This is a genomic window from Citrobacter sp. Cpo126, assembly GCF_030332445.1.
Lineage (GTDB): Bacteria > Pseudomonadota > Gammaproteobacteria > Enterobacterales > Enterobacteriaceae > Citrobacter > Citrobacter portucalensis.
The window spans coordinates 1-57671 of the sequence record NZ_JAOWHT010000036.1 but is presented as its reverse complement, the minus strand read 5'-3'; the positions used below and the strand labels follow the sequence as shown (position 1 = coordinate 57671).

The window sequence follows — 57671 nt, the reverse complement described above, 5'->3', positions numbered from 1 at the left end:
CTTGCCGTTGGGCTGCATCTGAATGCAGCGAACTTTAAATCGCAGCTGATGAGCGCCTACGGCAGCGCTGAGAGTCAGTCACGCCAGTTTAACCGCAATGCCCGGGCTGATGCGAAAAAGACGGAGGATGCCTATAAGCGTGTTTCTGCTTCGGTATCAGGGCTGGCTGGCAGGCTTGCAGGTTTTGCCGGGGCGGGGTTATCGCTGGGCACCATTATCAGCACCACGCGGCAGTACAGCCAGTCGTTGTCGGATTTGCAGGCTATCACCGGTGCCACCAGTGCGCAGATGAAACTGTACGATCAGGCGGCGCAGGAAATGGGCCGCTCAACGGAATACAGCGCATCACAGGCCGCCGAGGCCATTAAACTGATGGCTTCGTCAAAGCCTGAACTGCTGAGTACCTCTGCGGGGCTGACAGCGGCGACCAAAAGCGCGTTAACGCTGGCCCAGGCGGCAGGGACGACGCTTCCGGATGCCACCCGAACGCTGGCCCTGTCATTAAACCAGTTTGGGGCGGGAGCCAGTGAAGCGGACCGGTATATCAACGTGCTGGCTGCTGGCGCGAAATTTGGCTCATCGGAGATAGCCGATACTGCTGCCGCGATTAAAAATGGCGGGGTGGCAGCGGCACAGGCTGGCGTGGGTTTTGAAACCCTCAATGCCGCCATACAGGTACTGGCAGAGCGCGAAGTGAAAGGTGGCGAAGCCGGGACCGCGCTGCGTAACGTGATCCTGAATCTGGAGAAGGGCACCGATAAGACCCTGAAGCCTTCTGTTGTCGGGCTGAGCCAGGCGCTGGAGAACCTGGCGGGAAAAAACCTGTCAACCAGGCAGGCCGTGAAGCTGTTCGGGGTGGAAAACCTCAGCGCGGCATCTATCCTGGTTCAGAACCGCGAGAAGGTGGAGTCGCTGACTGCCGCCCTGACCGGTACGCAGACCGCGCATGAGCAGGCCGAAATCAGGGTAAATAACCTGAACGGCGATCTTCTCAGCCTGACTTCTGCTTTTGAAGGTCTGATTATTAAGGTAGGACAGAGCGGAAACGGCCCGCTGCGCAGTGGTGTTCAGACCGTTACCGATGCCATTAATGGCCTGACGGATAATTTTAATACGGTCGCCAACGTTGCGCTGTATACACTGATTCCTGTTCTGGCGACAAAACTGACGGCAGGTATCAGGGGGAACATCGGTGCCTGGGTTGAGCAGCAGCAGGCAGTCAGGGCCAGCGCGATGGCGCAGGCCGATATGGCGCGAAAAACGCTGGAAAGTACCGCCGCTACGCTGGCACAGAATAACGCAGAATTCGGGCGTTATCGGGAAATGGAGAAAAGCGCCAGACAATTTGGCCTTAACGTGAGTTACCAGAGCGAGTTTAACCGCTTAATCCGCCAGGAAACCGAGCAGACACTGCTTTCCACCCAGGCAAAGAGCCAGCTGAATGCTGCCAATAAACAGCTTTCAGTTTCAGCCCGCGCGGCCTCTGCAGCAGTAGGTATGGCCAGAGGGGCGCTGGCACTGGTGGGCGGTCCAGTGGGCGCAGCGATGCTGGCCGGTTCGGCGTTGCTCTATTTCCATAATCAGGCGAAAAATGCCCGTCAGTCAGCGATTGACCTGAAAAATGCTGTTGTTGAAACGAATGAAGAGCTAAAAAAACTGTCGCTTAACCAGCTCAACGTGAAGCAGTTGGACATTGATGAACAGTTTGAGAATCAGGTTATTCAGCGAAATAAACTGATTAAAGAAATTCAGGATGCGGAAAGCCGTATTGATGGATTGAGTGGCTTCGATCCGTTCGGACAACTAAAAGGCGTACAGAACGATAAAACCCGCTACAAAGGGGATCTGGATGCCGTTGAGCAGGGGTTAAAACTCCTCAAAGAACGGCAAAAAATTGTCAAAGAGGCCATAGAACAAGCTAAATCAGGGAAAACCGATCCCACACCGAAGCCGGATAAACCAGGGAATGAAACAGGGAGTGATAAACCTGATACCCCCTGGACCGGGGAAGGCGGGGATACTGGTAAGGGGCAAAAGTCGAAGGTTAACCAGTATGAGCAACTGCGGCGTGAAATCGAAGCGGCGCATGCCTCCAGTCTCGGACGTATCAACCTGCAGGAGCAAGAAAGCGCCAGAAAACTTCTTGAAGCCGCCCGCGCTGACGGAGCCAGCGAGGCTGATATTCAGATGACTTTGCTGCTGAATGCTGAAAACTATCAGAAACAGCGCCTCGAACTGGCAGAACAGTATGCGCCAGCCAGAGCAACTCTTACGAAAGAGCGTGAAACGAGCCAGGAGCTGAAGTCGCTCCTGAATGCCCGTATTCTGGATGAAAAGGAATACCAGACGGCCAGAATTACGCTGGCACAAAGTACGGCCCGCGAACTGTTACAGGCACAGGCAGCTGCAATGTCTGCCCCTCTGATTGATATCGCCGGGACGGTTGATCCGCTGGCAGAACTGCGCAATCAACTGGCCGAGCGTCAGTCACTGCTGCAGGCGTTTTACCAGAATGATGCGATCAACAAAGAGCAGTACGAACTGTTGAAGCAAAAGGCGGATAAAGATTCCGCTGATGCGCAGTACCAGACGGCGGTGGAGCTTTATAAGTCGCAGGGAAACCTGAGCAGCCTCGCCATTGGCCTGATGGAAACCACCCAGGAGCGAACCTCCAACATGCTGACCGGCATGCTGAATGGTACACAGACACTCCGGGACGGGATGATTGGGTTATTTTCCTCCCTGACACAGTCGGTGATTAAAAACCTTGTCGATATGGCAGCGCAGGCGCTGATTACCAACACCATCCTGAAATCCATCATGGGTATCGGCGGCAGTCTTTTTGGCGGTGCAGCTACCGCGAGTACCGGCACGGCCATCAGCAGTTTTGGCAGCAGTTTTAGCTTTAATGCGAAAGGCGGTGTTTATGACTCACCTTCATTAAGTGCCTACAGCAACGGCATCTATGACAGCCCGACCCTGTTTGCTTTTGCAAAGGGGGCAGGCGTGTTTGGTGAAGCTGGTCCGGAAGCCATTATGCCTCTGGCGAAAACGACTGACGGTACGCTGGGTGTCAGGGCGCTGGGTGACCCGGGTTCCTCTGGTGGTGGTATGAATGGGGGGATTACTTATTCACCTGTGTATCACATTGCCATTCAGAATGACGGGCAAAACGGGGAGATAGGGCCGCAGGCATCGCAGATGCTGGTCAAAATGATCGATACGCGCGTCATGAGCATCCTGAGAACTCAGGGCCGCGATGGCGGCATGCTGGCGGGAGGATAAGTGAAAACCTTTCATTGGGCACCCAGGGAGGGGATGCAGTCTTCTGTTTCCCCTTCGGTGACAACCATTAAATTTGGGGATGGCTATGAGCAACGTCGCCCGACCGGACTCAACCATCAGTTAATTAACTTCCAGCCTGTTTTCCGTATAACTTCGGACAACTCCCGCACCGCACTTGAAGCGTTTCTGGCCGAGCACGGAGGATATAAAGCCTTTCTGTGGCGACCGCCAAAATACAACCGCACGATTAAAGTTGTCTGCCGGGAGTGGTCTGTTACGGACAACGTCACGTATTCCGATTTCAGCTGTAAATTTGAGCAGGTCATTGCTTAAGGATCCTTATGCAGGATATTCCTCAGAACACCCTCAACGAAACCACGAAAACCGAACAGTCGGCCCGCATTGATTTGTGGGAAATCGACCTGACGGCCTTTGGTGGCCAGCGTTACTATTTTTCAAATGAAGCGAACGAGAAAGGCGAGCCGGTCACCTGGCAGGGCCGGAAGTATGACGTTTACCCGATACAGGGAGCCGGGTTCGACCTGGTCGGAAAAGGAACATCCGCCCGCCCGACGCTGGCGGTGTCGAACCTGTTTGGCATGGTTACGGGACTTGCGGCAGATATGCAGAGCCTCGTCGGGGCCACGGTGGTAAGGCATGTTGTGTACGCCCGTTTTCTCGATGCGGTGAACTTTACAGGCGGCAACCCGGAGGCCGATCCGGAACAGGAAGTGGTCAGCCGCTGGGTGATTGAACAATTGTCAGAGCTGAAAGCCACCACGGCGACCTTTGTGCTGGCCACGCCGACCGAAACGGACGGCAGCGTGTTTCCGGCACGGATCATGCTGGCTGATGTCTGCAACTGGACCTACCGTTCGCAGGAGTGTGGGTATGCCGGGCCGCCTGTGGCGGATGAATTTGACAAGCCCACGGCAGACTCGGCAAAAGATGCCTGCAGTAAATGCCGTACCGGCTGCGAGCTGCGTGATAACCTGCCTCGCATCGGCTGCTTCCTCTCGATTAACCGTCTTTCCTGATGGATACACCCATGAACAAAACTATCCTGGCGCATGCCGCTGCGTGTGCGCCGGCTGAATCGTGCGGCTATGTGGTGAAGACGCCTGCCGGGGAGCGGTATTTTCCCTGCCAGAATCTTTCCGCTGAACCGACAATGTATTTTCGTATGGATCCGGCAGATTACCTTCAGGCACAGGCGGTAGGTGATGTGGTGGCCCTGGTCCACAGCCATCCCGATGGCCTGCCGTTTCTCAGCGATGTTGATCGCCGCCTGCAGGTGCAAAGTGGCCTGCCGTGGTGGCTGGTCTGCGATGACCGGATATACAAATTTCGCTGCGTGCCGTTCCTCACAGGGCGGGCTTTTGAGCATAGCGTGGCTGACTGTTACACCCTGTTCCGTGATGCGTACCATCTGGCGGGGATTGAGATGCCGGATTTTGCGCGGAGGGAGGACTGGTGGAAGCAGGGGGATAATCTGTATCTGGATAATCTGGAGGCGACAGGCTTTTACCGTGTGAATGCCGCAGAGGCACAGCCCGGAGACATTCTGATTTGTTGTTTTGGTTCATCGATTGCCAACCATGCCGCGATTTACTGCGGCGATGGCGAGCTGCTGCACCATATTCCTGATCAGCTCAGTAAACGCGAGAGGTATTCTGAAAAATGGCAACGCCGCACACACTCGATATGGCGACACCGGGCATGGCACGAGTCTGCCTTCACGGGGATTTACAACGATTTGGCCGCCGCTTCAGCCTCAGTATAAAAACGGGGGCCGAGGCTATTTACGCGCTGGCCATGCAGGCTCCGGGGTTCCGGCAGAAAATGAATGATGGCTGGTATCAGATACGCATCGCCGGTCAGGATGTGAATGAAACCAGCCTGTCAGCCCGTCTGCACGAGCCGCTACCGGACGGGGCCATTATCCATATTGTCCCACGCATGGCTGGGGCGAAACCCGGTGGTCTGTTCCAGGTGGTGCTGGGAGCAGTGGCAATAGCCGCGTCCTTTTTTACAGCAGGGGCTTCACTGGCAGCCTGGGGAGCAGCGTTATCTGCCGGTGCTATTTCAGCATCTTCAGTCCTGTTTTCTATGGGGGCTGCCATGATGCTGGGTGGTGTGGCGCAGATGTTGACGCCGCAGGCAAAAATCCCCTCGTCCAGGCAGACCGATAACGGTAAACAGAACACCTATTTTTCGTCGCTGGACAACATGGTGGCGCAGGGTAATGCCCTGCCGGTGTTATACGGTGAAATGCTGGTCGGCTCCCGCACGATCTCCCAGGAAATCAGCACACGGGATGAAGGTGGCGGGGGGCAGGTGGTGATTATCGGTCGCTGACTTACTGCAGCATATTTGTATTTACATAGAACCGCCTCCGGGCGGTTCTGTCGTTTCAGAGGGAACAGATTATGGGTAAGGGTGGTGGCAGCAGTAAAACGCCGCATGAGGCTCCTGACGACCTGAAATCCAGCCAGATGCTGACCGTTGTTGATGCCATCTGCGAGGGGCCGATAGAAGGCCCGGTGGACGGGCTGAAGAGTGTCAGAATTAACAAAACGCCGGTCCTCGACAGCGACGGTAACGCGATGGTTCACGGTGTCACCGTGGTTTACCGCGTGGGGGAGGATGAGCAGACCGCGATGGAGGGGTTCGAAGACTCCGGCGCGGAAACCCTGCTGGGTGTGGAGGTGAAGAAGTCAGAGCCGGTAACCCGCACGATTACCACTAAAACGCTGGACCGTCTGCGCTTTACCTTTGGAGTGCAGTCGCTGGTCAGTACCAGTACCAAAGGCGACCGCAACCCGACCAGCGTACAGATGCTGATCCAGTTTCGCCGGGATGGCCAGTGGCAGGTGGAGCGGGATATCACCATTACGGGGAAAACGACTACGCAGTTTCTGGCATCCGTGGTGATTGATGATTTACCGCCCCGACCGTTTGAAGTCCGCATGCTGCGCCTCACTGATGACAGCACGACAGACCTGCTGCAGAACAAATCGGTGTGGTCGGGCTATACCGAAATCATCGATGTGAAACAACGTTACCCGAATACCGCTGTTATTGGCGTAAAAGTGGACGCGGAGCAGTTTGGCAGCCAGCAGGTCACGCGAAACTATCTCCTGCGCGGGCGTATTGTGACGGTGCCGTCAAATTACGATCCGTTAAAACGGACGTATACGGGACTCTGGGACGGGACGTTTAAACCTGCTTGGACAGATAATCCGGCCTGGTGTGTGCTGGATATGCTGACTCACCCGCGCTATGGCATGGGAAGCCGCATTGGTGTTGCTGATGTGGACAAGTGGGCGCTGTATGCCATTGCACAGTACTGCGATCAGCCTGTTCCTGACGGTTTTGGCGGGACAGAGCCGCGTATCACCTGCAATGCGTATCTGACGGAGCAGCGTAAAGCGTGGGACGTGCTGGGGGACTTTTGTTCCCTGATGCGCGGTATGCCGGTCTGGAACGGCAGCACTCTGACGTTTGTGCAGGACCGGCCCGCCGATAAAGTCTGGACCTATACGCAGAGTAATGTAGTGATGCCCGCTGACGGTGCGCCGTTCATCTACAGCTTCAGCGCACTGAAAGAGCGCCATAATGCCGCCGAGGTCCGTTACACCGACCCGAATAACGGCTGGGAAACGTCCACCGAGCTGGTGGAAAACGATGCTGCTATCCGGCGCTACGGTCGCAACGTTCTGAAGATGGATGCATTCGCCTGTACCAGCCGTGGGCAGGCGCACCGCGCCGGACTGTGGGCCATCACCACCGAATTACTGGAAACGCAGACGGTGGATTTTTCCGTAGGGGCTGAGGGGCTGCGACATGTTCCCGGCGATATCATTGAGATCTGCGACAGTGATTATGCTGGCGTGACCGTGGGCGGACGCATTCTGTCGGTCGACAGCCTGACGCGAACGCTCACGCTGGACCGTGAGGTGGAGATACCGGCAGGCGGCAATGTTGTGCTGAGCCTGGTGGGCAGTAATGGCCAGCCTGTTACCGTCGCGGTCACCGCGCATCCCGCCCCGGATCGCGTGGCCGTCAGCCAGTTACCCGATGGCGTGACGGCGTACAGTGTGTGGGGGCTGAAACTGCCGGACCTGCGCCAGCGGCTGTTTCGCTGTGTGGCCATACGGGAAAACGATGACGGCACGTATGCCATTACTGCCGTACAGCATGTTCCGGAGAAAGAGAGCATCGTGGACAACGGGGCGACGTTTGATCCGTTGCCGGACACCAGTATCACGAATATGCCGCCTGCCGTGCAGCACCTGACCACAGAGATTCTGGCGGAGGATGGGCAGTATCAGGCGCGGGCGCGATGGGATACCCCGCGTGTGGTTAAGGGGGTTAACTTTTCCCTGCGCCTGACGGTGAAAGCGGAAGATAACAGCGACCGGCTGGCCAGCAGCCTGACCCTGACCGAAACGGAGCATACTTTCCGTAACCTGACGCCGGGACGTTACACCCTGACGGTGCGGGCGGTGAATACCCAGGGACAGCAGGGTGAGCCTGCCAGCACTGATTTCAGCATCGCCGCGCCCGCAGTACCTTCTTATGTTGAGCTGACTCCCGGCTATTTCCAGATAACTGCCACCCCGCGCCAGGCGGTATATGACCCCACGGCGCAGTATGAATTCTGGTTTACAGATATGCAGATTGCCGATATCCGCCAGGTGGAAACCGATGCGCGTTATCTCGGCACTGCGCTGTACTGGATTGCGGCCAGCAGCAGTATCAAACCCGGTAAGGATTATTACTTCTATATTCGGGCCGTGAACCAGGTCGGGAAATCGGCGTTCGTGGAGGCTAAAGGGCAGGCCAGCAACGATGCGGCGGGTTACCTGGATTTCTTCAAAGGGAAAATCACCGAAAGCCACCTGGGTAAAGAGCTGCTGGAGAAGGTGGAGCTGACGGAAGACAACGCCAGCCGGCTGGATCAGTTTTCGGAAGAGTGGCAGGACGCGAACGGCAAATGGAATGCCATGTGGGGTGTGAAGATAGATCAGACCAAAGACGGGAAGCACTATGTTGCTGGTCTGGGCCTGAGCATGGAGGACACGGAAGAAGGGAAGGTAAGCCAGTTCCTGGTGGCAGCAAACCGTATCGCGTTTATCGACCCGGCAAACGGTAATGAGACCCCGATGTTTGTGGCTCAGGGTAACCAGATATTTATGAACGAAGTATTCCTCAAATATCTGACGGCCCCGAGCATCACCAGCGGCGGGAACCCGCCGACATTTATGCTGACGCCTGATGGCAGGCTGACCGCTCGTAATGCGGATATCAGCGGTAATATCAGCGCGAATTCCGGCACCCTTAATAATGTGACGATAGCGGAAAACTGCACCATAAACGGGACGCTGCGGGCAGAGAATATTGTCGGCGATATTGTTAAAGCTGTGGGGCGGGCTTTCCCCGGAAGTGCTAATCACCCGAATGGAACCCTCACGGTTCAGATACAGGATGATCAGCGTTTCGACAGGCAAATAATCATTCCGTCCATCACCTTTGCAGGAAGAAAAGGAAAATCAGAGACAAGCAACGAGATATGGACAGACTGTGGGCTTGTAGTGAAGCACAACGGCAGAGAGATATATAACGCAACCCCGGAGATATCAGCGAGATCATTCAGCACAGTCCTTGATATGCCAGCCGGAGGTGGAAATGTGACCCTGAGCTTTACGGTGTCATCTATTGACGGTGGTGGTGGCGCCGGGGCTTCTATCAGCAGCCTGCTGGTTATCGTGGTGAAGAAGAACAGCAATGGTATCAGCATTCGCTGATGCCTGAATCCCAAAACGAGCGCTCATTCGGGCGCTTTTTTATTGCTGAAAACAAGAGGTAATGACATATGTCAGTACAAATTTCTGGCGTATTAAAAGACGGGGCAGGAAAACCAGTACAGGACTGCACTATTCAACTGATCGCTAAGAAAACCAGCCCGACCGTTGTTGTGGAGTTGATTTCATCCACTGTGACAGACGCTAACGGCCACTACAGCATTGAGGCTGAGCCGGGTTATTACAGTGTGTCATTGTTGCGGGAAGGTTTTCCTCCCTCAGTGGCCGGTGATATTTACGTGGCCCCGACCGTTGCCCCGGATACCCTGAATGCGTTTCTCGATGCGCCGAAGGATGCGGACCTACGTCCGGAGGTGATGAAACGCTTTGAGGAAATGGTACACCGCGTTGTGGATTTGAGCGGTGCAACAGAGAAGGATCGGGAACGCGCCGAACAGGCCGCACAGTCAGCAGCGCAGAGCAATGATGCGGCAGCATTGTCTGCAACGGCTGTGGCGGAGTCACAGCGCCTGGCGGCGCTCTCTGCCGATGCTGCTGATGTGTCTGCCCTATCTGCCACAGATTCTGCCCGGCAGACAGCACAGGACGTTCTGGCCAGCGGTGCAGATGCGGACAGTGCGGCAACGTCTGCACAGACAGCGACGGAACAGGCCGGAGTGGCAAAAACTGCCGCTGATACGGCACAGAAAGCGCAGCAGGCGGCAGGTGCTTCAGCACAGTCTGCAGCTGGAGGTGCCGAAAGTGCCGCCTCGTCAGCACAAACAGCGGGTGAGCATGCCGGTAATGCAGCCTTATCTGAAAATGCCGCGCGTGAAAGCGCCATCAGGGCCACGCAGGCGGCAGAACAGGGGGATCACAGCGCGGCAGCTGCGGCCCTGAGTGAGCAGCATGCCAGAGAGTCCAGCGACAAGGCCGCTAAATCAGAAGCTGAAGCAGCAACCAGTGCAGAAGCGGCATCAGCAAGTGAAGCATCAGCCCTGCAGGCAGCCGAAACGGCTGAGAACCAGAAAGATGCAGCCACTGAGAGCGCCACCCGCGCAGAACAGGCCAGAGATGAGGCCCTGACGCTGCGCGATGAAGCTCAGGAAAATGCCCTGAATGCCCGGAACAGCGCACAGGCTGCTGCTGCCAGTGAGAAAGAAAGTGGACAGGCAAGGGATGAAGCACAGCTTCTTGCTGAACAGGCCAGAAGTGCAGCCTCAAAAGCCGCCGCTGATACCATTAAAGAGATACAGGAAAGTGAAGACCTCAGTGGTCCGCCAGGTCCGCAGGGGCCAGCAGGTGCGAAAGGCGAAAAGGGTGACAAGGGAGACACCGGGTTAACGGGGGCAACAGGACCAATTGGCCCTGCGGGTCCGCAGGGACCGGCAGGAGCAAAAGGTGAAAAGGGGGACAAGGGAGACACCGGGTTAACGGGGGCAACAGGACCAATTGGCCCTGCGGGTCCGCAGGGACCGGCAGGAGCAAAAGGCGAAAAGGGTGACAAGGGAGACACCGGGTTAACGGGGGCAACAGGACCAATTGGCCCTGCGGGTCCGCAGGGACCGGCAGGAGCAAAAGGTGAAAAGGGGGACAAGGGAGACACCGGGTTAACGGGGGCAACAGGACCAACTGGCCCTGTAGGTCCGCAGGGACCAGCAGGTGCACCAGCTGGTGCTCTTCATGCTGTAGGTACGTTTGCGCTGGCATTTATGGAACCATCCAGAAATCCTTTGAATCCCGGTGTAAGTTTTGCAGGGAGTGGCTTACGGGTGTGTGGAATTCTAGCTAACAGCAATCGTGAAGCATCATTTTGTATCTGGGGTCCTAACCAAGCATACACTTTGCCGGGTACATGGCGTTCGTGTGGGACTATAAGCACTTCATCGAATGGTATATCTGGGTATAATTTTCAATATTATGCCGGTCTTTTTCAGCGAATTTCATAGCAGGAGATTGTATGAATATTGAGGACATTCAGGCTCCTGAGTGGGCGAATAAAGAACATACAGCAATTAACTGCAGGGTTAAATTTGCAGAGTTTGATGAGTTTCTGCCGTTCACTGCATGTCAGAATGATTTTGAGGAGCATGGACTCCGTATCTACAGCGAGCTTGAATCAGGAAAGTATGGACCTGTAGCCCCTTTTATTGTGACTGACAAGATGGTGGAGGATTTACGAAATCAGAAACTGACTGAAATCAGCAACTGGCGGGACGTTCAGGAAAACGCCAATATTATTTTTGAACTGGGCAATCGCCGGTGGGATGGAGGCAAAGCGTCGCAGGCGCGTCTTGCGCCCGTGGTTATGGCTGGCAGTGCAGGACAGTTACCGGAGGGATTCTTCTGGACGGATGCAGATAACCACGATGTTCCGGTGAATTTTGCGTTCCTGCAACAGCTTGAGGCGGCGATGATGCAGGCAATGGTGATACACGGTTTCAGAATTCACGAACGGCAGAGGCAGATGAAATCGGAGGTAGCGTTACTTACAGATGTTAATGCCATTGCTGAATATCCAGTTGGCTAGCGTGATAGGAAGTAATGTGCTGGTTCACCTTTCTAAACGTCTAAATGCCTGTAACAGCTAACATCTCACTTACGCTCGGGGTACTTGCTCCGTTTATGCTGATAAAGCAACTCATCGGCTTTCAGCATCGCCACTTCCAATGTGTCTCCTGGCAGCAGTTGATATGCCCCCCAGGAAAATGCCACCAGTTTATCCGGGTCAATCGCTAGTAATTGTTCCTGCGCCCGAGTAATAACATCATGGAATTTATTCAGAGAATAATCGATAAGAACAAGGAAGAACTCATCGCCCCCAAGCCGGATACCGTAGTCACTTTTACGAATGGCATTTCCCAGCGCCATCCCCAACATCTGTATCACTTTATCGCCCATATGGTGACCGAGAGAGTCATTTATTCTTTTGAGTCCATCACTGTCAATTGCGATGACCGTGACGAGGATACCTCTGTCAACGAGTGAGCGGATTTTATGTTTCAGCTCCGGTGTAATAACTTTTCTGTTATACAGTCCGGTCATCGCGTCCGTCACGTTATCCCTAGAAAGCAAAGTTTGTCTGATTAATTGTTTATGGGCATATCGGCATAATCCCCAGGTTCCGAGAAGATAAAGCACTAACAGCCATAAATTCGCAACAATAACGTAGATAGCATCTAGTTTCACATGCAGGGTGTAATACTGGGTAAGCGAGTCTTCATAACTGATCAAAGCATAAGATTTGATATATGGTTTATGGAAAATAATATGGCTTCCGGTTTCATTATCGGTGACATACAAAGAAAGGAATTGCCATAACAACGGACGATCGACTGTATTAAACGAAACCACCAGATCGTCAATGTTGATGTCTGTAATCATAATGCCTTTTACTTTATCACCCAGATATACCGGGGTAAGCATGCTGATAATATTATTGCGGGTATAGCCATCCTGATAAATATGAGACAGCGTAGTTTCTCCCTTTAGAAGATCTTTCAGGGCATTGTCATCAATCGAAATCGTGTGTGTGCTACGAGCGATATTGATGTTGCCATTATTACCCACGAGCCAGTTACTGAAGGTATAGTTGCGAGTATTAACTGGCTGATTAATATAAATATAGTTATGGACAAGATCTACATAGTATCTGATGTTCCTGAACATATAACCGGTATAATTTGAAAAGCTGTACTTTGACTGAGCTGCACGCTCAGCGGTGTGAATAACCGATAGTGCGCCAATGTCTCCCACCCATTCTTTACACGATCTATTGCGGGTTTGCAGGGTGCCGTCGAGGTTATTCCTGTTTTTCTTCAACAGATTGAATCCGTAAATATCACCCTCGATTTCAAGGCGCTGACATATTACTGCTCCTTCGGTATCGTCAGTGGGCGCATCGGCTATTCGGCGATAAAATTCCCGCGAAAGCCGGGTGGCAATATTCTGGTTAATGGACTCTTCATGGAAAAGCGCCGACTTCCCATTTTCAGCGACATACCCCATATAGCTCTGTAAATCTTTCGCTTCACGAACAGCCAGCGCGGCAAACAGTGAGGATGTGCAAACCACGATCATGACAATCGCACTGATATATTTTTGTCTGGACAAGATGGCTAATTCCCTGTTGTACCACCTGAAAATAATAGCAAGTGTAGCACCAAACAACGACATCTTAGCGGGTTATGCCTCCAGGGACAAAGCTTCCGCCCCTTCTGCAACACGCCAGAAGAGTAACCTGTTTGTGTCCCCCCTACATCGTCAACATAATTTTCCTGTGTTCATGCCGTCTTCCATACGCTGGTGATATTTACTGGCGTCTACCAGCGTAAAAACGTTGTCAATCACCGGGTCAGCCCGTCTTAGTGAAACTGGTTAACCAGCGCTTTTTAAAGTGATGAGACATCCCATGTTTACGTCATCGAACGCGATTTCAATACCGTGTTAATAATCTGGAGATGACGGTACAGCACTCGGTCCATCGGGATTTTCGCGTTTTTAATGTCCTTCATAATGCCAGTCTACATCAGATGACCATCACAATTGAGTGTGTTCACGTGTCGTTCAAAATAAGGTGCGCCAATATTCTCGAGAATTACATTAATGCCCTTGTTATCGGTGATGCTGGTGGCAACTGCAGCAAAATCCTCTGTCATATAATCATTGGCTTGATCGGCACCCAGAGGGCGAACCCGACCGTGCTTTGCTGCGTTCGCAGTGGTGATTACCGTCGCGAAAGTCGAACGGTGGTCCCCACAACGTCGCCCCCTGAAAGCATCGGTACCGTTTCAATGGGTTTCAGTTAATCCAGATGGATCCGCGGTTACGAAGACCCCGGTAAGAGGGCTGCATTGTGCCAGAAGCGGACGTAGTCGCAAATGTAACAATCTGAAGGTGTTCTTCATTTAGAATGGCAGATGTAATAACAACAGCTAAGAGCTGAGGGATTAGCCCTGTATAACCTCTCGGTAGAGCAGAAAAACGCCAAGTAGTAGCATAATAATCCCAGATAAACGCCCGATAAAACGGGCCGCAGTTGGTCTTGCACTCAATATCAGACGTGCGCCAATACCAACAAACATATACACCACTGAACAACTCAATGTATGAACCATACCAAGAACAAATAGCTGTACTGAAATACTCCAACTAGCAGTAGCCATTGTGAAGGGTGGGAGGAAGGCAAGGAAGAACATAAAAGCCTTGGGGTTTAACCCACTAACCAGAGCCCCATGTAATGCGACGTTGTATCTACTCTCATTACGAAAAGTATTGTTCTGTGCCTCAGGTTCTGGTGGATTCAATAGCATCCTGCTACCCAACCAGATAAGGTAAAGTGCACCCGCGATCGTCAGTAGAAGCATCAGTAAAGGTTTTCCTGCAATGAGGATACCTATCCCGGCCGCCACAATGAGTGTCAGCATGACATAGCCAGTGAGAAGCCCAACTACGGCAGAAACTACAAATCTGCCTCGAATTCCCGCACTCATTGCATACGCCCAATCCGCTCCGGGAGTCAGCACGAACATCATAGAAAAGGCCCAGAATGAAAACAGTGCAGGTAACGTCATAACGCACCATCCTGATTCATTCTGCGGTTGGGTATAATTATATTTTTAAATAAACAATCAGTATCAAAGCGGCTATAAAAAAGTCGTAATGTCGAGTATTTCATTCAAATTTAGAAAAGTGAGTTAAAGAATATCGCAGGGAATTACAATCCCCTGCATAGATGAAACGTAAAGATGTAGTAATACATCTTCAGTTCCTTAAATTAACTATGAAGGGGTAACCCTTTAATTATCTTATCAACGACCTTTTTTGGCCCTCTGATGCCAAGTCCCACTAAATCGAGGTTGTTCGCATCTGCCGCCATAAATACTTCCCGGTTAGCCTCATCGTACCCGGTGGAGAACATTGCATGAATATAAGGGATGATCGTAACTTCCCGTTCCAGAGCTTTCCTGTGAACTGCCTGTAATTTTTCAAGTTCCCCTTGAAAAATCAGCATTGGCTGGCCGGACATGTTGCCGTAAGTACGACCTAGTGAATCAATATAGGGTGCCCCCATAATTTCAGGAGCAGATGAGGCGATTCCCGTTGCCAGAAATGCCACTACATTTAGTCGCTGCCATGCTGGTAAGTCATCTCTGACGATAAATGCAATTTTGGTATCAAACGTCATAAATAATAGTCCTGTCTGCGATACGAACAAGGCATGGTCGCATACTGACTTGTTATCAAGATAGAACGTTTGAGCAGTGCTTTTGATAGGAAGCTGGGGACATTCGATAAGCACGCCTGAACCAGCGCCCCAGATGGCTTTGATCGGCAAAACCTGTTTGCAACGCAACCATTGATGGAGAAATTCCGCTGGCTAAAAGTTGCCTGGCCGTGCGAAGGCGTAATCTGACAAGATAAGCGTGCGGGGACTGACCGAAGGCAGACTTAAATTGTCTGCTTAGTCTGAACCGATCAACTCCGCTTATATTGGCCAGTTCATCGAGTCCTGGATTACTGTCGAGATGAGCAATTAGATAATCCCTAACTCTGTTCATTCGAATTAATGAATCGTTAAATTCTACAGCTGGCTTAATATCGACATGGGGCATCAGGTGTGAAAGCAACAATTCCAGACTTTCATCCCGTGCAAGCCTTCCTTCATTGTGGTGAAGAGCATTAAATGCCTGCATAATCGACATAATTAGACCGCGATCATCTGTTAGGGTATTTTGAAAAGCTGCCTCTACTACTGAAACATCTTTAGTGCTGTGTTTTTGAAGATTTTCCGATACCCATTTTTGGGGGATATACAGCATGGAATACGTGAATCCATTTTCTTGCGCTGCATAACCATCGTGAACAGCCCCAGGCTCAATGAGGATAGCTTTACCAGGTGTGCTCGTATGTAATTCTCGGTGACAGCTGAACCTTTGGCTACCCTGAAGAGTAACCCCAAGAAGAAGCTCCTCATGGTCATGGCTGTCGTACGCATGGCCTTTAAAGTGTGCGTTTACACTTTCAATTCCCGTATCTGTATCACGACGAAAATCAATCCAGTCACCGGGCACGGGTATTTCAGTTCTTCCAGACATAAAAACCTGACGAATTCAGCAGGACATAGTGCCTACAGTATACATTCTGGCTTGGTAATCGATACCTAAAGCATGCAGAATGAGAGTCATTCGCACAATGTCTGCTATTCGCTCAAAGCAGACGTTTTTTCCCTGTCGGATCGTACATCAACGCATAGGTTCTATTAACTCTGGACCTTGATTCTTAATATTCCCGACGGCACGCGTCACGGCGTGCCATATAAATTTATCAGCCGGCACAGAACCGTCGGCTACGATGTCCTCTGCTTCTTTCCCTCCTACATCTTGCCTAAGCCATTCGCGAGCGGCTTCTGGTGACAGAACCAGCGGTTGCCTGTCGTGAATATCTACCAGTCCTTTGTCGGCAGCAGCCGTTACTATCAGGAATCCTTCTGCTTCATCTCCACGTTCGAATGGTGTGCTGCCGAACGCAGCCATGAATATCGGCTGGCCATCGGCCCGATGAATGAAGTAGGGCTGCTTCTTGTCATCTTCCTTTTTCCACTCAAACCAGCCATCAGCAAAGCAAATTGCGCGACCATGCTGCCAGAGTGGTTTAAACATTCTGCTGGTGGCCGCAGTTTCAGATCGTGCATTAATTAGCGGCGGCTTATCCCACCATCCTGGAGCATATCCCCATAGAACAGGGTCAAGGTGCAACTGTTCATCACGCTCGCTAAGCAGCAGAACTTTGGTGCCTGGCGCCACGTTGAATCGCCCGATCGGTGCAGGGTCATATGGGATATCACGTTCAGCTTCTTCAGCGAGCAGGGCGAGATAGTCCTCGCGTGTCATTGACTGTGAAAAGCGTCCACACATAGAAACCTCCAGCCAACTGTCAGACTGAAAGTATAGGATATTGAGTAGAACGATAGGATTTGAAGCTCCACACCACCAATATTCCATTATGGCTTTTAGCTTCTCGAGGTTGCTACATGGCCGATAGAACACTACCCATTTTTACTTTTTTTGGGGGCAAATTTGGGGGCAAAAATTAGTTTGGGGCATGATTTGGGGCGATGAAATGACTCATATTGCCCGCAATTGTCCAAGACGGTTTTTTATTAACTGATTGATTTTATGATAATTAACTGTATTTTCTGAATTTACAAAATCAATTTTATAGTCTAACGCTGATTATGTGGCTGTGGGGATAAACATTTAATAAACCGGGCAAAGGGATAATCTCGTGGGCAATAAAAAAGCCGGAAACGCTGATGCATTCCGGCTTACTACGATATGAACGAAATACCGGAACAGGTGCAAGCGCGCTCCGGCATCAAACAGATTACTTCAGTTCATCAACCATGGTGATGGCACGACCAATATAATTGGCAGGCGTCATTGCTTTCAGGCGAGTTTTCTCTTCTTCCGGCAGCGCCAGACTGTCGATAAACTGCTTCATACCTTCGGCGTCAACGCGCTTACCGCGGGTCAGCTCTTTCAGCTTCTCGTACGGCTTCTCAATACCGTAGCGACGCATCACGGTCTGAATCGGCTCTGCCAGAACTTCCCAGTTATGATCCAGTTCATCCAGCAGATGATCGCGGTTCACTTCCAGTTTGCTCACGCCCTTCAGCGTGGACTGATACGCGATCAGCGCATAGCCAATACCTACGCCCAGGTTACGCAGAACGGTAGAGTCAGTCAGGTCACGCTGCCAGCGGGAGACCGGCAGTTTGCTTGCCAGATGCTGCAGTACCGCGTTAGACAGACCCAGGTTACCCTCGGAGTTTTCGAAATCAATGGGGTTAACTTTGTGCGGCATGGTGGAAGAGCCGATTTCACCCGCGATGGTTTTCTGTTTGAAATGGTTCAGCGCCACGTAACCCCAGACATCGCGGTCAAAGTCGATCAGGATAGTGTTGAAACGGGCGATGCAGTCAAACAGCTCGGCAATGTAGTCGTGCGGCTCAATCTGCGTGGTGTACGGGTTCCACTGGATGCCCAGCGAGGTGACAAACTCTTCGCTGAACTGATGCCAGTCAACTTCCGGGTAAGCAGCGATGTGGGCATTATAGTTACCGACTGCACCATTGATCTTACCAAGAATTTCAACCTGGTTGAGCTGACGATACTGACGCTCCATACGGTAAGCCACGTTAGCCATTTCTTTGCCTAGCGTAGACGGGGTGGCTGGCTGACCGTGGGTACGGGAGAGCAGAGGAATATCGCGATACTGAACAGACAGATCTTTCACCGCGTCGATAAGCTTACGCCAGTACGGCAGAACCACTTCGTCGCGTGCGGTTTTCAGCATCAGCGCGTGAGACAGGTTGTTGATGTCTTCTGAGGTACACGCAAAGTGGATAAATTCGGAAACAGCATGCAGTTCCGGAATATCCGCCACTTTCTCTTTCAGGAAATACTCAACTGCCTTCACATCATGGTTGGTCGTACGCTCAATGGTTTTGATGCGCGCAGCATCTTCTTCATTGAAGTTAGCGACGATCGCATCAAGGAAACCGATTGCGTCGGCAGCAAAAGCAGGAACTTCCTTGATCGCTGCGTGCGCGGCCAGTTTTTGCAGCCAGCGTACTTCAACCTGTACACGGAATTTCAGCAAACCGTATTCGCTGAAAATCCCGCGCAGCGCGCTGACTTTATCGCCGTAGCGTCCATCGACAGGGGAAACGGCGGTCAGTGAGGATAATTCCATAGATCACAACTCCGGGGTTAAATGAGCAAGAATTTGTTTTGCCTGAGTCGTCAGGCGATTACGAGAAAACATGAGTTGCAGACGGCCTCCACCAACCTGATGCCAGAGCACGGCAGCACGGATGCCAGCCAGCAGCGAAGCGCGTACTTTAGCCTGTACTTGTGGGCTCTGAAGGATAGCCGGGGAACCCGTGACCTGAATACGCGGGCCGAGTGGGCTGATGACGTCAACATAAATGCCAGCCATCGCACTCATCAACGTTTCTGACTGCAAATCAAAATGGTCCAGTTGGCGCTGCAAGCCGCTGATACGGTCTCCCAGCGTGTCCATAGCGCCCTTGGCCGCTGACAGCTTACGTTCCAGCACCATCAGGCTTAGCGTATAGCGGGTGAGTTCCGCATTCAGTCCCTGACGACTGCTGGCGTTCAGCACGCCAAGCAGCGTTTCTAGGCCAAGACGCAGGTTGGCTTCGCTGCCGCCAAACACGCCCAGCGTAGAGCTGGGATTCATGTCGATGACACTGTTCAGTGAAACGTGTAATGCATCGGCATCACAATGCCCCTGGTGCGCCAGTTCCTGCACCAGGCGTGCCGACTGACAAATGCCTGCCAGGGCGAGGGTGATGTCATAATAATTCTTTGCCACGTTCACTGCTTCCTTGTATCAAATGTGTAAGTAATTATACCGGCAGAGGCAATCGTTGTTCGATAATGCCGCCGCCGAGGCACACTTCGCCATTGTAAAAAACAGCCGACTGGCCCGGCGTGACCGCCGCGACTGGCTCGTCGAAAATGACTTCAATACGCTCAGCATCCAGTGCCTTAACGGTGCACGGAATGTCGGTCTGACGATAGCGGGTTTTCACCGTGCAGCGCATGGTGCCGGTGAACGGTTCGCGATCGACCCAATGCAGCTGTTGCGCCACCAGGCCAACGGACATCAGACGTGGATGTTCATGACCCTGAGCGACAACCAGAATGTTATTCTCAACGTCTTTATCCACCACATACCATGGATCTTCTGTCCCTTCTTTCGTTCCGCCAATACCCAGACCTTTACGCTGACCCAGAGTGTGGTACATCAGCCCCTGATGCTGGCCAATCTCTTCGCCGTCAACGGTGATGATTTTGCCTGGCTGAGCCGGCAGGTAGCGACCAAGAAATTCACGGAACTTACGTTCGCCGATGAAGCAGATGCCGGTGGAGTCTTTTTTCTTGGCCGTAATCAGACCAAGATCTTCGGCAATTTTACGCACCTGCGGTTTTTCCAGTTCGCCGACCGGGAACAGGCTTTGTGCGATTTGCTCATGGCCGAGCGTATAGAGGAAATAACTCTGGTCTTTATTGCTATCGAGCCCACGCAGCAGGCGGCTTTTGCCGTCAACATCCGCGCGACGCACGTAGTGACCGGTGGCGATGTAATCGGCACCTAAATCTTCGGCGGCAAACTCAAGGAAGGCTTTAAACTTAATTTCTTTATTGCACAGAATATCCGGGTTTGGCGTACGGCCCGCTTTGTACTCTTCAAGGAAAAGTTCAAAGACGTTGTCCCAGTATTCTGCGGCAAAGTTGACGGTATGCAGTTCAATGCCGAGTTTGTCACAGACAGCCTGCGCATCCGCAAGGTCGGCGGCCGCTGTGCAGTATTCCTCGCCATCGTCCTCTTCCCAGTTCTTCATGAACAGGCCTTCTACCTGATAGCCCTGTTGTTGTAACAGCCAGGCAGAAACGGAGGAATCGACACCGCCGGACATGCCGACGATCACTTTTTTTGGGCTTTCAGACATAGGAATACTCACGACATTGAACTTCAAGGCGGCATATTCTAGCACGCAGCCCTTTACTTGGCACCCTCTGTAAACGGCCAGTTAAATTCGCCGATCATGGCCAGTGGGTAGCGCTGTCCGCTCTGATAACAGCGAATACTCTCCGCAACCAACGGCGAACGCAGGTTTGGCGCAGAGAAAATCTCTTCTGCGCTGACCCAACGACAGCAATCTATATCGCTGTCATGGGGTTCTGTAGCGCACATATTGGCAAGCTCGATAGAGAAAAGAAAACGCAAAAAGGGCGTTCTGTCTGGCGCAATCCATTGATGCATACGAATGAAATGCTGTGGCTGCGCTTTAATGCCCGTTTCTTCCCACAGTTCGCGTGCTGCGGCTTGCACCAGCGTTTCATCGGCTTCCAGGTGTCCTGCAGGCTGATTCCACAAGGCTTTGCCATTGATCGTTTCTTCAACGACTAAGAATTTATCTTCTGCATGCACAATGCAGGCGACCGTGACGTGCGGTTTGAACATGTTTTCCCCTTATTCCTCAGCAAAACCTTCGGTAACATCTGGCCAGCTAATTTCACCGCTGGCCTTGTCGATACTGATATAAGCCACGGGAGGTGACGTTTGTGGGTCGGCCCCTCCACGGCACAATGCGGTTTGATGATCCTCGCGCACGATAATCTCAATGGCCTTTTTAGCATTCCAGCTTTCATAAAAGATACATTGGTGGTCGTGACGTAGCCCAAGGGTGGCGACTCTCGTTGCCTTTTCTGTCGACAGCGGGTTGATGTCGTCGCGATAGTGGTCACCGCTGTTTATAGCCTGTAACTGCGACTTTTTTAACCAGCCGCGTATGATTTGGCGATCGGTGGTGTAATAGACCGCTTCCATAAAATCATCGTTGGATTGTTCTTGTACAGAGACGAGGTCGCCGGGCACTAAAAATACGGACGGGCTGCGACACTGTTCGGTTGGCATCGCATAGAACCATGCGCGGGTGTCTCCTGTTACCTGATAGTGGTTTGCGGAGGAGGAGGGTAAGAACCCGCGCTGCGACATCGCTTTATTTGCCCATGTCTGGCAAGACGCGCTTACTGCAAGCGGACTGGATAACGGCGTTAATCCATCTACCGAGACCCAGCCGGTGGCGAAGACTCCTTTAGCGTCCCGATAACGTACGTAACGATAAGGCTCATCTTTGGAAAGCATGCCCGTGCTTTTGTAGCGCTGTGAACTCCTGAGTACCTCGACGGTGTCGCCATTGACCATGAACGCGGGGAGTTGACACTCTGTTGCTGGTGCAGAATAGAAATGCAGGCGTGAGTCGGTTTTTACTTTGGCAGACTCATAAAGATAGTTTGCCTCTCCGGCTGCTGTTCCGGCAATTGTCTCACAGTCCAGTTTTGCTGAACAAAACGGTGAAACCCCGAGCAGGATGAATGCTGCAAAAAGCTGCTTATCCATATTTTTCATGCTTCCCTGTTAACACTCACGTTAAACCGTACGGCTACGATTTCAGTTCCCGCCACTCGCCGTTAGCAAGATTTTCCAGCGTGTAATCCCCCATGGCATAGCGGATGAGGCGCAGCGTAGGAAATCCAACATGCGCTGTCATACGACGTACCTGACGGTTGCGGCCTTCATATAAGGTAACTTTCAACCAGCTGGTGGGAATGTTTTTCCTTTCCCGAATCGGTGGATTTCTCGGCCACAGCCATACGGGTTCCTCTACTACTTCAATGCCTGCGGGTAGAGTGGGGCCATCATTGAGCGTTACTCCGTTACGCAGGGCGTCCAGCGCTTCTGCTGTCGGCTCGCCTTCAACCTGGACGTAATAAATTTTCCCGGTACGCTTACCGGGTTGCGTTAACCGCGCCTGCAGCGCGCCGTCATTGGTCAGCACCAAAAGCCCTTCGCTGTCCCGGTCGAGTCGGCCCGCCGCATAAATTCCCGGCACGGGAATAAAATCTTTTAACGTGCTTCTGCCAGCCTCGTCAGTAAATTGTGGCAAAACATCGTAGGGTTTATTGAACAAAACCACGCGTTTTGGCTGGTTTTCTTTACGCTGCTTAGTGACTTGTCGTGAGCTGAATCGCTCAACCCGGTGATTTCTAAAAGAAGTTTTTTGCATGGTATTTTCAGATTATATCAATTGCCGCATTATAGCCTAAGAACGAGTGTCTTTCATGGCGGCGAACAATAGGGTAGTATTGACACGCTCATTACAAATCATTAACAAAAAGTTGCTCTAACGCATCCGTGTAGCAGGACGCAAACGCACATGCAGCGTGATGACAGACGAGCAGAACCAGAAGCGCTCGAAGGAGAGGTGAATGGAAAGCAAAGTAGTTGTTCCGGCGGAAGGTAAGAAGATCACCCTGCAAAACGGCAAACTCAACGTTCCTGAAAATCCGATTATCCCGTTCATTGAAGGCGACGGTATCGGCGTTGATGTAACCCCACCGATGATCAAAGTTGTCGATGCTGCTGTCGAGAAAGCCTATAAAGGCGAGCGTAAAATCTCCTGGATGGAAATCTACACCGGCGAGAAATCCACTCAGGTTTATGGCCAGGACGTCTGGCTGCCTGCTGAAACCTTAGATCTGATTCGTGAATATCGTGTTGCCATTAAAGGCCCTCTGACCACCCCTGTTGGCGGCGGTATTCGCTCTCTGAACGTAGCTCTGCGTCAGGAACTTGACCTGTATGTCTGCCTGCGTCCGGTGCGTTATTATCAGGGCACACCAAGCCCGGTTAAACACCCTGAACTGACCGACATGGTCATCTTCCGCGAAAACTCCGAAGACATCTACGCGGGTATCGAGTGGAAAGCTGACTCTGCCGATGCTGAGAAAGTGATTAAATTTCTGCGCGAAGAGATGGGCGTGAAGAAAATCCGCTTCCCGGAACATTGCGGCATTGGTATCAAACCGTGTTCTGAAGAAGGGACTAAACGCCTGGTGCGTGCAGCGATTGAATACGCCATCGCCAACGATCGTGATTCAGTTACCCTGGTACACAAAGGCAACATCATGAAGTTCACCGAAGGCGCGTTCAAAGACTGGGGTTACCAGTTAGCGCGTGAAGAATTCGGTGGTGAACTGATCGACGGCGGTCCATGGGTGAAAATCAAGAACCCGAAAACCGGTAAAGAGATCGAGGTTAAGGACGTTATCGCCGATGCGTTCCTGCAACAGATCCTGCTGCGCCCGGCTGAGTATGACGTGATTGCCTGTATGAACCTGAACGGTGACTACATCTCCGATGCGCTGGCCGCACAGGTGGGTGGTATTGGTATCGCGCCGGGTGCAAACATTGGTGACGAATGCGCTCTGTTCGAAGCAACCCACGGTACTGCACCGAAGTATGCAGGTCAGGATAAAGTGAACCCAGGTTCCATCATTCTGTCTGCTGAAATGATGCTGCGCCACATGGGTTGGGTAGAAGCGGCTGACCTGATTGTTAAAGGTATGGAAGGCGCGATTAACGCGAAAACCGTAACCTATGACTTCGAACGTCTGATGGACGGCGCTAAGCTGCTGAAATGTTCAGAGTTTGGTGACGCGATCATCGAAAACATGTAATCCAGATACTGGGTTGTATGAGAACGGGAGCCGAGTGGTTCCCGTTTTTTTTACCTGCAAAATACTTTCCTGGCGCTCATACTATTAAACTCATTTAAATAGCACTGAAGATCAAATTTTTATCTTTGCCATTACAATTTTATTTTTTGATAAAAATATCCATGGCTGTCAATATTTCTTTATTTAACTCTATTCGGGTATGAGAACTAACTATAATTGAGTGGTGTTTGTATCTTATTGATTATCAGATGGGAAATAATCATTTTAACAATAAGGAAAATATCGGGAATATGTAAAAGGAAGAAGCGTTTTAAGATTTTTTACTCTAATTTTAAATCCATTTTTATCAGCGTGTTATGACAGTTGATTATTCTGAATATTAGTAATGTCCAAAAAAGAACATTTTCTCCGATTGATGTTTTTTTACCTTTCTGTTTTTCTGTTGGCAACATGCTTGAGAAATAAAACTCAAAGCATGATTCCTTATTATGTGTGTTACTTACTATTAGTTGATGATGAAAATGGTTATTAAAATGCTAAGTTTAAAAACAGGTTTAGTGGCTGTTACATTATGTTTTGCTATGACAGTTTATGCAGGAGAAAGCGTAGTCACCGGCGGTTATGTACATACCCGGACAGATGGACAGAACCTTAATGGTTTTAACGCTAAATATGGTTATACCCCAGATGAGAGTGATTTTGGTGTTATGACATCCTTAACCATTTCAGCAAATGATGATAATGATATAGATCGTGGTTATGGTTCTGCATTAGTCGGCGCAAGTTATAAAGTAAATGATGTGGTAAAACCTTATGTAATGGCGGGTATTGGGAGAGGTGCGATCAAAGCTAATGGTGAAACTGACACTTCTACAGGTTTTGCCTATGGCGCTGGTATTCAGTTTACCCCCATTGCAGGTTTCACTGTTGATGCAGGCTATGAAGGTTCTAAGGTCTTTGGCGCACAAGCTAATAGTATTGTAGTCGGCGCCGGCTGGAAATTCTAAGGTTATTTATATGAATAAATTAATGATAATATTGGGTGCGTTTTCTGCTGTTTCCTTGATGTCTGGTTGTGTATCAGAAGAACAACGCTTAGCAAAGTGCGAAGCGAAGGGAATTAGCCGTGATGTTTGTTATCACGAAGAAAAAGAATATTGGAATAATTACAGTGCTAATATGAGTCGACTGCAGGCAGCTAATACACAAGCGGATGCTTTCAAAGAGGCTATGAGTGATCACAAGAAACATAAGCATCATGATGACGATTAATATTTAAGAACACGCACATACGGTCTTGAGTGCTTATGTTCTTGATATTTTAATCATCTATTAATTATTCAAATGGTTATGCTCAGGCATCACTCTCAAAAGCGTATTATCCTTCTGTATATAGTGATGAAATAATGCAGCGCCGGCATGGGCTGCAATTAGAAAGTAGCAGATATCGGCGAACTGACTTCCCCCAAAGCCAGAGTTTTTTATGATAACCATGGCCTTACTTTGGTTTGAGAAAAACGCTTCATCTGCTGTGTGCAATTATTCTTTTGCTGAAAGTTTGTACGGAAATACATGTAGAGCATTAGCTGCTATGGGGTAAACGCCCAGGCCTTCTGTTCTGGCTTTGATTTCCTCGAAAGAGAGTGAAGGGGAGGGTTCTCGTCCGCCCCACAGATTAATGCCTTCAGGAACATCGTCCCGGCTGTACTCCTCGGCGATCTCGATGGTTCCGCCACTATTCAATTCGATGACAACGCTTTTTCCGTCAACAGGAATCAGGTGCCCGTCATTGTCAGTGATAAAGATTTTCATTTGATTACCTCTTATTAGTGCATTCCTATGATAGCAAAATTGGATGAGGTGCAACGCCGGTTTTGTACTGCAAATTTCAGTAATGATTTTATCAATAAATTAGTAAGTTACGTTGTTATTGAGGAAATGTGACTGGGCGCATGGCGGCTTTTGTTTCTGTCTACCATGCTCTGTAGATATAAATTAGAACACGTCAATGCTCATCGCAACGACCGATCGGCTTTCACCACAGGATATGAGAATGCGCAAAGCACTTTTACCGGTAACTGCTGCGGTGTGTCTTTTTTTAATCGGTGTTTTTATTCTTAATATGCAGCTTTGGTATTCATCTTCGATGGAAAACCTCGGGGGGGCCAGATATGCCGCGAAAAATATGGATAACATACTTGATGAAGCTTTCCAGGCAACCCGTACCGCTATGAACATCGCTGAAAAAAAATGCGATTTGGAGGGGCAATACCAACTTGGAACCGAAGCTGCGCTCCGACCCCATTTGCGAACGCTGATCATTATTCGACAGGGGAAGGTTTGGTGTACATCTTTGCCGGGTAATCGGATATTACTTAAGCATATTCCCGTTATAGCTGATACTAATTTACAACTGACTCCCGCAAGCAATACCGAGAATGAAATACCTGTTCTGCTGTATCAAACACGTTTTCACACAGGCCGTATCATCGTCACCATAAGTGGCGTGCATATCCGAGGGGCAATGAATGTCCCGTTAGCGGGAGTAACGTACTCGTTGCTTGTGGGTGACGCAGCACTCGGTTTATTGGGCGATGTAAAAACCGTTACAACAAGCGCACGTGCGTCTGGTCAAGTTAATTCCGCAAAGTATCCGTTCAGTATTATTTATAATAAACCGCCACTGTTTAGTGCAAAAAGACTGGTTACACAGGGTTCAGGGATTCTGGTTTTTATCCTGTTAATGTCTTTTGCAGCCGCTTATGCCATTGATAAGTATCTGAACAAGAACGATACCCCTGAAGAAACGTTGCGCAGGGCGATAGTAAAAGGAGAGATCGTGCCTTTTTATCAACCTATCGTAAATGGTCGCGAGGGGACGTTACGCGGTGTTGAAGTGCTGGCCCGATGGAAACATCCAAAAGCCGGGTATATTTCTCCTGCTTCCTTTATACCTGTAGCGGAAAAATCAGGCCTGATAGTGCCACTAACTCAAAGTCTGATGAGGCAGGTCGCTGCGAATATGAACGCCATTGCCAGCAAACTGCCATCCGGCTTCCATGTCGGCATTAACTTCAGCGCATCCCATATCACATCCCCTACATTCGTGCAGGAGTGCCTGCATTACAGGGATAGCTTTAACCGCGATGACCTCAATCTGGTAATCGAAGTTACTGAGCGCGAGCCGTTAGATGTGGATGAAGATCTTGTGCAGAGGCTCAATATCCTGCATGAGAATGGCTTTGTGATTGCGCTGGATGATTTTGGTACGGGCTATTCTGGGCTTTCTTATTTGCATGACCTGCACATTGATTACATTAAAATCGATCAGAGCTTTGTGGGAAGGGTAAATGAGCTTCCCGATTCAACCCGAATTTTGGATTGTGTTCTCGATTTGGCGCGCAAGCTGTCTTTAAGCATCGTTGCTGAAGGGGTTGAAACGAAGGCTCAGCTTGATTATCTCAACAAAAACAACATTGTTTTCCTGCAAGGGTACTATTTCTATAAACCAGTAACCTTCACTGAGTTCGTCATGATTCTGCTGTCAAAGCCTAAAGTGAAGGTTTTTGTCGAATAAATACAAGATAACCTAATTGATGAAAAGTGAGCATGAAATCTGCTTCGGTAGCAAAAATCCGACGATTATCTTTATCGTGAGGCAAATCTCGGATTCTGTTATTTAAAATCTATACCCTTATCGATGTGGTGGTTATTTGTGTTTTCATATACAGCAACTGGATAATGGTATGGCAGATATAACATTCGCGATGGAGCGTGATTCAAGTCACAAAGCGGCGAAAAATAAGTTGGATGTGCGAAGCAAAGCGAAGAACACAAATCGCAATCAGCTTGCGATTGCCGCAGTCCTGTTTTTAGGCGGTATCGTCGGGATTATTGTTTTGGCATTATATCTAATGGTGCAGGAAGGGGTATTTCTGTATTAATTGTTTAAATATTCTTATATGTTAAAATAAGATGATGATTATATCTTGTGTCTTCTCTCAATAATATTCTGCTGGTCGGGGTATTAGTGTGCCCCGACCAACAGGATCTTATAAAATTAGAACTGATAATTTAAAGACACCCAGTAGTTACGACCAGGGTTTACGTATCCGGTAGTGGATTGTGCAGTCTGATAATAATCACCTGCGTAGGTACTATTACGCCCCACCTGGTACAATTTGACCTCACTAAAGTCTTTATCCAGCACGTTATTAACCGCCGTATTAAGCGTCAGATCTTTAGTCAGCTTATAAGACATCCCCATATCGACAACGGTCCAGGCTTTTAAATCAGCGCCTTTATCGTCATAGACGGCCTTTTGTACCGCGCTAAGGTTGTCGTAATTTTCGGTAAAGCGTGGGGCTTTGCCGCGATAACGTGCGCTGAGCCAGGCGTTCATATCTTCCGTTGCCTGCCAGTTCAGGCGGGCGTTAGCCATATGTTTTGGGGTGTAACTTAATGGCGCGCCTTTATTGTCACCATCTTTTTGCTTGCTCTGAGTGTAGGTGTAGTTGAGAGATAGGGTCAGCACATCCGACCATAGAGGGAAGGTGCTGGCAAATTCAACGCCATCGGTCCTCGCCTTGCCGCTGTTGGTATAGCTGTTGGTATTATCATCGATAGAATATGAGACAATTTTATTTTTGTATTCGGTATAGAAGCCGGTAATGTTGGCGTTAAGCCCGGTGTCGTTCTCGTAATACAGCCCGGTTTCGTAGCTGATACTTTCCTCAGGTTTGAGGTCCGGGTTACCGACCGTATTCACCGTTCCCTGTGCGGTTACACCGCTGATCCCGTTATGCAACTGGCTTAGTGATGGTGCTTTATAACCTGTCGTTACGCCGCCTTTGAGCGTCCAGTCGTCGGAAACGTCCCAGACCATATAGGCACGCGGGCTGAGATGACCGCCAAAGACATCGTTATGCTCATAGCGTGTTCCTGCGGTTAAGGCCAGCGAGTCGAGAATATGCCATTCATCTTCCGCATAAGCTGCCCACGTTTTTTGATGGAACGTCTCGCCGGTATTGGCCAGTACCACACCATCTTTCATCCGTGCATCCCAGTATTCTCCGCCAAGGGTTAAGAGGTGTGAATCACCTAATGGCGTCAGCAGCACTGAGTCAAGAATGACGTTGGTGTTCTTCAGTTCACGCGCGTCACCGGCCCGGCCTGCGTTCTCTGGTGTGAGTGCGGAAGATACCAATTGCCGGCCTTTGTTTTCGGTTTCATTCCAGCCGAGGGAGGATTTCCAGGTGCCGAACGTTAAGGCTGTATCGTGGCCGAGGGTCACTTTGTTACGCTCATAGCGTAGCGTTTTATCATACCCCCCTGTCAGGTTGCCCAACTGCCCATCATCGTTGTCATAGCGCTGTCTGGCGGAGTCGAGATCTAACCACAGCGTATTGTTCTCATTGGTTTTCCAGTCGAGGCGCGTGCCAATATTATAGTTTTCCGATTCGGTAGGATAAGGTACGCGGGTGGAGGCGGTATCGCTGAGGGAGGTGACGCTGGAACCCTGACGCTGGGTTGTGCTCCCCCGAACCTGCATATCCAGTACGCCCGCAATCAACGGGCCGCTTGACCAGAAGTTGGCGACCGTACTGTTACCCCATTTATTACTCTCTTGCAGGTTAACGCCGGTATTGATGGAAGTGCTCCATTTATCGGTGCTTTTTTTGGTGATGATATTCACCACGCCACCGATTGCGTCGGACCCATAAAGCGTCGACATCGGGCCGCGGATCACCTCAATATGATCGATCGCCGCCAGCGGGGGCATAAAGCTGGTATTCATGGCAGAGAAACCGTTTGGCGTTACGTCGCTGCTGCCGTTTTGACGAATACCGTCAATCAGGATCAAGGTATAGCTGGCAGGCATGCCACGGATGCTGATCTCCAGACCGCCGGTTTTACCGGTGCTGCTTTCAACATCTACCCCTTCAACAGAACGCAGGGCTTCACCTAAGTCATTATATTTATTGGTTTGTAACTCTTGCTGCGAAATAACAGAGACGCTGGCTGCGGCATTGGTGATTTTCTTTTCATAACCGGAAGCGGTTACCACCATGACATCTTCAGCAAATACCAGGGGGCTGGAAAATCCTAAACAGGACAGAACGACAGAGGCAACAGGTTTTAAACGCATAGTCAAACTTCCTTTGTTAAAAATTCAAAGGCAGTAAGATAATTGATGGAAATGATAATACAAATAATTATCATTACAAATTTACATAACTTGTCACTTCTGGTGTTTTTCTTGAATAAATATACATAAATTGTCATGAATTTTAGATAAGGAATTAGCAGGAAGGGCCAATGGTCCGCATAGGAAATTATTAGTTCGGGATTAATATTCCTGTGAATAAATGGCGAGGGATTAATCTATTTTCTGAGATTCACATCGTACTCATAACGGAGTATCAGAAAAAAGTATGATAATTTTAGAAAATCGTCATACTTTTCTGCGCCGCATCATTTTTTTCATCATTTCTGTCCGCCATAATCCCTTCCCCAGGAGACTGCTTAACGACGGTAAATCGTTATGCAGCATAAAAATAACGTAAATCTGGATAACATAATGATCAAAGGCAAGCTGGCACTGCTTACGTGCGCATTGACTCTCGCATTAACCTCACCACTTCTTGCCGCGCAAAATGCGAGCGAAGGGCAGACGTTAAAACTGGCAATTGGACCAGAACCAACGGAAGGGTTTGACCCGATGCTGGGCTGGAGTCATGGCAGCTATTTGCTTTTACATGCACCATTATTAAAACAAAATGCAGATATGAGCTGGGGAAACCTGCTGACGGAAAAAGTAGAGACCAGTGCAGACGGCAAAATCTGGACGTTGACGTTAAAACCTGACCTTAAATTCTCTGATGGTTCCCCGCTAACCGCTGAAGATGTGGTGTTCACCTATAACAAAGCAGCAAAAAGCGGCGGCAAAATCGACATGGGAAACTTCACCCATGCCAGCCTGAAAGATAACCGTACGGTAGAAATTACGCTAAATAGCCCACAGAGCACCTTTGTGAATGTGCTGGGTTCTTTGGGTATTGTTCCGGCGAAACGGTATGACGAAAAAACATTTGCCAAAAATCCGATTGGCGCGGGTCCTTATCGGCTGGTGAGTTTTCAGCCGGGACAGCAGTTGATCGTGGAGGCTAACCCCTGGTATGCCGGTAAGAAAAATGATTTCAGTAAGCTGGTGTTTGTCTTCCTTGATGAAGATAACGCTTATGCCGCAGCGCGCAGTGGCCAACTGGGACTCGTACGTATCGCGCCGTCGATGGCGGTCGCTCCTCAGCAGACAAATTTGAAACTTTGGGTACGCGATAGCGTGGAAAACCGGGGCATTGTGTTCCCGATGGTTCCTGCAGGTAAAAAAGACGCCAATGGCTATCCGATTGGGAACGATATCACTGCCGATGTTGCCATCAGGCGCGCCATCAACTATGCAATCGACCGTAAGCAGCTTGCCGATCAGGTCATGGAAGGTCATGCGATTCCTGCGTATAGCGCAGTGCAAGGGCTGCCATGGCAGGGGCAATCCGTTGCGTTCAAAGATGGCGATAGCGAAAAAGCACGTACGATTCTGGAAGAAGCCGGCTGGAAGGTGGGTAAAGATGGCGTACGAGTGAAAGACGGCAAAGAGGCTCGACTGACTTTATGGTACGCCAGCGGTGACAGTACGCGCCGGGATTTAGCCGAAGCTGTTCGCGCAATGCTGGAACCGGTGGGCATTCAGGTATCACTACAGTCAGGAAGCTGGGAAACCGTTGAACGTCACATGCATGCGAACCCGACGTTATTTGGTTGGGGAAGCCTGGATCCGATGGAGCTTTTCCATCATTACAGTAATCAGGCCGCGGGCGTGGAATATTACAACCCAGGTTATTACAGCAATCCTGTTGTTGAACAGCACCTTAAACAGGCTATCGACGCCCCAGACTGGCAAAAGGCGTTACCTTTCTGGCAACAGGTGGAGTGGGATGGTAAGCAAGGGGCTGGCGTGCAGGGCGATGCTGCCTGGGCATGGCTGCTGAATATTCAGCACACTTATCTGGCAAATCCGTGTATTGATTTAGGCAAAGGCGCACCGGAGATTCACGGTAGCTGGTCACTGCTCAATAATTTGGACGAATGGACCTGGACCTGCCGTTGATGAAGTCTGTTGTGGGCCATTTTCTACGGCTGATTGTGCTATTAGTGCTGGTTGCGGCTGGCACTTTTGTGCTGCTCAGTTTTTCTCCAGTCGATCCGATTCGCGCTTATATCGGCAACGATCTCCTGCATGTGCCGCCGGAGCAATATGCACGCATTGCTGCTCGCTGGGGATTGGACCAGCCGCTATGGGAGCGTTTTGGTCACTGGTTTGTTCGTGTATTGCAGGGCGATCTCGGCTATTCCATGTTGTTTAATGCGCCGGTTGCCAGCGTGATCAAGGAACGCTTTTCCACCTCGTTTGCGCTGCTTGGCGGCGCGTGGCTACTCTCCGGCATATTGGGAACGGCAATGGGGTTTGTCGCGGGTCGCTACCTGAATCGCTGGCCGGACAAAGCAATCTGTCGCCTCAGCTATCTGCTTTCTTCGCTGCCGACCTTCTGGATTGGCATGTTGCTGCTGGCGCTATTTGCCGTGCGCTGGCCGGTATTTCCGGTCTGCTGCGCGTGGGAGCCGGGCAACAGCGGCGATATGGTGACGCTGACCGAGCGTCTGCGTCATCTGGTGCTTCCCGTTTGCGCGCTCAGTTTGTTGGGACTGGGGCAAATTACGCTTCACACGCGGGAAAGCATCGCCAGCGTAATGAAAAGCGAATTTGTCCGTTTTGCGCGTTCCCAGGGAGATAAAGGCTGGTCACTGTTACGCCATCAGGTTCTGCGTCATGCAATTACGCCTGCGCTGTGTTTGCAGTTTGCCTCACTGGGAGAACTGTTGGGAGGTGCACTATTGGCCGAAAAAGTCTTTGCTTATCCAGGACTGGGGCAGGCCACCATTGATGCCGGGTTACGCGGCGATCTGCCGTTACTGATGGGGATTGTGTTGTTCAGTACCGTACTGGTGTTCATTGGCAACTCGCTGTCTACCTGGCTTGTCCGAATGTTGAACCGTGCTCTGGAGCGACCTGATGCTCTATAACCCGACGCCGACGCTAATTCGTCTTTTGTTCTCTTTTAGCTGCCTGTTATTCATTGCAGTGTATGGTGCCGCAATGCTGGATAACCCGTTGAGCGTTAATCTGCTTGCCCGTCATCTTCCACCTGATGCGATGTACTGGTTTGGCACCGATAACCTCGGTCGCGATCTGTGGATCCGTTGTTTTCAGGGGGCACTAACCAGTCTGCAAATTGGTATTGGTGCGGCGTTGTGCAGCGGTTTCATTGCGTTAATGATGGCGGCGGTTTCGCGCATACATCCGCGTCTGGATGTGCTTATGCGTCTAATTACTGATGCCATGCTATCGATGCCGCATCTGCTGTTGCTTATTTTGATCTGTTTTACGCTGGGTGGTGGGAAAAACGGGGTAATCATGGCGGTTGCACTAACGCACTGGCCGCGTCTGGCGCTGATCCTGCGTGCTGAAGCGCAGCGCGTGGCCCACAGTGACTATCTGACGTTGACCTGGCGTCTGGGACACGGCCATTTTTACTGCTGGCGGCATCACTATCTACCGGCGTTGTTACCCCAGTGGTTAACCGGGACATTGCTGATGTTTCCCCATGCGGTGTTGCACAGCGCGGCGTTAAGCTTCCTCGGTTTTGGACTGGCACCGCATGAACCGTCGCTGGGCCTGCTGCTGGCGGATGCGCTGAGGTTTATCAGTCATGGTGACTGGTGGTTAGTGCTGTTTCCAGGACTGATGCTGTTCAGTCTGGTGATGTTATTCGATCAGCTCGCAAGGGCGGTGCATCGTTTATGGTTACGAGGTGACGCATGTTGAGTTTAAGGCAGGTCTCGCTGGACGTGGCGCGTTATCGCTGGTACGGCGCGAAAAACTGGTCTTCGCTGTTGCAGGATATCTCTTTCGACGTAGCGCCTGGTCAGATGGTGGCGCTAGTTGGGGGAAGTGGGGAAGGTAAGAGCCTGTTGCTGCAATGTCTGCTCGATCTCTTACCAGACAATTTGCGTTTCAACGGCGTTATTACCCTGGAAGGTAAAGCGCTGGGCAGTGATGATATTCGCAAATGTCGTGGCAATACCTTCAGCTACGTCCCTCAAGGTATTCAGGCACTTAACCCGCTGCTCTCGATTGAAAAACATCTGCGCAGGGCATGCCAGCTTTCTGACCAGCAGTGGAATGCCGGAAAAATTGAACGATTGCTCCAGCGTAGTCGACTGGAAAGTCGCGTATTAGATGCTTTTCCGCGTCAGCTTTCAGGCGGTATGGCAAAACGTGTTCTGGCTTGTCATGCGTCTCTGAGTCAGGCTCGCTATATTCTGGCGGATGAAATTACCGCCTGGCTTGATGCACCTCTCGCTAATCAACTGCTTGAACAGTTGCGTGAGCAATGTGAGCAAGGGGCTGGTGTTTTGTGGGTAACGCATGACCTCACGCTGGCGGCCCGCCATGCGGATCGTATTGTCGCACTGCATCAGGGAAGGGTGTCGGATAACGTCAGCCGGGAACAGCTGTTACGCGGAGAGATTAGCGAACACCTGCAACGACAATGGCGGGCACTGCCTGAAAGAAATCAACTTTTTGGAGAGCGCGATGCTGTGCTGTCGTGATGTAACAATCCGTCAGGGGGAAAAGGTTCTGTGGCAAAATCTGACCTTTTCTCTACGCCCTGGAGAACGTATTGGGATTTGTGCGCCCAGTGGAACTGGCAAAACGACGCTGGGACGCGTGCTGGCGGGCTGGCAGAAACCAACTTCCGGTGACATTCTGATTGATGACCAACCGTTGCCGATGCACCAGTATTGCCCGGTGCAACTGGTGCCACAGCATCCGGAATTAACTTTTAACCCCCGACGCAGCACCGGTGATGCGGTGCATGATGCATGGCGACCGGATGCTGCAATGCTTACCCGTCTTCACATCAATCCAGAGTGGTTAACCCGCCGTCCCGGACAACTTTCTGGCGGTGAACTGGCGCGAATTGCTTTACTTCGCGCGCTGGACCCGCGGACACGTTTTCTTATTGCCGATGAAATTACTGCCCAGCTTGATCCTTCTATTCAACGGGATATCTGGGCGCTGCTGCTTGAAGAATCTCAGCGTCGACCATTGGGTATGCTCATTATCAGTCATCAGCAGGCGCTGCTTGATCAGATCTGCACGCGAGCGCTACTCTCTTAGGTCTCTTTCGCATTTCAGGCAAATAACTAACGTGATCGTAAAAACTATCGCTGTGGCTGCGCTAATGTACGGGGCGGGTGCTTTTGCAGCTCATACTTCCATTCAGGTGGGTTTTTCACCGGAAGGGTCGGCTCGGGCTTTAGTGCTGGATTCAATTAACCATGCGCAGCACAGCATCGATATGATGGCTTATTCATTTCAGTCTGCAGATATTGTTCAGGCCTTGGTAAACGCTGAAAAGAGAGGCGTAGTGGTTCGGGCTGTTATCGATAAGAAACGTAACGAGGGCAAGGTTAGCCAGAAGGCCATCGCTTTTGCTGCCGCGAATGGGGTTGATGTGCAACTGGATGGTCACTACCACATCCAGCATGACAAGGTAATGATTATTGATGGCGACACGCTGGAAACCGGTTCATTCAACTTTGCCAAATCCGCAGAATTTGCCAACTCTGAAAATGTGTTAGTTATTCGTGACGAACCTGCCGTTGTTGCGCAGTATCAGGCCCATTTTGACAGCCGTTGGAAAATCGCGCACCAGAGCGGTTAAATACTTCACAACGCCGTTGATTTAAATGTGATGTTATATTATAACAACTCACTCACAAATGATTTGAGGGTGAAATTTTGGCTATTCGTTTTAAGAAACTGACAATCGCTCTGGGGATGCTTTTAGTCAGTAGTTCGGTTCTGGCGCATGGTCATCATTCCCATGGTGCGCCAATGAGTGAAGCAGAACAAAAGGCGTCGGAAGGGGTATTTGATGATAACCAGGTGCAGAACAGGGCGCTGACCGACTGGGATGGCATGTGGCAATCTGTTTATCCGTATCTGGTCAGCGGCGAACTTGATCCAGTATTCAAAAAGAAAGCGGAGAAAGATAAAAGCAAAACGGCAGAACAAATCAAAGCGTATTACCGTACAGGCTATGCAACCAACGTAGACACTATCGGTATTGAAAATGGCGTGATGGAGTTTCATACCGGGAATCAGGTTGCATCATGTAAATACGACTACGCCGGATATAAGATCCTGAATTATAAATCAGGCAAGAAAGGTGTACGTTATCTGTTTGAGTGTAAAGCCGCTGACAGCAAAGCGCCTAAATATGTGCAATTTAGCGATCATATTATCGCGCCGCGTAAATCGAGCCACTTCCATATCTTTATGGGAAATACCTCGCAGGCAGCCTTGCTTGAAGAGATGGAAAACTGGCCTACCTACTACCCTTATCAGTTGAAGGGAGAAGAGGTTGTGGATGAGATGCTGCACCATTAATCCGGACTAACCTTATCTGTACACACCCGTCACCAGTGGCGGGTTTTTTAATTCATAACCTTCTCTTTCCATCACCCGATGCATTCGTTAGCATATTGTATCGCAGCAAGTGCATGTGTTTTTTCAGGAAGAGGTTAACGTGTTCGCAGAGTATGGAGTTCTGAATTACTGGACGTATCTGGTGGGAGCCATTTTTATCGTGTTGGTACCGGGGCCAAATACGATATTTGTGTTGAAGAACAGCGTCGGTCGGGGAGTGAAGGGTGGTTATCTCGCCGCAAGCGGTGTGTTTATCGGTGATGCCGTGTTGATGTTTTTGGCCTATGCCGGTGTTGCCGCATTGATCAAAACAACGCCCGTTTTGTTCAACATCGTTCGCTATCTTGGCGCGTTTTATCTGCTGTACCTCGGTGCGAAGATCCTGTATGCGACACTGAAATCGAAAGCAAGCGACGCCGCACCTGAGGAAGTCCCATTTGGCGCTATTTTTAAGCGAGCATTAATTCTAAGCCTGACGAATCCCAAAGCTATTTTGTTTTATGTTTCGTTCTTCGTGCAGTTTATTGATGTCAATGCACCGCACTCAGGGCTGTCATTCTTTATTTTGGCCATTACGCTTGAAGTAGTGAGTTTTTTCTATCTGAGCTTCCTTATTTTCTCCGGCGCGTTCGTGACGCAGTATATTCGCACCAAGAAAAAACTGGCCAAAGTGGGTAATTCCCTAATCGGCCTGATTTTCGTTGGTTTTGCCGCTCGTCTGGCCACGCTTCAGTCGTGATGCTATCGGCCCGCTGGTTGCGGCGGGTCTTCAATATGACGCTTTGCTTTTCATTTGTAATTGTAGGGTTATAACCAATAAATGGTATTTTAAATGTATATTTTGAGGCGTACCCTGTGTACAGCAGCGATTCAATAAGACTCGCTGGTTGTCGACTGGAAAAGGGAAGAAAAATGCTTCAAATTCCACAGAATCATATCCATACACGCTCTACACCATTCTGGAACAAAGAAACCGCGCCTGCCGGAATTTTCGAACGCCACCTTGATAAAGGAACTCGTGCCGGGGTTTATCCACGACTTTCTGTTATGCAGGGGGCGGTCAAATATCTCGGATACGCCGATGAACACAGTCCGGAGCCAGTAGAGGTGATGGTTATTGAAGCCGGTCAGTTTGGCGTTTTTCCTCCGGAAAAATGGCATAACATCGAAGTGATGACCGACGACACTTACTTTAATATCGATTTTTTCGTTGCCCCGGAAGTTCTGATGGAGAGCGCAAATCAACGAAAAGTCGTGCGCACCGGCAAGGAGTAAATCATGGGGAAAGCAACCTATACCGTAACAGTGACCAATAACAGCAACGGTGTTTCTGTGGATTATGAAACAGAAGCGCCTATGACATTACTGGTGCCGGATGTGGCAGCAGAAGTGGTCAAAGACTTGGTCAATACCGTCCGTTCGTACGATACCGAGAATGAGCACGAAGTCTGCGGATGGTAGGTATTAAATACTCTTACTGATTGAATACACAGAATTTTAATGTACTAACCGCACAGCGTTTTGACGGCGCCGTGCGGTTTTTTTATTTGTGTTGAACGTAGTGATGTCCGAAAAAGATTCCTTAAGAATACCTTAAGAAATCCGCATTGAATGCTAATTGTCGATCATTCACAGGCGTTATGATCGCAAAAAAGTAACAATACAGAACATCGCGCTTATGAAACTGAATACCCAAATTACATTCCCCACACTTATTCTAGGACTGGTCATTGTGGCGATTCCGTTCACCGCGAACTGGAATCTTCCGCTGCTTAACGGCACTGTCGTCAGATGGATCGAAAATGGGCAGGCGCTATGGCTACTGTTTGGTGCGGTATTTACCCTTGGCTATATCCGGCCTTTATCACGCCCTGAAGGAGAGAAGCAATTTTGGCTTTGGGCGGCAGCGTGGTGGGTGGTCTTGCTGGGCCGAAGCACCAGTTGGGGACGCGATTACTTCCCTGAGCATCCTAAACTTCTGTTCAGAGCTATCTCAGTTGTATTAATTGCCATGCTTATTCTGCCGGTGCTGCTGTCGAAGCGCTTACGCCAGGATATTGCCCGCCGTGTGCGTAATGAACCGTTACCGCTCTGGCTGTTGGCGATCACCACCTGTGCATTTTTAATCTCTGATACGGTAGAGCATCATCGTCTGCTGGCTCCCATCTTCCTGCACAATGCCCATTATGGCGATCTGATTGAAGAACTGTATGAACTACCGTTTATGGCGGGATTGTTCCTGATGAACCTTGGCTTTATGCAGCGGGATAAGCAGGAGGAAACTGCCTCCATCCGCTTCAGCGAACCTCACCTGGTAAAGTAATGAGATAAGACCTGAGTCTGGGTAACCAGACTCAGGTCGCGATGGTGGGGAATTACGCAATGGCCTCACATAAGCGTGATTTCATGTCGCTATACGATTGAGCGGCATACTTTTCAGCCCATCTCTGATCGCTAATGTGCTCGATATTTACGGCACAATATTTGGTTTCCGGCGTTTTCGAGATTGGATCGAGGTTATCCTGGGTCAACTCGTTGCATGCTCCAATCCACCATTGATAGGTCATATACACCGTTCCGGAATTGATGCGCTCGGAGACGTCTGCGCGGCTGATGACCTTACCCCGACGCGAGCTGACCCACACCAGATCACGATGACGAATACCCAGCTTTTCGGCATCTTGGGTATTGATTTGCACATATCCTGGTTCATCAGCCAACGCTTGTAACGCTGCGCAGTTACCGGTCATCGAGCGACAGGAGTAATGCCCAACTTCACGCACGGTACACAGTACCAGCGGATAATTGTCATCCGGAACTTCTGCGGGCGCTCGCCACGGTGCGGCAAACAGTTTGCCTTTGCCGTTGGCGGTATCAAACTGGCTGTGCGCGTAAAGGTACGGCGTACCAGGACTATCGAGATCGGGGCACGGCCACTGAACATGCCCCATTTCCCCCATTTTCTCATAGGTCACGCCGTAGAATAGCGGGCACAGCTCGCGCATCTCATCCCAGATTTGCTGGTTATTTTGATACTGCATTGGATAGCCCATTTCGCTGGCCAAAAGGCTGATAATCTCCCAGTCACGCTTTACGTCAGCGGTGGGCTCAATCGCTTTCTCAAAACGCTGGAAGCCGCGATCGGCGCAGGTAAAGACGCCGCCATGTTCGCCCCATGAGGTGGCAGGCAGGAGAACGTCGGCCATTTCCGCTGTCTTAGTCATGAAGATGTCTTGCACGACGATAAAATCGAGCGCGTTAAACCCTTCCCGAACCAGGCCCAGGTCGGCCTCGGTTTGCAGCGGATCCTCTCCCATGATGTAGTAGGCTTTTATTTTGCCTTCGAGAGCCAGATGCGGAACTTCAGTGATACGGGTCCCGACCTTATCATCCATCTGATTAACATCGATGCCCCATGCGCTGGCGAATTTTTCCCTGACGGCGGAATCGGTCACGTCCTGATACCCCGGGAACTGGTTAGGTAGTACCCCCATATCGCACGCACCCTGCACGTTATTTTGCCCGCGCACCGGACCAACGCCGACGTTAGGGCGACCCAGATTCCCGGTCAACAACGCCAGGCTCGACAAACCGCGAACCACATCAACGGCCTGACCAAACTGGGTGACGCCCATCCCCCACATTACGGTTGCCGATGGTGCTGCGGCAAATGTACGCATTGCCTGACGAACCTGCTGTGCGGGAACGCCGGTTAAATGTTCAACGGCTTCAGGCGCATAGTCCTTAACGGTTTCCCAGTATGTTTCCAGCCCTTCCGCATGCTTTTGCACATACTCGCGATCGTAGAGTTGCTCTTCGATAAGAACATGACCGAAGGCATTAACCAGCGCCATGTTGCAACCGTTTTTCAACTGCAAATGTTGGTCAGCAATACGGGCGGTTTCAATACGACGTGGGTCGCAGACAATGATTTTTGCGCCGTTCTGGCGAGCTTTAATTACCCGGCGGGCTACGATTGGGTGCGAGTCGGCGCAGTTATAACCAAAGATCAGCAGGCATTTTGAGTTTTCAATGTCGCTGATGGAATTGCTCATGGCGCCATTGCCTAACGTTTCTTGTAACCCGGCAACGGAAGGACCGTGACAGACGCGGGCACAACAATCGACATTATTGGTATGAAGTACGCCACGTGCGAATTTTTGCATCACGTAGTTAGTTTCATTTCCGGTTCCCCGGGAAGAGCCGGTAGTCATGATGGCGCGAGGGCCATAGGTATTTTTGATTTCAGACAGGCGTTTTGCGGTGTAACGAATGGCTTCATCCCAGCTAACGGGCGTGAATTTGCCACCTTTTTCATAACGGATCATCGGGCGAGTCAGACGGGGAGTCAGAAGGCGAGTGTCGTTAAGAAAGTCCCAACCATAATAGCCTTTCAGGCATAACTGATTTTGGTTCGTTACACCCTCTGCGGCTTCGGCGCGGATGATTTTGTTATTTTCGACAACAAGCTTAAGCTTGCACCCGGCCCCACAGTATGGGCAAACACTGGTGATTTTTTTCATCAATAACAGACCTGTTAAATGCTGAAATAGCGCGAATTGTAGACGCAGCCACGCGATAAGCACCGCGGACTACGATTTGTCGTAGCGACAAGTTGTTTAAGCATAAAGTGTGCCAGAAGTGAAAACCCAGCAATAACGGGGCTGAGGGCAAAAGAGTTAAGCATAATGACTGACGATTCGACATTAATGACGAGGAGCGGCAAAAATTTAGCCTGCCGGTCAGCAGTCATAACCTTATGAAACATCGGAAAAAGATGAAAATATGAAGTGATGACGATCACAAATTTTAATTTTTCAGCGCTATGCTATGCTTTTATACAACGAGTGAATCGTTAATTTAAAAACATAAGTGAGGAAAATTATGGGCATTATTTCATGGGTGGTTTTCGGTCTTATCGCTGGGATTTTGGCAAAATGGATTATGCCGGGTAAAGATGGCGGCGGATTCTTTATGACCATTATCTTAGGGGTTGTCGGTGCGGTAGTGGGTGGCTGGATCAGTACCTTCTTTGGTTTTGGTAAAGTTGATGGTTTCAACTTCGGCAGTTTCGTCGTAGCGGTTATCGGTGCGATTGTGGTGTTGTTTATCTATAGAAAAATCAAAAGCTAACTAAACATACAGACAATAGGGGCCACTGAGAAGTGGCCTTTATTTTGGTTACCACCACCCCAGTTCCGTGCCCAGAACCACTATGATCGCCACGCCAATCATAATAATCGTTGTTTTTTTCATCGTTATGCTCCCGGCGCAGCGTAGCCGCCAATAAAAAACCAGGATAAGAAAACGACAGCGGAAATGAAAATAATGACAGGGAAAATAATACCGAGTCGCATACGATTATCTACCAGAGTTATTTAAAGACGAGCCAGCATAGCAGGGCTTAATGTACGACAAAAGGGGTTTTATCCTGACGCTTTTTATCCTGATACATTGCGCTGTCTGCAAGATGAAGCGCACAGTTTACATCAGTCTCCAGCGGATCAATTTCCACCACACCCAGGCTGGCACCAGGATAAAACAGATGAATGTCACCCAGGTGGTAGTCACCGCAAATCTGCTGTTGCAGCTGATTTTTCACCTGCTGCAGACGCATAAGCTGATCAAGTTCATCTTCCGCTGACAGGCGAACGACTAAAAATTCGTCGCCGCCCAGTCGACCGAGAATGTCATTATCACTACATTCACGGAGCAGGCGCTGCCCAATCTGGATCAGGAACTGGTCACCAACCTCATGACCAAAACGGTCATTAATCAGTTTAAAATCATCCAAATCAATATAGGCAACGACGACCTTCTGCCGAAGATGTCGGGCAAGCGAAAATAGGGTTTCAACATTTTCAAAAATCGAGCGCCGGTTCGGTAACCCGGTCAGCGCATCGGTGTAGGAATGAGCAATCAGCGCGGCGTTAGCTTCGCGTAACTGAGCGACCAGCGACTCTTTTTGAATCGACTGGGCGATCAGACCGGCAAACAGATGTAATACTTGTTCTCCACGTTGGCTCAATGCCTGCTGCTGGCGACTGGTAGCGCAGAGCGTTCCGTAAAACGTTCCGTCGGGAAGATGAACGGGAGTGCTCAGAAAGGTGGTGATGTCCAGTGCGCGAGCGGCGGTACATTCCGGCCAGCGTGCGGGCACGTTGTCACTGTACAGACAGTTTTCCTCAATAGCGCGTTTGCACAGCGTTTCATCCCACGGCACGGATAGCCCTTCGGGGATCTGCATTTGGCGGCTATTACGCGCATACAGAATATGCTGCAGACGGGCATCCAGATCGACCTTGGTCAGGTAGGTCGATTCCATCTCAGTCACCATCTCCAGCATCTCCAGAAGTTGCCGAACCAGACTTTCAACAGACTGCTCCGTGGCTAAGGATTGTGAGACTCTGGCAAGGATCATGTCCGACATGAGATGTAAATGCTCCTGAGTAATGACTGGGCTGACGTTGCCCGCATGATAGAACATCAAGGTGAAAGATGAAACACGCCATCCAGCTCAGAATGTAAACATAAAATGGATAGCTGGCAGGAAAACATGGAGATAGATGGAAAGTCGGGGTAACCTGCCAGGATAAGGTTTTTAACAGGAGTAAATATGAAACTGGCATCTATTGTTTTGCCCGGCTTGCTGGTGCTGGCGGGGTGTACCACACAACCTGAAGCCCCTAAACCACCAAAAATTGGCATGGCGAATCCAGCATCGGTGTATTGCGAACAAAAGGGTGGTTCTCTGATTGCGGTGCAGACTCCGCAAGGTGTTAAGTCTGACTGCAAACTACCCAACGGGGAAGTAATTGATGAATGGTCACTCTGGCGTAGAGATCATCCGGCAACGGCCAAGTAATACGCGGTCAGCATTGACGTAGCCACTCAGCGAGCACCAGTGCGTGGTTTTGCTGGGTATTTTTCGCTGCATACAGTAGCGTTAAGGTTTGCTGCTGGGCAATCTCTGCGAGGCGCTTTCCTTCCTGCTGCTGTTGGGCCAGCTCTGCGCGATATTGCTCGGAAAAGTGTGAAAAATCGATCAGTTCTGCGTGGAATGCTTTGCGCAATTCAGAAGATGGCGTCAGCGTTTTATTCCATTCGTTGAAAGTAAGGTCAGTCTTTTTTATTCCGCGTGGCCACAACCGGTCGACCAACACGCGATAACCATCGCTTTTTTCTGCCGGGTCATACACGCGTTTACACTGAATCTTCATCTCTTCATCCGCTCCTTTCAGCTACCGCTCAGGTATTGCTCATCAACTTTATTACGGTTAAATAAGATCGTAAAACGTGACCATTATAGCATTTTGCCCGCCCTGACTCCCAATTTAAGGGATTGTGATACCACTAAAAAGTCGGTAGGCTGAGGCTCCTTATGCTGTCCCTTATTGTCAGGACACAAGGAAAGCTTAATGGAAATTTCCCCAATTAAAGATACGCTTCGCATTGCGCTGGTGGGCGATTACAGCCCCAATATTGTGGCGCACCAGGCTATTCCCCTTGCTATCGATGATGCTGCCGCCGTCCTGGAATTGGTGGCTGATTACGACTGGCTAACCACATCTGATATCAACAGCAGTGAGGACTTGATTGGCTATGATGCCATCTGGGTCGTTCCAGGCAGTCCATATCGCCATCTTGAAGGGGCGCTGATAGCGATACGCTACGCGCGTGAAAACAGCATCCCGTTCCTGGGGACCTGCGGCGGCTTTCAACATGCGATTCTGGAGTACGCCCGCAACGTGCTGGGCTGGAGCGATGCCGCCCACGCCGAGACGGACACCACGGGTCGGATGGTGATAGCACCATTGACCTGCTCGCTGGTAGAAAAAACGGATGATATTGAGCTGCGGGCCAATACGCTGATTGCCAAAGCCTACGGGCGGGATGTTATCACCGAGGGATATCACTGCAACTATGGCGTATCGGAGGATTTTGCCGCCGAGCTTGAAAGCGGCGATCTTCGGGTGACCGGTTGGGATGAGGCTGGTGATATTCGTGCCATTGAGCTGGTGACGCATCCATTTTATGTTGGCACGCTCTTTCAGCATGAACGCGGAGCGCTGGCGGGAAAACCCGTACCGTTAGTTCAGGCGATGCTGCGCGCCGCGCGCGGATAAAAAAACGGGCAGGTTGTTCACGAACCTGCCCTGTGCATTATGCGCTCGCGATCTCCCGATTACGCCCCGCGCACAGACCAAATACCGCCATCAGCATCGCTAACACGGCGACCCCGCCAAGAGGAATCAGCCAGCTATCGTTGAGGTCGTGAATTTTCCCCATCAGCGGTGGCCCGCAGGCGGCCAGTAAATATCCGACAGACTGTGCCATGCCGGAGAGGGCAGCAGCCTGATGCGCTGAGCTTGCGCGCAGGCCAATAAAGGTCAAGCCGAGGATCATCGTCGCGCCCGAGCCAAAGCCAAACAGAATGGTCCATAGCAATGCCTGGTCGGGCATTATGGCGAATCCCGCCGCGCCGACGGCGCACATTAATGAAACCAGAGCGGCGATGGCGCGCTGATCCTTAAATCTGTTCAGGACGAGAGGAATCAATAATCCCGGCGCGGCGGTCGCCAGCTGCAGTAAACCATGCAGCGAACCGGCCTGCGCCTCGCTGTAGCCGTGGCTGATCAAAATGGCGGGCAGCCAGCCGATGATGACGTAGTAGATAAGCGAATTGATCCCCAGAAACAGCGTCACCTGCCAGGCGAGGCTGGAGCGCCAGATCGCACGGGAATGCAGAGCGCGCGAGTTGCTCAAGCTGGCATTGGCCGTCTGGCGGCATTGGGGTAACCAGATAATCAGTGCCAGCAGCGGAAAGGCCATCAGTACCATCAGCGCACCGCGCCAGCCAAACCCGTTCAACGCCAGCGGTACCACAATGGCGGAACCCAGTGCCGCTGCTGCGCCCATGGTCAGCGAGTATGCGCCAGTGAGTTTCGCCACATGCTGAGCAAAATCACGCTTAATCAGTCCGGGTAAAAGCACATTTCCCAAGGCGATTCCGCAACCAATGATAGCGGTGCCGCTAAACAGGAACCCTGGTGAGGGCAGCGAACGTATCGCAATACCCACGCAAATCAGTAGCATAGCAACAAACAGGCTGCGTTCGATACCCCAACGGCGCGCAACGGCGGCAGCCAGAGGTGAAACCAGTGCGAAAGCCAGCAGTGGCAGGGTGGTCAGAAGCCCCGTCTGGGCGGTGCTCAGACCGTAGTCGGCGCGAATTGCATCCAGCAACGGGGCTGCACCGGTAAAGGTGACGCGCAATGTGGTGGCAATCATCAGGATCCCCGCGATCAGCAACGCTGCGTTCTTGCCACGGGAGGAAGGAGTATTTGTCATTTTTTTCTCATATCGTCAGGCGAGGCGATACCTTAGCGTTTTTACTCAATGGATGAATCAAGCTAAAATGACAGTTTATCGCTTAAATCGGACATTTTTATGTTAGGACTGAGGCTGGATGGATACGAACCCGATCTTCACCACGATGCGGCGGTGGCGTTTTGTATTCAGGCCCGGGAAGATGAACTTTTCAGTCCGCTACATCAGCACCGTAAAGGCCAGTTGATTCTGGCGCTGCATGGCGCGATCACCTGTGAGGTTGAGAATGCTATGTGGATGGTGCCCCCGCAATATGCGGTGTGGATCCCCGGTGAAATTCCACACAGCAACCACGTTACCGTTGGCGCACAATTGTGCTTTTTGTTTATTGAGCCGCAGGCCGTTGTGATGCCCGATCGTTGCTGCACGCTGAAAATTGCTCCGTTGTGCCGGGAGCTTATTCTGGCGCTGGCATCCAAAACGGATGCCCAACGGCTGGAGCCGGCAACCCAGCGGCTGATGCAAGTGCTGTTTGATGAACTGCCGCAGCAACCCCAGGAGCAAATGCAGTTACCGGTTTCCGATCACCCGAAAATTCGCAGAATGGTCGCAACGATGGCGAGAGAGCCTGCACAATGGCAGACGTTGGGGCAATGGGCCAGCGTATTTGCGATGAGTGAACGTAACCTTGCTCGCCTGGTCGTCAAAGAAACGGGGCTGAGTTTTCGCCGCTGGCGTCACCAGCTCCAGCTGATTCTGGCGCTGCAGGCGTTAATTGATGGTCGCAATGTACAACAGGTCGCGCAAATGCTCGGGTACGATTCGACCACGGCATTTATCACTATGTTCAAAAAAGGCCTGGGACAGACACCAGGCCGTTACCTGAACGGGCTGGCTACTGCTTCCCAACAATCAATGAGACCAGACCTGCCGCAATAAGCGGCCCCACTGGCACACCGCGAAACAGCGCCACGCCCAGTACCGTGCCCACCAGTAAACCAGCAACAAGCTGAGGCTGGCTGCCCATTAGCGTAACGCCGCGTCCGCCAAGCCAGGAGACAAATACCCCAACGGCAATAGCAACCAGTGATTTCCAGTTCACAAAGGAGTGGATGAGCGTGGAGGGCGGTAGCGTTCCGCTGGCGATCGGCGCCATGACGCCAATGGTCAGAATTATAATCCCGACGGTCAGGCCCTGTTTTTCAATCCAGGGAAAGAAGGTATTCAGAGGGGTAACACGGACAATAATCAGCACCAGAATTGAAACAGCGACAGTGGTGTTGTGGCTGACAAAGCCCAGAGCTGCCAGTCCGAGCAGGATCAGCAGAGTGACATCAAACATCGTAGTTTCCTTGCCAAAAGAAAAAATAAGCCTGCTTACTGTACGCGTAAATGCGTGACCGAACAGGCTTTTTTTAATGATTATAATTTTTTTTGGGCTAACGCACGAAGCGATGTTTTTTACTGCTAACTTGTGCAGTTATTGTTCTCTGCGGAACGGGATTAATTCCGGTTGCGCGATGCGCAGGTAATCTGCGGTATCCATGATCACGGATTTTTCCAGCATTCCGGCATTGAACGCAATTTCATTAAAACGCTCAAACAACAGCGGGTCGGCGACCAGCTTGAGGTTCGGATGAAAACTGAACGGTGGGATAGCACCAAATACGCAGCCTGTTAGTTCATCTACCTCCGCCGGGCTGGCAAGTGACGCTCTCAACCCGCCAATATGGCTGGCTAACAGGCTCAGGTCGGCCTGCTGATCGGCAGAGAGGATCGCCAGAACATGCTGATTGACGCCGTTGCCTTTTACTTTGCAGACCAGCGCTTTTGCACCCTGACCCAGTGCGGTACCGCGAATTTCAGAGACAGCTTCACATTTGCCTACGGCTTCATGGCTGACTATGCGGTAGGTCGCACCGTGTTCTGACAACAGGGAGATTAAACGCTGGTGCGTTGCGTTACCTTTGTTTACTTCCGTCATGACTTACTCCTGGTACAACAATGAAAATCCTGTCAGAAAAATAATTACGCATCGGTGCGTTTTTTCTGTTTGTTCAGGTAGAGCTGTGCATCAGATGCTTTGTAGGCATCATCAATGGTGTCGTTTGGCTGCATATTATAAATCCCGACAGAGAAGCTGATTGATCTATCTTGCGCAATAATTTGTAAGTTATAACGAATCCTCTCCAGCAGGCGGGGCGTTAATTCACTGGGGTGATCGATGAGGATAATGCAAAACTCATCGCCGCCGAGGCGGATGGCATAGTCGCTTTTGCGAATGGACGTTTGAATAGCTTTGGCCAAAATGGTGATAATGCGATCGCCTTCCTTATGCCCCAACGTATCATTAATAACTTTTAGTTTGTCGCAATCAATGGCGATAAAGGTCACGAGCGTTCCCGTGTTCACCAACTGTTGCAAACGCTGCTCAAGCGCTGGCGTTAAAATTTTACGGTTGTAGAGCCCTGTCATCGCATCACTGACATTTTCCCTTGTGACGTTGTGATACAAACGAAAATGCGTTCTGACCATATTCAACAGCAATATCGTTGCCAGTAGATAGAAGGCGAATATCTTCCAGGACGAGACAATAAAGTACATAACATCAAGTGAGAGGGTGATACGTATACCGCCAGGTATGTCCTTCTCATAGTGAACATAGCGGAACAGATCGGTTTCACTTTTATGAACGAGGATCTCTTTACCTGAACTGGTGTCAGAGACCGTTACGTTAAGATAACGCCAGACGAGAGGGCGGTCGCTGGTATAGAAAATATTCTGTAAATTCTCTTTATTAATATCCACCATCACCACGCCTTTTAGCTTACTGGCATAGTAGACCGGTGTTAAAAAGCTCATCACCTTTTTCTCGGTCAGGTTATCTTCATAAATACTGGAGATCACCGTGCGGCCAGTAAAAATACCGTCAATATCATTCTGGTCGATTCCCAACGTACCTTTTTGCAAAAACGACCAGTTGTGTATCGCAAATTTCCGCGAGTCGATCACATCATAGAAATAAACGTAGTTATTTTTGAGATCGACGTAATATCGAAATTTATACTCCAGCGTCCCTAATCCCTGACCGTAATCTTTCTGCTGGCGATTAACATTGACCGCCCGATCAAAAGAGGGCAGCAGAAAAATGTCATCAAGCTGTTCGCTACATTTTGTTGAGGTTGTCTGCAACGTACCGTGTAATGGCAGATAGTTGCGCTTAGTGAGATTGAGCCCATGAGTGCCGTTAACGCTGTCGAAAGCGTTGCAAAGTACTTTTTGCTGTTCGAGAGAAGCAGGTCCCTGAGGGGATGAAAATGTGCGCATCAGATGGGCTGCGATGCTCTGATTTGTGTACTTATCATAGAGAAACGAGGAGTCGGCTTTCTCATTGATATAGCGCATGTACGCATTCATTGCTTTATCGCTGGCAATGAGCTCATAAACCAAAAAAGAAGACGTCAAAACAATTACGCTGACGGAGATAAAGATCCTGAGCGCTTTATGATGCAATTTCATAATGATTTACAGCCCTGTAAGTCTGATACTTCAGTCTATCACACGGCATACATCCGCTCTAACGCTACGGGAAAGGACATTTTGAAATAAAAATCATTCGCGTACTTCACCTTTAACTCTTAATGTTGTATTTATAATGCAACTTACAGAAAGGAGACAGGCCAATGAGCGCGACTGAAAAAGCGGGTCATACATTTTTAGCCAGCCTGGGCAAAACCCGTCTGCGTCCGGGCGGCGTTGAAGCAACAGAATGGTTGTTTAGCCAGTCACAGCTGACGCCCGGCAGCCAGGTACTTGAAGTGGCGTGCAACATGGCCACGACGGCGATAGAGTTAGTTCAACGCTATGGCTGTACCGTATACGCCATTGATATGGATAAAACCGCACTGTCAAATGCAAGGAATAACGTAGCGGCAAATGGTCTGGAAAATCATATTCATGTGATGGCTGCTAACGCCAACACTCTTCCTTTTGCGGATAACAGTTTCGATGTTGTGATTAACGAAGCCATGCTGACAATGTATGCCGATAAAGCGAAGGCGAAGTTAATTGCCGAATATTATCGCGTGTTGAAGCCCGGTGGGCGTCTGCTCACCCACGACATTATGTTCACCGCCCAGAAACTGGGCGCGGGCGATCAGGGCCAGCTTGTCGATGTGGTGAAATCAAACGTTAGCCCAATGACCAGACAAGGCTGGCGTGATTTGTTTCTTAACTGCGGGTTCGAACAGGTCCTGCAGCAGAATGGCAACATGTCGCTGATGTCGCCGCGCGGATTAGTTCGTGATGAAGGGCTTACGGGGGCGGTAAAAATTGTGTTTAACGGCTTACGCACGAGCGAAAATCGTCGTCGTTTCCTGAAAATGTTTCGCTTCTTCCGTTTGCAACGTCATCAACTCAATTACATTGCTTGCTGCTCTGTAAAGGGAAAATAAAAAGGATAAACGGATGAATATTGATAAGATGAAAAATCAGCACCCGTAAAAAATCAGCCAGAGAAGATAACCTCTGGCTGATTTGTTTAGGTGGTTAACTATTGCTGGTCGTACTTTGTTTATGAAACAGTTCGCGGAATACCGGGTAAATATCATCCTGGTCGCGGATATGCTGCATCGCAAAGTTATCAAAGGTTGATTGCAGATGTTCGTATTCACGCCACAAGGTTTGGTGAGCGCGGCGAGTGATTTCGATATAGCTGTAATAGCGGACCACTGGCAGCAGTTTTTTCGCCAAAATCTCATGACACAGCGGTGAATCATCAGCCCAGTTATCACCGTCCGATGCCTGTGCAGCATAGATGTTCCACTGGGCAGGGTTGTAGCGTTCTTTCACCACTTCATCCATTAACTTCAGCGCACTGGAGACAATGGTTCCCCCGGTTTCCTGAGAGTAGAAGAACTCGTGCTCATCCACTTCTTTCGCCTGGGTATGGTGGCGAATATAAACCACCTCCACGTTCTTATAGGTCCGGCTTAAGAACAAATACAGCAGGATATAAAAACGTTTAGCCATATCTTTGGTCGACTGATCCATTGAACCAGAGACGTCCATCAGGCAGAACATCACCGCCTGGCTGGAAGGGTCGGGGCGTTTTTCATAATTCTTGTAGCGTAAATCAAAGGTGTCGATAAATGGCACGCGTTCGATTTTTGCCCGTAGTTCGGCAATCTCTTTGCGTAACCGTTCCTCTTCCAGCAACTGTGCTGGTTCGCTTTTCGCGATGGTTTCCAGATCCGCTTCGAGAGCATGCAGTTCGCGACGCTTACCCGCTGTCATCGCCGTGCGGCGCGCCAGTGAGTTTTGCAGGGATCGCACCACGCTGATGTTGGCAGGCACACCGTTAGAGGTAAAACCTGCCCGGTGCGTTTTGTACTCCGTTAGCTGACGCTGCTGATTCTGCTTCAGGTTAGGAAGTGCTAAATCTTCGAACAACAGATCGAGATATTCATCTTTAGAGATCTGAAAGACGAACTCATCCTGACCCTCACCATCCTGGCTGGCCTGGCCTTGTCCGCTTCCTGAACCGCCACCGCCGCCCTGTGGGCGTTCAATGCGGTCATTCTGCACAAAATGGTCGTTACCCGGATGCACGCGATGGCGCAGGCCACCACGTCCCTGATGAAACATTGGTTCGCTAATATCATCAGTCGGAATAGAGACAGATTCGCCGCTATCCACATCAGTCACCGAACGCTTGTTAATGGCCTCGGAGATCGACTGTTTAATTTGCGATTTATAACGGCGTAAGAAGCGCTGGCGGTTTACCGTGCTCTTGTTTTTGCCGTTAAGACGCCGGTCAATAAACCAGGTCATAAGCCCCCCGTACTGCCAACTGTTCGCTATGCCTGTAAGTGCCGGATGGCGCTGGCGCTATCCGGCCTACGGAACATTGTTTTGCAAGCCCGGTAAGCGCATGCGCCACCGGGCACTTATGTTAAGACGATTTACGTACGCGCAAATACCATTCGCACAGTAAACGCACCTGTTTACGCGTGTAGCCTTTTTCCATCATACGGTCGACAAAATCGTCGTGTTTTTTCTGCTCGTCAGTCGAGGTTTTAGCATTGAACGAAATGACCGGCAGCAGCTCCTCGGTATTGGAGAACATTTTCTTCTCAATAACCGTGCGCAGTTTTTCGTAACTGGTCCAGTTTGGATTGCGGCCGCTGTTATTCGCTCTGGCACGCAGAACAAAGTTGACGATCTCGTTACGAAAATCTTTCGGGTTACTGATACCCGCCGGCTTCTCAATTTTCTCCAGTTCTGAGTTCAGTGACTCGCGGTCAAACAGCTGACCGGTATCCGGGTCGCGATACTCCTGATCCTGAATCCAGAAATCCGCATAAGTGACATAACGGTCGAAAATGTTCTGTCCGTACTCGGAATAGGATTCGAGATAAGCCGTCTGGATCTCTTTGCCGATGAATTCAGCATATTTCGGGATCAAATAGCCTTTCAGGAACTCAAGATAACGCTCAGCTTGCTCCTGCGGGAACTGTTCACGTTCGATTTGCTGCTCCAGTACGTAAAACAGATGTACCGGGTTAGCTGCCACTTCGGCATGGTCAAAGTTAAAGACGCGAGAGAGGATCTTAAACGCGAAACGCGTGGAAAGACCGTTCATTCCCTCATCAACCCCGGCGTAATCCCGATACTCCTGATAGGATTTCGCTTTCGGGTCGGTATCTTTCAGGCTTTCGCCATCGTAAACGCGCATCTTCGAGTAAATGCTCGAGTTCTCAGGTTCTTTCAGGCGAGAAAGAATGGTAAAGCGAGAGAGCGTTTCCAGTGTGCCCGGTGCGCAAGGCGCATGGGTCAGCTCACTGTGGTTAAGCAGTTTTTCGTAAATTTTGATCTCTTCAGAGATACGCAGGCAATAAGGCACTTTGACGATGTAAACACGGTCAAGGAACGCCTCATTGTTTTTGTTATTACGGAACGTTACCCATTCGGACTCGTTCGAGTGGGCAAGAATAATCCCGTTAAACGGCAGGGCAGAGATACCTTCTGTCCCGTTGTAGTTTCCTTCCTGGGTGGCGGTCAGCAGAGGATGCAGCACTTTAATCGGTGCTTTAAACATCTCAACGAATTCCATAATCCCCTGGTTTGAACGACACAGTGCACCCGAATAACCGTAGGCATCAGGATCGTTCTGGGCGTGGTGTTCGAGTTTACGAATATCCACTTTCCCGACCAACGCAGAAATATCCTGGTTGTTTTCATCACCAGGCTCCGTTTTGGCGATTGCGATCTGCTCCAGAATAGACGGCCAGACTTTGACGACGCGGAATTTTGTAATGTCCCCGCCAAAATCGTGCAGACGTTTCGCAGCCCAGGGCGACATGATCGTACCGAGATAGCGACGCGGGATCCCATACTCTTTTTCCAGGATCTGCGCGTCTTCCTGCGGATTAAACAGGCATAACGGATGATCGTTGACCGGGCTACGTTCGCCATTAGCACTCAGGACATAAATTGGTACTCTCTGCATCAGCGACTTCAGCCGCTCAGCAAGAGATGATTTCCCCCCTCCCACAGGCCCCAGCAGATACAGAATCTGCTTCTTCTCTTCCAGACCCTGAGCCGCATGTTTCAAATAAGAAACAATTTGCTCAATGGCGTCTTCCATGCCGTAAAACTCTTCAAAGGCGGGATAGCGTGCAATTACCCGATTCGAAAAGAGTCGAGAAAGTCGAGGTTCGTGGGCAGTGTCGACCATGACAGGCTCACCAATAGCCATTAATAGCCGCTCTGCCGCGTTGGCATAAGCACTGCGATCTTGCCGACAAGTGGTAAGAAACTCCTGCAGCGTGAACTCTTCGTCCTTGGCAGCTTCATAACGCTGGCGATAGTGATCGAATATATTCATGGTATGCCGTCCTTTCGTTTTTTAGCACATGTTAAGAGCCGTTCATATGAATAGTAGAGGCCCCTGAAGAGGTAAACTGAACGACGTCGTTGCTGAAGAAATAAGCAACTCTCATGCCATTTTAGTGGTCAGGAGATCAACGTATTCGGTGATACACCTTCTAAAATTAAGCGTAGATGGCATTTGCAAAACTTGCCTGTGTGCGCAAATGAATTTCAATGGCATATCAATAACTCATCAGCAAAAAAAGCACATCTTATGTAAAGAATTGGAGCGGGATTCATGCGGTGTTCACCGTCCTGCAAGCAAAATGTCATCACTCGCTGAGAAATTAGGGGGTTACATTCTGGGGCGAATACGTAAAATAGTTGGGCTGAAGCGTATTGGCGGTTACACTTTGACCGCTACACATTTGAATAAGGAATTATGGATTGTGACCAAACTCAAACTTCTGGCACTTGGCGTCCTTGCCGCAACCGCAGTTAGCACCGCACAGGCGGAAAGTCAGTGGACTGTTGGCGCGGGTGTCGGCGTGATTAACAGCCCGTACAAACAGTATGACCGCGATGTTTACCCTGTTCCGGTTGTCACCTATGAAGGCGATAATGTCTGGTTCCACGGCTTGGGTGGCGGTTACTATTTGTGGAATGATACGACAGATAAGCTTTCCATCATGGCGTACTATGATCCGACGCATTTCAAGCCAGGTGATAGCGATAGCCATGCTTTGCGCCAACTCGACAAGCGTAAAAGCAGCATGATGGCTGGCCTTTCGTATGTACATAACACCCAGTATGGTTTCCTGCGTACTGCACTGGCGGGTGATACTCTGGATAACAGCAACGGCTTTATCTGGGATCTGGCCTGGCTCTACCGTTACACTAATGGTGGGCTGACTCTGACGCCGGGTATCGGTGTGCAGTACAGCAGCGAAAACTACAACGACTATTATTATGGCGTGTCCAATCACGAGTCTCGCCGCAGTGGTCTGAAAAGCTACAACGCTGACGATGGATGGGATCCGTACCTGGAGTTGACCGCGAGCTATAACTTCATTGGAAACTGGAACGTATACGGAACTGGCCGTTATGTGCGCTTGAGTGATGAAGTGAAGGACAGTCCGATGGTCGATAAGTCCTGGTCTGGCATCTTCTCGGTGGGTGTAACTTACAAGTTCTGATGCTACTGCGCGTCAAGCACTAGCCCGCATCAGTGCGGGCTTTTTTGTGCGTGACGGAGATGAATATTGATCTAAAACATGAGATTTGATTTTTTGTGCTGTTTTGGCATTCTGTCAGGCGACAACGAATTTTTAACGTATTATTTCTGTCGCTGTTACTAAAAATAAACCTGCTATTTTATTAGCCTGTTATCTATTCATTTTTGAATGAAATATAGTCGTGAAGGTTTAGCAAGTCATTGTCATGAGGTAATGGTTTGTAGCTATACAATGCGTTGATAATACTAGGGTTTATGATCGAGGTAAGCGTTATTTTCTTATTGTTAAGCACAATGAAAATTATTGATAACTCTTTTAGCATGTTTATCTCATGGCGAAAGTTAACTTTCATGTGAAAAAAACAAAAATTAATCGATTGATTTTAATTTTACATCTTTAGGTATTTATCTGAAAAAAATTAAATTGACATTAAATATTCCATTGCAGATATTAATTAAACTTTAAAGTATCGACAGCAACTCTTCATAGCATTAAATATAATGCGCCATGTGGATTTTTTGAGAATAAACCTGGTATATATAATGAAAAAGTTAATCATGATAGCTGTGATGGGCGGGATTCTGGCTGGTTGTTCCTCCGAGGCTTCACGCATGAATGCTTGCGAAAGCAAGGGTGTGAGCCGTGATGCCTGTTATGTTGCGGAGCAAAACCGTCAGGCGACAATCAATGCTGCCGCTGAAAAACAGGCTATGGAAAATGCGCAAAACTTGTATGGCACAAATGATACAAATTCCAGTCACCACCACAAACACGATAAATATTAAGGTTTAACTAATGAAGAAATTAATTATTATCGCTGCTCTGGTGGCTTCCTCTGCTGCGCCTGCGTATGCCATCAGTGAGGCTTATCGTCAACAGTTACAGCATGAACATAAAACCATGGTCAGTGACACGAATGCCCCGGTACACGCCAGTAAAATCACGCCCGTGCATGTGAATAAACTTGGAGTGGACTTTAAACGTGGTGCTGATGGCATTGCTTATATTAATGGCAAACCTGCGGCAAATGATGAGAATAGTGCTGAAGCTCAGTCTTATAGCGCAGGTTTGATTTCCGTCATCGTCTATAAAAACGGAAAAATCAACGCTATGAAAGAGGGAAAATATTTGGGTCGGTTGAAATAACCACTTCGTAGATAAGATTTTGTATTTTTTCGGCCCGGGAACATTTGCTGTTCCCGGGCTTTTTATTTCGCTCGCCTTAACGATCGGTTTCCAATCCATAATGGTGCAATTTGTGCACCCTAACAGGACACATGCACGTTGTTTTGCTTTACTGTGGTGCATTAACACAGGAGGGTGCGATGACAGCGAAACAGGTGACGTTTACAAACCAGGTATCGCTTCCTGCTATTGGGCAGGGAACATGGTACATGGGCGAGGATCCATGCCGACGCCGGGATGAAGTGTCTGCGCTGCAGGCCGGACTGGATCTCGGCCTGCGATTGATTGATACCGCAGAAATGTACGCTGATGGTGCAGCGGAAGAGGTGGTGGGTGAAGCATTAACGGGACGGCGTGATAGCGCTTTTTTAGTCTCGAAAGTTTACCCATGGAATGCCGGTGGACAGAAAGCCATTGCCGCCTGCGAAGCGAGCCTGCGTCGACTGAAAACTGATTATCTGGATCTCTATTTGCTGCACTGGATGGGCGATTTTTCATTTGCAGAGACCATCGATGCCATGGAAACACTGATTGCGCAGGGGAAAATCCGCCGTTGGGGCGTCTCAAATCTCGATTATGATGATATGCAGGCGTTATGGCAGGTACCCGGTGGACGAGAGTGTGCCACTAATCAGGTGCTTTATCATTTAGCCTCGCGCGGTATTGAATATGATTTACTGCCGTGGTGCCAGCAGCAGCAGATGCCGGTCATGGCATACAGTCCGCTGGCTCAGGCGGGACGACTGCGTGGAGATTTGCTTTCTAACTCTGTGGTGAATGACATCGCGCGTGCGCACAATGTTAGCGCTGCGCAGATTTTGCTGGCATGGGTGATTCGTCAGTCGGGTGTAATAGCCATCCCGAAAGCCGCAAGCGTAGCGCATGTCGAACAAAATGCCGCCGCGCTGGGGATAATGCTCTCTGTAGATGAGTTGAAGCAGTTAGATAAGGCGTATCCGGCGCCAAACGGTAAAACCGCGCTGGATATGGCCTGATTTGCCAAATGCCGATGTTCCCACAGCTTATGAGGCCTAAGGCTGTATGTAGTTTGTAGGCCGGATAAGGCGTTAGCCGCATCCGGCATGGGGACGTGTAACTGCCTGATGCGCTGTGCTTATCAGGCCTACGGCTGCATGTAGTGTGTAGGCCGGATAAGGCGTTAGCCGCATCCGGCATGGTGCGTGGAACTGCCTGAGGGCGCTGTGCTTATCAGACCTGCGGCTGC

56 protein-coding genes and 2 pseudogenes (1 of these 58 running past the window's edge) are annotated in these 57671 nt (G+C 50.1%); 33 read left to right on the top strand and 25 right to left on the bottom strand.

Annotated features, from left to right (window positions below; translation table 11 throughout):
- From OGY17_RS14575 to OGY17_RS14540, 8 genes are all read left to right on the top strand, one after another.
- Positions 1-3285: the 3' portion of a phage tail tape measure protein gene (locus OGY17_RS14575; RefSeq protein ID WP_234102951.1), read on the top strand. The gene continues 18 nt to the left of window position 1, outside the view; 3285 of the gene's 3303 nt are visible here — the last part of the coding sequence; its start codon lies off the left edge, out of view; its stop codon occupies positions 3283-3285.
- On the top strand, positions 3286-3618 hold the full coding sequence (locus OGY17_RS14570) for a phage tail protein (protein ID WP_032949490.1): 333 nt from the start codon (positions 3286-3288) through the stop codon (positions 3616-3618). It begins immediately after the preceding gene.
- Between the two features lie 8 nt (positions 3619-3626).
- On the top strand, positions 3627-4322 hold the full coding sequence (locus OGY17_RS14565) for a phage minor tail protein L (RefSeq protein WP_234102950.1): 696 nt from the start codon (positions 3627-3629) through the stop codon (positions 4320-4322).
- Between the two features lie 11 nt (positions 4323-4333).
- Positions 4334-5068 (top strand): C40 family peptidase, encoded by a 735-nt coding sequence (locus OGY17_RS14560; protein ID WP_234102949.1) that lies wholly within the window; start codon positions 4334-4336, stop codon positions 5066-5068.
- A complete protein-coding gene (locus OGY17_RS14555; protein ID WP_153687082.1) occupies positions 4966-5643 on the top strand; it encodes a tail assembly protein in 678 nt (225 codons plus the stop codon). Before OGY17_RS14560 ends, OGY17_RS14555 begins: the two co-directional genes overlap by 103 nt.
- Positions 5644-5714: 71 nt before the next feature.
- On the top strand, positions 5715-9095 hold the full coding sequence (gpJ, locus tag OGY17_RS14550; protein WP_286607660.1) for a phage attachment tail tip protein J: 3381 nt from the start codon (positions 5715-5717) through the stop codon (positions 9093-9095).
- Between the two features lie 68 nt (positions 9096-9163).
- Entirely contained in the window at positions 9164-11041 is a 1878-nt protein-coding gene (locus tag OGY17_RS14545; RefSeq protein ID WP_286607657.1) for a prophage tail fiber N-terminal domain-containing protein, read from the top strand.
- A gap of 11 nt (positions 11042-11052) precedes the next feature.
- A complete protein-coding gene (locus OGY17_RS14540; RefSeq protein ID WP_234102946.1) occupies positions 11053-11622 on the top strand; it encodes a DUF4376 domain-containing protein in 570 nt (189 codons plus the stop codon).
- A 65-nt stretch (positions 11623-11687) separates the two neighbouring features.
- Here the strand turns inward: OGY17_RS14540 and dgcJ (OGY17_RS14535) are convergent, their stop codons facing one another.
- The 11 genes from dgcJ (OGY17_RS14535) to rluE all read right to left on the bottom strand — a co-directional run bounded on the left by dgcJ (OGY17_RS14535) (position 11688) and on the right by rluE (position 22755).
- The gene (gene dgcJ, locus OGY17_RS14535) at positions 11688-13205 is read right to left on the bottom strand and encodes a diguanylate cyclase DgcJ (protein WP_234102945.1); all 1518 of its coding nucleotides are present in this window, start codon (positions 13203-13205) and stop codon (positions 11688-11690) included.
- 836 nt (positions 13206-14041) lie between these two features.
- On the bottom strand, positions 14042-14665 hold the full coding sequence (locus OGY17_RS14530; protein WP_045334534.1) for a LysE family translocator: 624 nt from the start codon (positions 14663-14665) through the stop codon (positions 14042-14044).
- Between the two features lie 203 nt (positions 14666-14868).
- Positions 14869-15279 (bottom strand): DUF2000 domain-containing protein, encoded by a 411-nt coding sequence (locus OGY17_RS14525; protein WP_045334537.1) that lies wholly within the window; start codon positions 15277-15279, stop codon positions 14869-14871.
- A 55-nt stretch (positions 15280-15334) separates the two neighbouring features.
- Positions 15335-16189 carry an AraC family transcriptional regulator gene (locus OGY17_RS14520; protein WP_072050467.1) on the bottom strand — a complete coding sequence of 285 codons (855 nt, stop codon included), beginning with the start codon at positions 16187-16189 and terminating at the stop codon, positions 15335-15337.
- Between the two features lie 147 nt (positions 16190-16336).
- Positions 16337-17008 (bottom strand): SOS response-associated peptidase, encoded by a 672-nt coding sequence (locus tag OGY17_RS14515; protein WP_234102944.1) that lies wholly within the window; start codon positions 17006-17008, stop codon positions 16337-16339.
- A gap of 469 nt (positions 17009-17477) precedes the next feature.
- Positions 17478-18848, bottom strand: coding sequence for an adenylosuccinate lyase (purB, locus tag OGY17_RS14510; RefSeq protein WP_032943086.1), 1371 nt, complete (start codon positions 18846-18848; stop codon positions 17478-17480).
- Between the two features lie 3 nt (positions 18849-18851).
- The gene (gene hflD, locus OGY17_RS14505) at positions 18852-19493 is read right to left on the bottom strand and encodes a high frequency lysogenization protein HflD (protein WP_003832401.1); all 642 of its coding nucleotides are present in this window, start codon (positions 19491-19493) and stop codon (positions 18852-18854) included.
- A 34-nt stretch (positions 19494-19527) separates the two neighbouring features.
- On the bottom strand, positions 19528-20634 hold the full coding sequence (mnmA, locus tag OGY17_RS14500) for a tRNA 2-thiouridine(34) synthase MnmA (RefSeq protein WP_191226120.1): 1107 nt from the start codon (positions 20632-20634) through the stop codon (positions 19528-19530).
- Between the two features lie 53 nt (positions 20635-20687).
- The gene (locus OGY17_RS14495) at positions 20688-21149 is read right to left on the bottom strand and encodes an NUDIX hydrolase (protein ID WP_204557697.1); all 462 of its coding nucleotides are present in this window, start codon (positions 21147-21149) and stop codon (positions 20688-20690) included.
- Positions 21150-21158: 9 nt separating this feature from the next.
- On the bottom strand, positions 21159-22097 hold the full coding sequence (locus OGY17_RS14490; protein WP_234102942.1) for a hypothetical protein: 939 nt from the start codon (positions 22095-22097) through the stop codon (positions 21159-21161).
- 34 nt (positions 22098-22131) lie between these two features.
- Positions 22132-22755, bottom strand: a complete 624-nt coding sequence (gene rluE, locus OGY17_RS14485) for a 23S rRNA pseudouridine(2457) synthase RluE (RefSeq protein ID WP_003832405.1) — start codon at positions 22753-22755, stop codon at positions 22132-22134.
- Between the two features lie 202 nt (positions 22756-22957).
- On the opposite strand from rluE, the gene icd reads away from it, so the two are divergent.
- From icd to OGY17_RS14470, 3 genes are all read left to right on the top strand, one after another.
- A complete protein-coding gene (gene icd / locus OGY17_RS14480; protein WP_286607648.1) occupies positions 22958-24208 on the top strand; it encodes an NADP-dependent isocitrate dehydrogenase in 1251 nt (416 codons plus the stop codon).
- 521 nt (positions 24209-24729) lie between these two features.
- On the top strand, positions 24730-25215 hold the full coding sequence (locus OGY17_RS14475; protein WP_234102941.1) for an Ail/Lom family outer membrane beta-barrel protein: 486 nt from the start codon (positions 24730-24732) through the stop codon (positions 25213-25215).
- 10 nt (positions 25216-25225) lie between these two features.
- Positions 25226-25480 carry a hypothetical protein gene (locus OGY17_RS14470; RefSeq protein ID WP_032943089.1) on the top strand — a complete coding sequence of 85 codons (255 nt, stop codon included), beginning with the start codon at positions 25226-25228 and terminating at the stop codon, positions 25478-25480.
- A gap of 60 nt (positions 25481-25540) precedes the next feature.
- Here OGY17_RS14470 and OGY17_RS14465 read toward each other — a convergent pair.
- Positions 25541-25660 (bottom strand): annotated as a pseudogene (locus OGY17_RS14465) (cytochrome b); the annotation flags it as partial.
- An 87-nt stretch (positions 25661-25747) separates the two neighbouring features.
- Positions 25748-26020 (bottom strand): hypothetical protein, encoded by a 273-nt coding sequence (locus OGY17_RS14460; protein WP_048235540.1) that lies wholly within the window; start codon positions 26018-26020, stop codon positions 25748-25750.
- Positions 26021-26261: 241 nt separating this feature from the next.
- Here OGY17_RS14460 and pdeG point away from each other — a divergent pair, with 241 nt between their 5' ends.
- Positions 26262-27785 carry a cyclic di-3',5'-guanosine monophosphate phosphodiesterase PdeG gene (gene pdeG / locus OGY17_RS14455; RefSeq protein ID WP_020996464.1) on the top strand — a complete coding sequence of 508 codons (1524 nt, stop codon included), beginning with the start codon at positions 26262-26264 and terminating at the stop codon, positions 27783-27785.
- Between the two features lie 169 nt (positions 27786-27954).
- A complete protein-coding gene (locus OGY17_RS14450) occupies positions 27955-28152 on the top strand; it encodes a hypothetical protein (protein WP_003832412.1) in 198 nt (65 codons plus the stop codon).
- A gap of 116 nt (positions 28153-28268) precedes the next feature.
- Here the strand turns inward: OGY17_RS14450 and OGY17_RS14445 are convergent, their stop codons facing one another.
- Entirely contained in the window at positions 28269-30356 is a 2088-nt protein-coding gene (locus OGY17_RS14445) for a TonB-dependent receptor (protein ID WP_286607645.1), read from the bottom strand.
- 396 nt (positions 30357-30752) lie between these two features.
- Between OGY17_RS14445 and OGY17_RS14440 the strand changes: the two genes are divergently transcribed.
- The 11 genes from OGY17_RS14440 (at position 30753) to OGY17_RS14390 (ending at position 39147) form a co-directional block, all read left to right on the top strand.
- Entirely contained in the window at positions 30753-32375 is a 1623-nt protein-coding gene (locus OGY17_RS14440; protein ID WP_079935317.1) for an ABC transporter substrate-binding protein, read from the top strand.
- Positions 32375-33349, top strand: coding sequence for an ABC transporter permease (locus OGY17_RS14435; RefSeq protein ID WP_071444754.1), 975 nt, complete (start codon positions 32375-32377; stop codon positions 33347-33349). The genes OGY17_RS14440 and OGY17_RS14435 overlap by 1 nt, the downstream gene beginning before the upstream one ends.
- Complete coding sequence (locus OGY17_RS14430) at positions 33339-34151, top strand: ABC transporter permease (protein WP_008784503.1); 813 nt, start codon at positions 33339-33341, stop codon at positions 34149-34151. Before OGY17_RS14435 ends, OGY17_RS14430 begins: the two co-directional genes overlap by 11 nt.
- Entirely contained in the window at positions 34145-34939 is a 795-nt protein-coding gene (locus OGY17_RS14425; RefSeq protein WP_008784504.1) for an ATP-binding cassette domain-containing protein, read from the top strand. Before OGY17_RS14430 ends, OGY17_RS14425 begins: the two co-directional genes overlap by 7 nt.
- Entirely contained in the window at positions 34923-35510 is a 588-nt protein-coding gene (locus tag OGY17_RS14420) for an ATP-binding cassette domain-containing protein (protein WP_008784505.1), read from the top strand. The genes OGY17_RS14425 and OGY17_RS14420 overlap by 17 nt, the downstream gene beginning before the upstream one ends.
- 31 nt (positions 35511-35541) lie before the next feature.
- On the top strand, positions 35542-36057 hold the full coding sequence (locus tag OGY17_RS14415) for a phospholipase D family nuclease (RefSeq protein WP_235124082.1): 516 nt from the start codon (positions 35542-35544) through the stop codon (positions 36055-36057).
- 77 nt (positions 36058-36134) lie between these two features.
- Complete coding sequence (gene zinT, locus OGY17_RS14410; RefSeq protein ID WP_003832427.1) at positions 36135-36785, top strand: metal-binding protein ZinT; 651 nt, start codon at positions 36135-36137, stop codon at positions 36783-36785.
- 139 nt (positions 36786-36924) lie between these two features.
- Positions 36925-37563 carry a leucine efflux protein LeuE gene (gene leuE, locus OGY17_RS14405; protein WP_003832429.1) on the top strand — a complete coding sequence of 213 codons (639 nt, stop codon included), beginning with the start codon at positions 36925-36927 and terminating at the stop codon, positions 37561-37563.
- A 173-nt stretch (positions 37564-37736) separates the two neighbouring features.
- Entirely contained in the window at positions 37737-38099 is a 363-nt protein-coding gene (gene yeaR / locus OGY17_RS14400; protein ID WP_003030735.1) for a DUF1971 domain-containing protein YeaR, read from the top strand.
- 3 nt (positions 38100-38102) lie between these two features.
- A complete protein-coding gene (locus OGY17_RS14395) occupies positions 38103-38285 on the top strand; it encodes a DUF1869 domain-containing protein (protein WP_003832433.1) in 183 nt (60 codons plus the stop codon).
- A gap of 217 nt (positions 38286-38502) precedes the next feature.
- Complete coding sequence (locus OGY17_RS14390; protein ID WP_032943096.1) at positions 38503-39147, top strand: hypothetical protein; 645 nt, start codon at positions 38503-38505, stop codon at positions 39145-39147.
- Between the two features lie 52 nt (positions 39148-39199).
- On the opposite strand, the gene fdhF is transcribed toward OGY17_RS14390, so the two are convergent.
- On the bottom strand, positions 39200-41347 hold the full coding sequence (gene fdhF, locus OGY17_RS14385) for a formate dehydrogenase subunit alpha (protein WP_060682331.1): 2148 nt from the start codon (positions 41345-41347) through the stop codon (positions 39200-39202).
- Positions 41348-41708: 361 nt separating this feature from the next.
- Here fdhF and OGY17_RS14380 point away from each other — a divergent pair, with 361 nt between their 5' ends.
- Positions 41709-41957 (top strand): GlsB/YeaQ/YmgE family stress response membrane protein, encoded by a 249-nt coding sequence (locus OGY17_RS14380; protein ID WP_003832440.1) that lies wholly within the window; start codon positions 41709-41711, stop codon positions 41955-41957.
- Positions 41958-42005: 48 nt separating this feature from the next.
- Here the strand turns inward: OGY17_RS14380 and yoaJ are convergent, their stop codons facing one another.
- Genes yoaJ through OGY17_RS14365 form a run of 3 tightly spaced genes read right to left on the bottom strand, consistent with a single transcriptional unit; the run spans position 42006 to position 43254 of the window.
- A complete protein-coding gene (gene yoaJ / locus OGY17_RS14375) occupies positions 42006-42080 on the bottom strand; it encodes a protein YoaJ (protein WP_095533175.1) in 75 nt (24 codons plus the stop codon).
- 2 nt (positions 42081-42082) lie between these two features.
- Positions 42083-42181: a YoaK family small membrane protein gene (locus OGY17_RS14370; protein ID WP_032941789.1), complete on the bottom strand. Its 99-nt coding sequence runs from the start codon at positions 42179-42181 to the stop codon at positions 42083-42085.
- 47 nt (positions 42182-42228) lie between these two features.
- Positions 42229-43254: a sensor domain-containing diguanylate cyclase gene (locus tag OGY17_RS14365; protein WP_111465760.1), complete on the bottom strand. Its 1026-nt coding sequence runs from the start codon at positions 43252-43254 to the stop codon at positions 42229-42231.
- Between the two features lie 186 nt (positions 43255-43440).
- Between OGY17_RS14365 and OGY17_RS14360 the strand changes: the two genes are divergently transcribed.
- A complete protein-coding gene (locus OGY17_RS14360; protein WP_071444728.1) occupies positions 43441-43689 on the top strand; it encodes a putative hemolysin in 249 nt (82 codons plus the stop codon).
- A 7-nt stretch (positions 43690-43696) separates the two neighbouring features.
- Here the strand turns inward: OGY17_RS14360 and OGY17_RS14355 are convergent, their stop codons facing one another.
- Positions 43697-44044, bottom strand: coding sequence for a DUF488 domain-containing protein (locus OGY17_RS14355; protein ID WP_048235531.1), 348 nt, complete (start codon positions 44042-44044; stop codon positions 43697-43699).
- Positions 44045-44242: 198 nt separating this feature from the next.
- Here OGY17_RS14355 and OGY17_RS14350 point away from each other — a divergent pair, with 198 nt between their 5' ends.
- Entirely contained in the window at positions 44243-44950 is a 708-nt protein-coding gene (locus OGY17_RS14350) for a CTP synthase C-terminal region-related (seleno)protein (RefSeq protein WP_071444727.1), read from the top strand.
- Positions 44951-44987: 37 nt separating this feature from the next.
- Here OGY17_RS14350 and OGY17_RS14345 read toward each other — a convergent pair whose 3' ends face one another.
- Entirely contained in the window at positions 44988-46175 is a 1188-nt protein-coding gene (locus tag OGY17_RS14345; RefSeq protein ID WP_071444726.1) for a CynX/NimT family MFS transporter, read from the bottom strand.
- 99 nt (positions 46176-46274) lie between these two features.
- Here OGY17_RS14345 and OGY17_RS14340 point away from each other — a divergent pair.
- Positions 46275-47073: pseudogene (locus OGY17_RS14340) on the top strand (AraC family transcriptional regulator).
- Here the strand turns inward: OGY17_RS14340 and OGY17_RS14335 are convergent.
- The 3 genes from OGY17_RS14335 to dgcJ (OGY17_RS14325) all read right to left on the bottom strand — a co-directional run bounded on the left by OGY17_RS14335 (position 47050) and on the right by dgcJ (OGY17_RS14325) (position 49673).
- Complete coding sequence (locus tag OGY17_RS14335) at positions 47050-47496, bottom strand: DUF441 domain-containing protein (protein ID WP_003832453.1); 447 nt, start codon at positions 47494-47496, stop codon at positions 47050-47052. The pseudogene OGY17_RS14340 and the gene OGY17_RS14335 sit on opposite strands and share 24 nt — an antisense overlap.
- Positions 47497-47634: 138 nt before the next feature.
- Positions 47635-48138, bottom strand: a complete 504-nt coding sequence (locus OGY17_RS14330; RefSeq protein ID WP_057068583.1) for a YbaK/prolyl-tRNA synthetase associated domain-containing protein — start codon at positions 48136-48138, stop codon at positions 47635-47637.
- A gap of 44 nt (positions 48139-48182) precedes the next feature.
- Positions 48183-49673 (bottom strand): diguanylate cyclase DgcJ, encoded by a 1491-nt coding sequence (gene dgcJ / locus OGY17_RS14325; RefSeq protein ID WP_032943106.1) that lies wholly within the window; start codon positions 49671-49673, stop codon positions 48183-48185.
- A 164-nt stretch (positions 49674-49837) separates the two neighbouring features.
- Here dgcJ (OGY17_RS14325) and OGY17_RS14320 point away from each other — a divergent pair, with 164 nt between their 5' ends.
- Positions 49838-50608 (top strand): class I SAM-dependent methyltransferase, encoded by a 771-nt coding sequence (locus tag OGY17_RS14320; protein WP_125362971.1) that lies wholly within the window; start codon positions 49838-49840, stop codon positions 50606-50608.
- A gap of 94 nt (positions 50609-50702) precedes the next feature.
- On the opposite strand, the gene OGY17_RS14315 is transcribed toward OGY17_RS14320, so the two are convergent.
- Together OGY17_RS14315 and yeaG are read right to left on the bottom strand one after the other, a co-directional pair.
- Entirely contained in the window at positions 50703-51986 is a 1284-nt protein-coding gene (locus OGY17_RS14315; RefSeq protein WP_008784519.1) for a YeaH/YhbH family protein, read from the bottom strand.
- Between the two features lie 121 nt (positions 51987-52107).
- On the bottom strand, positions 52108-54042 hold the full coding sequence (gene yeaG / locus OGY17_RS14310) for a protein kinase YeaG (protein WP_003030707.1): 1935 nt from the start codon (positions 54040-54042) through the stop codon (positions 52108-52110).
- Between the two features lie 433 nt (positions 54043-54475).
- Between yeaG and OGY17_RS14305 the strand changes: the two genes are divergently transcribed.
- From OGY17_RS14305 to OGY17_RS14290, 4 genes are all read left to right on the top strand, one after another.
- Positions 54476-55222, top strand: coding sequence for a MipA/OmpV family protein (locus OGY17_RS14305; RefSeq protein WP_032943108.1), 747 nt, complete (start codon positions 54476-54478; stop codon positions 55220-55222).
- Positions 55223-55803: 581 nt separating this feature from the next.
- Complete coding sequence (locus OGY17_RS14300; protein ID WP_032941787.1) at positions 55804-56046, top strand: hypothetical protein; 243 nt, start codon at positions 55804-55806, stop codon at positions 56044-56046.
- Between the two features lie 10 nt (positions 56047-56056).
- Positions 56057-56407 carry a hypothetical protein gene (locus OGY17_RS14295; RefSeq protein WP_032943110.1) on the top strand — a complete coding sequence of 117 codons (351 nt, stop codon included), beginning with the start codon at positions 56057-56059 and terminating at the stop codon, positions 56405-56407.
- A 179-nt stretch (positions 56408-56586) separates the two neighbouring features.
- A complete protein-coding gene (locus OGY17_RS14290; RefSeq protein ID WP_057069259.1) occupies positions 56587-57441 on the top strand; it encodes an aldo/keto reductase in 855 nt (284 codons plus the stop codon).
- The last annotated feature ends 230 nt before the right edge of the window (positions 57442-57671 follow it).

Excerpts from the sequence above, each read along its gene's own strand:
- OGY17_RS14565 (WP_234102950.1), top strand. The coding sequence starts at position 3,627 with ATGCAGGATATTCCTCAGAACACCCTCAACGAAACCACGAAAACCGAA.
- OGY17_RS14560 (WP_234102949.1), top strand. The coding sequence starts at position 4,334 with ATGAACAAAACTATCCTGGCGCATGCCGCTGCGTGTGCGCCGGCTGAA.
- OGY17_RS14555 (WP_153687082.1), top strand. The coding sequence starts at position 4,966 with ATGGCAACGCCGCACACACTCGATATGGCGACACCGGGCATGGCACGA.
- gpJ (WP_286607660.1), top strand. The coding sequence starts at position 5,715 with ATGGGTAAGGGTGGTGGCAGCAGTAAAACGCCGCATGAGGCTCCTGAC.
- OGY17_RS14545 (WP_286607657.1), top strand. The coding sequence starts at position 9,164 with ATGTCAGTACAAATTTCTGGCGTATTAAAAGACGGGGCAGGAAAACCA.
- OGY17_RS14540 (WP_234102946.1), top strand. The coding sequence starts at position 11,053 with ATGAATATTGAGGACATTCAGGCTCCTGAGTGGGCGAATAAAGAACAT.
- OGY17_RS14530 (WP_045334534.1), bottom strand. The coding sequence starts at position 14,665 with ATGACGTTACCTGCACTGTTTTCATTCTGGGCCTTTTCTATGATGTTC.
- OGY17_RS14525 (WP_045334537.1), bottom strand. The coding sequence starts at position 15,279 with ATGACGTTTGATACCAAAATTGCATTTATCGTCAGAGATGACTTACCA.
- OGY17_RS14520 (WP_072050467.1), bottom strand. The coding sequence starts at position 16,189 with ATGTCTGGAAGAACTGAAATACCCGTGCCCGGTGACTGGATTGATTTT.
- OGY17_RS14515 (WP_234102944.1), bottom strand. The coding sequence starts at position 17,008 with ATGTGTGGACGCTTTTCACAGTCAATGACACGCGAGGACTATCTCGCC.
- purB (WP_032943086.1), bottom strand. The coding sequence starts at position 18,848 with ATGGAATTATCCTCACTGACCGCCGTTTCCCCTGTCGATGGACGCTAC.
- mnmA (WP_191226120.1), bottom strand. The coding sequence starts at position 20,634 with ATGTCTGAAAGCCCAAAAAAAGTGATCGTCGGCATGTCCGGCGGTGTC.
- OGY17_RS14495 (WP_204557697.1), bottom strand. The coding sequence starts at position 21,149 with ATGTTCAAACCGCACGTCACGGTCGCCTGCATTGTGCATGCAGAAGAT.
- OGY17_RS14490 (WP_234102942.1), bottom strand. The coding sequence starts at position 22,097 with ATGAAAAATATGGATAAGCAGCTTTTTGCAGCATTCATCCTGCTCGGG.
- rluE (WP_003832405.1), bottom strand. The coding sequence starts at position 22,755 with ATGCAAAAAACTTCTTTTAGAAATCACCGGGTTGAGCGATTCAGCTCA.
- icd (WP_286607648.1), top strand. The coding sequence starts at position 22,958 with ATGGAAAGCAAAGTAGTTGTTCCGGCGGAAGGTAAGAAGATCACCCTG.
- OGY17_RS14475 (WP_234102941.1), top strand. The coding sequence starts at position 24,730 with ATGGTTATTAAAATGCTAAGTTTAAAAACAGGTTTAGTGGCTGTTACA.
- OGY17_RS14470 (WP_032943089.1), top strand. The coding sequence starts at position 25,226 with ATGAATAAATTAATGATAATATTGGGTGCGTTTTCTGCTGTTTCCTTG.
- OGY17_RS14460 (WP_048235540.1), bottom strand. The coding sequence starts at position 26,020 with ATGAAAATCTTTATCACTGACAATGACGGGCACCTGATTCCTGTTGAC.
- pdeG (WP_020996464.1), top strand. The coding sequence starts at position 26,262 with ATGCGCAAAGCACTTTTACCGGTAACTGCTGCGGTGTGTCTTTTTTTA.
- OGY17_RS14450 (WP_003832412.1), top strand. The coding sequence starts at position 27,955 with ATGGCAGATATAACATTCGCGATGGAGCGTGATTCAAGTCACAAAGCG.
- OGY17_RS14445 (WP_286607645.1), bottom strand. The coding sequence starts at position 30,356 with ATGCGTTTAAAACCTGTTGCCTCTGTCGTTCTGTCCTGTTTAGGATTT.
- OGY17_RS14440 (WP_079935317.1), top strand. The coding sequence starts at position 30,753 with ATGCAGCATAAAAATAACGTAAATCTGGATAACATAATGATCAAAGGC.
- OGY17_RS14435 (WP_071444754.1), top strand. The coding sequence starts at position 32,375 with ATGAAGTCTGTTGTGGGCCATTTTCTACGGCTGATTGTGCTATTAGTG.
- OGY17_RS14430 (WP_008784503.1), top strand. The coding sequence starts at position 33,339 with ATGCTCTATAACCCGACGCCGACGCTAATTCGTCTTTTGTTCTCTTTT.
- OGY17_RS14425 (WP_008784504.1), top strand. The coding sequence starts at position 34,145 with ATGTTGAGTTTAAGGCAGGTCTCGCTGGACGTGGCGCGTTATCGCTGG.
- OGY17_RS14420 (WP_008784505.1), top strand. The coding sequence starts at position 34,923 with ATGCTGTGCTGTCGTGATGTAACAATCCGTCAGGGGGAAAAGGTTCTG.
- yeaR (WP_003030735.1), top strand. The coding sequence starts at position 37,737 with ATGCTTCAAATTCCACAGAATCATATCCATACACGCTCTACACCATTC.
- OGY17_RS14395 (WP_003832433.1), top strand. The coding sequence starts at position 38,103 with ATGGGGAAAGCAACCTATACCGTAACAGTGACCAATAACAGCAACGGT.
- OGY17_RS14390 (WP_032943096.1), top strand. The coding sequence starts at position 38,503 with ATGAAACTGAATACCCAAATTACATTCCCCACACTTATTCTAGGACTG.
- fdhF (WP_060682331.1), bottom strand. The coding sequence starts at position 41,347 with ATGAAAAAAATCACCAGTGTTTGCCCATACTGTGGGGCCGGGTGCAAG.
- OGY17_RS14380 (WP_003832440.1), top strand. The coding sequence starts at position 41,709 with ATGGGCATTATTTCATGGGTGGTTTTCGGTCTTATCGCTGGGATTTTG.
- OGY17_RS14370 (WP_032941789.1), bottom strand. The coding sequence starts at position 42,181 with ATGCGACTCGGTATTATTTTCCCTGTCATTATTTTCATTTCCGCTGTC.
- OGY17_RS14365 (WP_111465760.1), bottom strand. The coding sequence starts at position 43,254 with ATGTCGGACATGATCCTTGCCAGAGTCTCACAATCCTTAGCCACGGAG.
- OGY17_RS14360 (WP_071444728.1), top strand. The coding sequence starts at position 43,441 with ATGAAACTGGCATCTATTGTTTTGCCCGGCTTGCTGGTGCTGGCGGGG.
- OGY17_RS14355 (WP_048235531.1), bottom strand. The coding sequence starts at position 44,044 with ATGAAGATTCAGTGTAAACGCGTGTATGACCCGGCAGAAAAAAGCGAT.
- OGY17_RS14350 (WP_071444727.1), top strand. The coding sequence starts at position 44,243 with ATGGAAATTTCCCCAATTAAAGATACGCTTCGCATTGCGCTGGTGGGC.
- OGY17_RS14345 (WP_071444726.1), bottom strand. The coding sequence starts at position 46,175 with ATGACAAATACTCCTTCCTCCCGTGGCAAGAACGCAGCGTTGCTGATC.
- OGY17_RS14335 (WP_003832453.1), bottom strand. The coding sequence starts at position 47,496 with ATGTTTGATGTCACTCTGCTGATCCTGCTCGGACTGGCAGCTCTGGGC.
- OGY17_RS14330 (WP_057068583.1), bottom strand. The coding sequence starts at position 48,138 with ATGACGGAAGTAAACAAAGGTAACGCAACGCACCAGCGTTTAATCTCC.
- dgcJ (WP_032943106.1), bottom strand. The coding sequence starts at position 49,673 with ATGAAATTGCATCATAAAGCGCTCAGGATCTTTATCTCCGTCAGCGTA.
- OGY17_RS14320 (WP_125362971.1), top strand. The coding sequence starts at position 49,838 with ATGAGCGCGACTGAAAAAGCGGGTCATACATTTTTAGCCAGCCTGGGC.
- OGY17_RS14315 (WP_008784519.1), bottom strand. The coding sequence starts at position 51,986 with ATGACCTGGTTTATTGACCGGCGTCTTAACGGCAAAAACAAGAGCACG.
- yeaG (WP_003030707.1), bottom strand. The coding sequence starts at position 54,042 with ATGAATATATTCGATCACTATCGCCAGCGTTATGAAGCTGCCAAGGAC.
- OGY17_RS14300 (WP_032941787.1), top strand. The coding sequence starts at position 55,804 with ATGAAAAAGTTAATCATGATAGCTGTGATGGGCGGGATTCTGGCTGGT.
- OGY17_RS14295 (WP_032943110.1), top strand. The coding sequence starts at position 56,057 with ATGAAGAAATTAATTATTATCGCTGCTCTGGTGGCTTCCTCTGCTGCG.
- OGY17_RS14290 (WP_057069259.1), top strand. The coding sequence starts at position 56,587 with ATGACAGCGAAACAGGTGACGTTTACAAACCAGGTATCGCTTCCTGCT.